Origin of the sequence: Pseudoalteromonas sp. NZS127, from assembly GCF_015864805.1 — a bacterium.
GTDB lineage: Bacteria > Pseudomonadota > Gammaproteobacteria > Enterobacterales > Alteromonadaceae > Pseudoalteromonas > Pseudoalteromonas nigrifaciens.
The window spans coordinates 57,672-115,342 of record NZ_JADYWN010000008.1 but is presented as its reverse complement, the minus strand read 5'-3'; the positions used below and the strand labels follow the sequence as shown (position 1 = coordinate 115,342).

The 57,671-nt window shown below is 40.1% G+C and carries 44 protein-coding genes (2 of these 44 cut by a window edge); 25 read left to right on the top strand and 19 right to left on the bottom strand.

What is annotated here, in order from left to right; genetic code table 11:
* Nucleotides 1-504, bottom strand: partial view of a uridine kinase gene (gene udk, locus I6E78_RS09645; protein WP_011329721.1) — the 5' portion only. 126 nt of this gene lie to the left of the window's left edge; the window shows 504 of its 630 coding nt (coding positions 1-504); it begins with the start codon at nt 502-504; its stop codon lies beyond the left edge, outside the window.
* Between the two features lie 191 nt (nt 505-695).
* On the opposite strand from udk, the gene I6E78_RS09640 reads away from it, so the two are divergent.
* The 5 genes from I6E78_RS09640 to I6E78_RS09620 all read left to right on the top strand — a co-directional run bounded on the left by I6E78_RS09640 (nt 696) and on the right by I6E78_RS09620 (nt 5,849).
* Nucleotides 696-1,913, top strand: a complete 1,218-nt coding sequence (locus I6E78_RS09640; protein WP_179807796.1) for a phosphopentomutase — start codon at nt 696-698, stop codon at nt 1,911-1,913.
* 13 nt (nt 1,914-1,926) lie between these two features.
* Nucleotides 1,927-2,628 carry a purine-nucleoside phosphorylase gene (gene deoD, locus I6E78_RS09635; RefSeq protein WP_011329723.1) on the top strand — a complete coding sequence of 234 codons (702 nt, stop codon included), beginning with the start codon at nt 1,927-1,929 and terminating at the stop codon, nt 2,626-2,628.
* Nucleotides 2,629-3,802: 1,174 nt separating this feature from the next.
* Complete coding sequence (locus I6E78_RS09630; protein ID WP_011329724.1) at nt 3,803-4,546, top strand: ferredoxin--NADP reductase; 744 nt, start codon at nt 3,803-3,805, stop codon at nt 4,544-4,546.
* Between the two features lie 214 nt (nt 4,547-4,760).
* Complete coding sequence (locus I6E78_RS09625; RefSeq protein ID WP_197182365.1) at nt 4,761-5,501, top strand: nuclear transport factor 2 family protein; 741 nt, start codon at nt 4,761-4,763, stop codon at nt 5,499-5,501.
* A gap of 27 nt (nt 5,502-5,528) precedes the next feature.
* Nucleotides 5,529-5,849, top strand: a complete 321-nt coding sequence (locus I6E78_RS09620; protein ID WP_197182364.1) for a hypothetical protein — start codon at nt 5,529-5,531, stop codon at nt 5,847-5,849.
* Here the strand turns inward: I6E78_RS09620 and I6E78_RS09615 are convergent.
* The gene (locus I6E78_RS09615; RefSeq protein WP_011329727.1) at nt 5,839-6,732 is read right to left on the bottom strand and encodes a tetratricopeptide repeat protein; all 894 of its coding nucleotides are present in this window, start codon (nt 6,730-6,732) and stop codon (nt 5,839-5,841) included. The genes I6E78_RS09620 and I6E78_RS09615 overlap by 11 nt on opposite strands.
* A 1,066-nt stretch (nt 6,733-7,798) precedes the next feature.
* A complete protein-coding gene (locus I6E78_RS09610) occupies nt 7,799-9,400 on the bottom strand; it encodes an ABC-F family ATPase (protein ID WP_011329728.1) in 1,602 nt (533 codons plus the stop codon).
* 570 nt (nt 9,401-9,970) lie between these two features.
* Between I6E78_RS09610 and I6E78_RS09605 the strand changes: the two genes are divergently transcribed.
* From I6E78_RS09605 to I6E78_RS09590, 4 genes are all read left to right on the top strand, one after another.
* A complete protein-coding gene (locus I6E78_RS09605; protein ID WP_197182363.1) occupies nt 9,971-10,570 on the top strand; it encodes a class I SAM-dependent methyltransferase in 600 nt (199 codons plus the stop codon).
* Nucleotides 10,571-13,525 carry a DEAD/DEAH box helicase family protein gene (locus I6E78_RS09600; protein ID WP_197182362.1) on the top strand — a complete coding sequence of 985 codons (2,955 nt, stop codon included), beginning with the start codon at nt 10,571-10,573 and terminating at the stop codon, nt 13,523-13,525.
* Between the two features lie 532 nt (nt 13,526-14,057).
* A complete protein-coding gene (locus I6E78_RS09595) occupies nt 14,058-14,726 on the top strand; it encodes a TIR domain-containing protein (RefSeq protein WP_231617974.1) in 669 nt (222 codons plus the stop codon).
* Between the two features lie 47 nt (nt 14,727-14,773).
* Complete coding sequence (locus tag I6E78_RS09590) at nt 14,774-15,322, top strand: toll/interleukin-1 receptor domain-containing protein (RefSeq protein ID WP_197182361.1); 549 nt, start codon at nt 14,774-14,776, stop codon at nt 15,320-15,322.
* Between the two features lie 89 nt (nt 15,323-15,411).
* On the opposite strand, the gene tnpC is transcribed toward I6E78_RS09590, so the two are convergent.
* From tnpC to I6E78_RS09575, 3 genes are all read right to left on the bottom strand, one after another.
* Complete coding sequence (gene tnpC, locus I6E78_RS09585) at nt 15,412-16,893, bottom strand: IS66 family transposase (protein ID WP_016899348.1); 1,482 nt, start codon at nt 16,891-16,893, stop codon at nt 15,412-15,414.
* 80 nt (nt 16,894-16,973) lie between these two features.
* Nucleotides 16,974-17,324, bottom strand: a complete 351-nt coding sequence (gene tnpB / locus I6E78_RS09580; protein ID WP_016899347.1) for an IS66 family insertion sequence element accessory protein TnpB — start codon at nt 17,322-17,324, stop codon at nt 16,974-16,976.
* Nucleotides 17,321-17,662, bottom strand: coding sequence for a hypothetical protein (locus I6E78_RS09575; protein ID WP_008467385.1), 342 nt, complete (start codon nt 17,660-17,662; stop codon nt 17,321-17,323). Before I6E78_RS09575 ends, tnpB begins: the two co-directional genes overlap by 4 nt.
* A 299-nt stretch (nt 17,663-17,961) precedes the next feature.
* Here I6E78_RS09575 and I6E78_RS09570 point away from each other — a divergent pair, with 299 nt between their 5' ends.
* Both I6E78_RS09570 and I6E78_RS09565 read left to right on the top strand, forming a co-directional pair.
* Nucleotides 17,962-19,158: an SIR2 family protein gene (locus I6E78_RS09570; RefSeq protein WP_231617973.1), complete on the top strand. Its 1,197-nt coding sequence runs from the start codon at nt 17,962-17,964 to the stop codon at nt 19,156-19,158.
* 158 nt (nt 19,159-19,316) lie between these two features.
* Nucleotides 19,317-20,513, top strand: a complete 1,197-nt coding sequence (locus tag I6E78_RS09565; protein WP_197182360.1) for a toll/interleukin-1 receptor domain-containing protein — start codon at nt 19,317-19,319, stop codon at nt 20,511-20,513.
* A gap of 3 nt (nt 20,514-20,516) precedes the next feature.
* Here I6E78_RS09565 and I6E78_RS09560 read toward each other — a convergent pair whose 3' ends face one another.
* The gene (locus I6E78_RS09560) at nt 20,517-23,681 is read right to left on the bottom strand and encodes a DEAD/DEAH box helicase (protein ID WP_197182359.1); all 3,165 of its coding nucleotides are present in this window, start codon (nt 23,679-23,681) and stop codon (nt 20,517-20,519) included.
* Nucleotides 23,682-24,519: 838 nt separating this feature from the next.
* Between I6E78_RS09560 and I6E78_RS09555 the strand changes: the two genes are divergently transcribed.
* The gene (locus I6E78_RS09555; protein WP_197182358.1) at nt 24,520-24,996 is read left to right on the top strand and encodes a hypothetical protein; all 477 of its coding nucleotides are present in this window, start codon (nt 24,520-24,522) and stop codon (nt 24,994-24,996) included.
* Between the two features lie 2 nt (nt 24,997-24,998).
* Nucleotides 24,999-26,132, top strand: a complete 1,134-nt coding sequence (locus I6E78_RS09550) for a DUF1570 domain-containing protein (protein WP_197182357.1) — start codon at nt 24,999-25,001, stop codon at nt 26,130-26,132.
* A 782-nt stretch (nt 26,133-26,914) separates the two neighbouring features.
* Here the strand turns inward: I6E78_RS09550 and I6E78_RS09545 are convergent.
* Together I6E78_RS09545 and I6E78_RS09540 are read right to left on the bottom strand one after the other, a co-directional pair.
* Nucleotides 26,915-27,586: a hypothetical protein gene (locus tag I6E78_RS09545; RefSeq protein WP_089369052.1), complete on the bottom strand. Its 672-nt coding sequence runs from the start codon at nt 27,584-27,586 to the stop codon at nt 26,915-26,917.
* Between the two features lie 143 nt (nt 27,587-27,729).
* Complete coding sequence (locus I6E78_RS09540; protein ID WP_197182356.1) at nt 27,730-28,734, bottom strand: nuclease-related domain-containing protein; 1,005 nt, start codon at nt 28,732-28,734, stop codon at nt 27,730-27,732.
* A 307-nt stretch (nt 28,735-29,041) separates the two neighbouring features.
* Here I6E78_RS09540 and I6E78_RS09535 point away from each other — a divergent pair, with 307 nt between their 5' ends.
* The 4 genes from I6E78_RS09535 (at nt 29,042) to I6E78_RS09520 (ending at nt 32,366) form a co-directional block, all read left to right on the top strand.
* Nucleotides 29,042-29,440, top strand: a complete 399-nt coding sequence (locus I6E78_RS09535; RefSeq protein WP_011329741.1) for a DUF6088 family protein — start codon at nt 29,042-29,044, stop codon at nt 29,438-29,440.
* On the top strand, nt 29,430-30,380 hold the full coding sequence (locus I6E78_RS09530; RefSeq protein ID WP_197182355.1) for a nucleotidyl transferase AbiEii/AbiGii toxin family protein: 951 nt from the start codon (nt 29,430-29,432) through the stop codon (nt 30,378-30,380). The genes I6E78_RS09535 and I6E78_RS09530 overlap by 11 nt, the downstream gene beginning before the upstream one ends.
* A 290-nt stretch (nt 30,381-30,670) precedes the next feature.
* On the top strand, nt 30,671-30,994 hold the full coding sequence (locus I6E78_RS09525; RefSeq protein ID WP_231617972.1) for a helix-turn-helix domain-containing protein: 324 nt from the start codon (nt 30,671-30,673) through the stop codon (nt 30,992-30,994).
* On the top strand, nt 30,978-32,366 hold the full coding sequence (locus tag I6E78_RS09520) for a HipA domain-containing protein (RefSeq protein ID WP_197182354.1): 1,389 nt from the start codon (nt 30,978-30,980) through the stop codon (nt 32,364-32,366). The genes I6E78_RS09525 and I6E78_RS09520 overlap by 17 nt, the downstream gene beginning before the upstream one ends.
* Nucleotides 32,367-32,742: 376 nt before the next feature.
* On the opposite strand, the gene I6E78_RS09515 is transcribed toward I6E78_RS09520, so the two are convergent.
* Nucleotides 32,743-33,693: a glutathione S-transferase family protein gene (locus tag I6E78_RS09515; RefSeq protein ID WP_197182353.1), complete on the bottom strand. Its 951-nt coding sequence runs from the start codon at nt 33,691-33,693 to the stop codon at nt 32,743-32,745.
* A gap of 77 nt (nt 33,694-33,770) precedes the next feature.
* Complete coding sequence (locus I6E78_RS09510; RefSeq protein ID WP_058374694.1) at nt 33,771-34,226, bottom strand: DoxX family protein; 456 nt, start codon at nt 34,224-34,226, stop codon at nt 33,771-33,773.
* A 143-nt stretch (nt 34,227-34,369) separates the two neighbouring features.
* On the opposite strand from I6E78_RS09510, the gene I6E78_RS09505 reads away from it, so the two are divergent.
* Nucleotides 34,370-35,257, top strand: coding sequence for a LysR substrate-binding domain-containing protein (locus I6E78_RS09505; protein ID WP_011329745.1), 888 nt, complete (start codon nt 34,370-34,372; stop codon nt 35,255-35,257).
* A gap of 91 nt (nt 35,258-35,348) precedes the next feature.
* Here I6E78_RS09505 and I6E78_RS09500 read toward each other — a convergent pair whose 3' ends face one another.
* Nucleotides 35,349-37,076, bottom strand: coding sequence for a potassium/proton antiporter (locus I6E78_RS09500; protein ID WP_182684222.1), 1,728 nt, complete (start codon nt 37,074-37,076; stop codon nt 35,349-35,351).
* A 588-nt stretch (nt 37,077-37,664) separates the two neighbouring features.
* On the opposite strand from I6E78_RS09500, the gene gshA reads away from it, so the two are divergent.
* Nucleotides 37,665-39,182 carry a glutamate--cysteine ligase gene (gene gshA, locus I6E78_RS09495; protein WP_011329747.1) on the top strand — a complete coding sequence of 506 codons (1,518 nt, stop codon included), beginning with the start codon at nt 37,665-37,667 and terminating at the stop codon, nt 39,180-39,182.
* Between the two features lie 282 nt (nt 39,183-39,464).
* Here the strand turns inward: gshA and I6E78_RS09490 are convergent, their stop codons facing one another.
* Nucleotides 39,465-41,045 carry a cell surface protein gene (locus I6E78_RS09490; protein ID WP_197182352.1) on the bottom strand — a complete coding sequence of 527 codons (1,581 nt, stop codon included), beginning with the start codon at nt 41,043-41,045 and terminating at the stop codon, nt 39,465-39,467.
* A gap of 69 nt (nt 41,046-41,114) precedes the next feature.
* Nucleotides 41,115-42,581 (bottom strand): dGTPase, encoded by a 1,467-nt coding sequence (dgt, locus tag I6E78_RS09485; protein ID WP_197182351.1) that lies wholly within the window; start codon nt 42,579-42,581, stop codon nt 41,115-41,117.
* Between the two features lie 335 nt (nt 42,582-42,916).
* Here dgt and I6E78_RS09480 point away from each other — a divergent pair, with 335 nt between their 5' ends.
* Nucleotides 42,917-44,137: an alkaline phosphatase family protein gene (locus tag I6E78_RS09480; RefSeq protein ID WP_197182350.1), complete on the top strand. Its 1,221-nt coding sequence runs from the start codon at nt 42,917-42,919 to the stop codon at nt 44,135-44,137.
* 184 nt (nt 44,138-44,321) lie between these two features.
* A complete protein-coding gene (locus I6E78_RS09475; protein WP_197182349.1) occupies nt 44,322-45,479 on the top strand; it encodes a benzoate/H(+) symporter BenE family transporter in 1,158 nt (385 codons plus the stop codon).
* A 245-nt stretch (nt 45,480-45,724) separates the two neighbouring features.
* Here I6E78_RS09475 and hemH read toward each other — a convergent pair whose 3' ends face one another.
* Nucleotides 45,725-46,744, bottom strand: a complete 1,020-nt coding sequence (gene hemH / locus I6E78_RS09470; RefSeq protein ID WP_011329752.1) for a ferrochelatase — start codon at nt 46,742-46,744, stop codon at nt 45,725-45,727.
* A 494-nt stretch (nt 46,745-47,238) separates the two neighbouring features.
* Between hemH and I6E78_RS09465 the strand changes: the two genes are divergently transcribed.
* The gene (locus I6E78_RS09465) at nt 47,239-49,782 is read left to right on the top strand and encodes a TonB-dependent receptor plug domain-containing protein (RefSeq protein ID WP_197182348.1); all 2,544 of its coding nucleotides are present in this window, start codon (nt 47,239-47,241) and stop codon (nt 49,780-49,782) included.
* A gap of 222 nt (nt 49,783-50,004) precedes the next feature.
* Nucleotides 50,005-50,205 carry a ribosome alternative rescue factor ArfA gene (arfA, locus tag I6E78_RS09460; protein ID WP_011329754.1) on the top strand — a complete coding sequence of 67 codons (201 nt, stop codon included), beginning with the start codon at nt 50,005-50,007 and terminating at the stop codon, nt 50,203-50,205.
* A gap of 174 nt (nt 50,206-50,379) precedes the next feature.
* Here the strand turns inward: arfA and I6E78_RS09455 are convergent, their stop codons facing one another.
* From I6E78_RS09455 to I6E78_RS09440, 4 genes are all read right to left on the bottom strand, one after another.
* On the bottom strand, nt 50,380-50,763 hold the full coding sequence (locus tag I6E78_RS09455) for a VOC family protein (protein WP_011329755.1): 384 nt from the start codon (nt 50,761-50,763) through the stop codon (nt 50,380-50,382).
* A gap of 28 nt (nt 50,764-50,791) precedes the next feature.
* Nucleotides 50,792-51,196, bottom strand: a complete 405-nt coding sequence (locus I6E78_RS09450; protein WP_011329756.1) for a hypothetical protein — start codon at nt 51,194-51,196, stop codon at nt 50,792-50,794.
* A 653-nt stretch (nt 51,197-51,849) separates the two neighbouring features.
* Nucleotides 51,850-53,349, bottom strand: coding sequence for a phospholipase effector Tle1 domain-containing protein (locus I6E78_RS09445; RefSeq protein ID WP_197182347.1), 1,500 nt, complete (start codon nt 53,347-53,349; stop codon nt 51,850-51,852).
* 427 nt (nt 53,350-53,776) lie between these two features.
* The gene (locus tag I6E78_RS09440) at nt 53,777-55,081 is read right to left on the bottom strand and encodes an NAD(P)/FAD-dependent oxidoreductase (protein WP_058374712.1); all 1,305 of its coding nucleotides are present in this window, start codon (nt 55,079-55,081) and stop codon (nt 53,777-53,779) included.
* Between the two features lie 273 nt (nt 55,082-55,354).
* Here I6E78_RS09440 and I6E78_RS09435 point away from each other — a divergent pair, with 273 nt between their 5' ends.
* Together I6E78_RS09435 and I6E78_RS09430 are read left to right on the top strand one after the other, a co-directional pair.
* Nucleotides 55,355-57,301 carry a RecQ family ATP-dependent DNA helicase gene (locus I6E78_RS09435; RefSeq protein WP_197182346.1) on the top strand — a complete coding sequence of 649 codons (1,947 nt, stop codon included), beginning with the start codon at nt 55,355-55,357 and terminating at the stop codon, nt 57,299-57,301.
* Nucleotides 57,302-57,417: 116 nt separating this feature from the next.
* Nucleotides 57,418-57,671 carry the 5' portion of a YkgJ family cysteine cluster protein gene (locus I6E78_RS09430; protein WP_176359701.1) on the top strand. The gene runs 55 nt beyond the window's last position, so 254 of the gene's 309 nt are visible here — the first part of the coding sequence; its start codon is at nt 57,418-57,420; its stop codon lies off the right edge, out of view.

Below are 57,671 nucleotides of genomic sequence, written 5' to 3'. Positions count from 1 at the left end.
TCTAACAGTTGCTTGGTATTGTTCAACAACAGATTGTAATGTTCTGCCCCTTTGCTCCATATCGCGTTGCATTCTACGCATTAAGCAAATGTCTAAGGGAGTGTCTATAAACACCTTAATATCAAATTCTTTATTAAGCGCTTTATCGCTAAGTAGTAAAATGCCTTCTACGATTAATATTTTAGCTGCAGTTACATACCGCGTTGTTTCGCTGCGAGTATGTTGTGCATAATCATAAATAGGTACTTCTACAGCGTGGCCGTTACGAAGTTGTGTTAAATGCTCATGCATTAGCTTATATTCAAATGCATCAGGATGGTCGTAGTTAGTTTGCGTACGATGTGCAAACGGTAAATGCGACTGATCCTTATAATAAGCATCCTCTTCGATAATGGCGATAGCGCCTGGTTCAAGTTCATTAACCAATTCATTGTAAATTGTTTGGCTAAAAAGAGATTTACCCGACGCTGATGCGCCAGCAATGGCTATAATAGTTCGTGTCACTAAAGTTCTCACCCACACAGGAAGATATATTGTTGGTAGATCACAATAGCAAAAAAGACACGATTAATCTCTTTTGCTTCGCTTAAGGGCGTAAATTTATAATGTTTAGGTTATATGAAACAGGACTTATGTCCTGTGCGTAAAAATCGAAGAGCAGATAAAGTAACCATATTGAATAACGGGAGGTCACAATGGCAAGAGCAATTATCCTAATGGCAGACAGTTTAGGAATTGGCGCAGCACCAGATGCAGATAAATTTGGTGATATTGGCGCGAATACTTTAGCACATCTGCTAAAAGCATATTATGACGAAACAGGCACAGCATTATCGCTACCTAACTTATCAAAGTTAGGGTTAATTGATGCCTGCGAAGCGGCCGGTAAAGAGCCTTGTTTAGTGTCAAATCGTTCAGCATCGCAAGGTGCATGGGGATACGCAAAAGAGCTTTCGAGCGGTAAAGATACGCCATCAGGCCATTGGGAAATGGCGGGAGTACCCGTTTTATTTGATTGGGGTTATTTTCCTAAAACTCAGCCAAGCTTCCCACAAGAATTTATTGACGAGCTTATTGCTCGTACCGGTATCCCAGGCATATTAGGCAACTGCCATGCATCAGGAACCACTATTTTAGAGCAGCTAGGTGAAGAGCACGTTAAAACAGGTAAACCTATCTGTTACACCTCAGCTGACAGCGTGTTTCAAATAGCCGCGCATGAAGAGTCATTCGGCCTAGAAAAGCTTTATCAGGTTTGCGAAACTGCACGGTCGCTACTAGATGAAATGAATATAGGACGAGTGATTGCGCGGCCATTTTTGGGTTCAAATAATCAAGATTTTGCCCGTACCAGCAATCGCCGTGACTACTCGGTATTACCGCCAGCCCCTACATTGCTAGACGTACTAGCAAAAGACGGTGGCGAAGTAATAAGTATTGGCAAAATTTCAGACATATACGCGCATCAAGGTATTACCCAAAAGCATAAAGCACCAGGGTTAATAAACTTGCTGAAAAAAACCAACGAATTAATGCAAAGTGCGCCCGATCACAGCTTAATATTTACTAACTTGGTCGACTTTGACGAAATGTTTGGTCATCGTCGTAATCCTGTTGGGTATGCAAAAGCGTTAAAAGAGTTTGACGATTATTTGCCAACTATATTAAACGCACTTAAAGCCGATGATTTACTAATTATTACTGCCGATCATGGCTGCGATCCAACCTTTCCAGGTTCTGAGCACACCCGTGAATACGTACCAGTAATTGCTTACCAACCGGGTATGACCGACACCCCACTTGGTGAGCGCAATAGTTTTGCAGACATAGGTCAAACCTTAGCACAATGGTTTAACTTACCTGCGCTTGAATACGGTGATGGCTTTATAGATAAGCTAACTACATCTAAATAAAAAGGAAAGATTAATGAGTACTCCGCATATCAATGCAAACGTAGGTGATTTCGCCGAAACAGTATTAATGCCAGGCGATCCGCTACGTGCAAAATATATTGCTGAAAACTTTTTAGATGACGCAAAACAAGTAACCAGTGTACGTAACATGCTTGGCTTTACAGGCACTTACAAAGGTAAGCCTGTAAGCATTATGGGATCGGGCATGGGCATTCCATCAATGTCTTTGTATGCGCGTGAGCTAATTGTTACTTTTGGGGTTAAAAACCTGATTCGTATTGGCACGTGTGGCGGTATTGGTAGCGACGTTAAAATACGCGATGTTATTTTTGCACAAGGTGCATGTACCGATTCAAATGTAAATCGTGCCCGTGTACGCGGTACTGATTTTGCAGCAATTGCTGACTTTGACCTGCTTTTAAACGGCGTAAATGCTGCAAAAGATCTTGGTATTAAAGCAAAAGTAGGTAACGTATTTACTACCGATACATTTTATCAAGCCGACGACACTTTTTATAAAGATTTAGATAAATTAGGTGTGCTTGCTGTTGATATGGAAACAGCCGGTTTATATGGCGTTGCAGCCGAATATGGCGCAAAAGCAATGGCGCTATTCACAGTAAGTGATCATGTGATCACTGGCGAAGCAACTCCTGCTGACGAGCGTCAAAGCACATTTAACGAAATGGTTAAAATTGCTTTAGAGTCTATCTAAGTAATTGGCTATTTAAGTAAAACAGTTCCTTGGTAACGTATTCACTAAATTTTGGAGACACGCCCAAAGTGAAGTGAGACTAAACCCCAAAGCCGCATTTATGCGGCTTTTTTTATGCTTAAACTTTAGCTTTTAACGTGAGTTAGCTCTGCATCTACAAATTAAGTTTAAGCCAGATATTATTTTGCAGCCAAGCAACTTCCTGGCGTAATGCGCTAAAACCTGTTTGTATACTTTCACACCTTCTGCTCTTTATACAAAAACATTTAAGCCCATTTATTCACAAAGAGGGTATGAGGCGCTGCGCTTTTAGAGGAATAACAAAGCCAAGAACAATGTGTTTTATGTCTACTCATTTACTCTCATTGTCTTCTCTTTGTGCAAATTGTTGTAGCGCATTTTAAATTAAAACCTGTTTAAAAAGAGGTTAGTAGACACTGCGCTTTAGAGGAATAACAAAGCCAAGAACAATGTATTTTATGTCTACTCAATTACTCTCATTGTCTTCTCTTTGTGCAAATTGTTATAGCGCATTTTAAATTAAAACCTGTTTAAAAAGAGGTTAGTAGACACTGCGCTTTAGAGGAATAACAAAGCCAAGAACAATGTATTTTATGTCTACTCATTTACTCTCATTGTCTTCTCTTTGTGCAAAAACATTTAAGCCCATTTTATTCACAAAGAGGGTATGAGGCACTGCGCTTTAGAGGAATAACAAAGCCAAGAACAATGTATTTTATGTCTACTCATTTACTTTCATTTTCTCCTCTTTGTGCAAATTGTTGTCGCGCATTTTAAATTAAAACCTGTTTAAAATAGGTTAGTAGACACTGCGCTTTAGAGGAATAACAAAGCCAAGAACAATGTGTTTTATGTCTACTCATTTACTCTCATTGTCTTCTCTTTGTGCAAATTGTTGTCGCGCATTTTAAATTAAAAACCTGTTCACAAAGAGGCAATGAGGCGCTGTGCTTTAGTGGGTGAAAAGAGCTGTGGGTGGTGTGAAAAATAAATCTAGCTCTATTTATTTATTTCCTATTTTCACTCGTAAAATTTGGCAGCTAATTACTCTATAAGTATTTGTTACTTAATGTTAAGGTTTAAGCTCTAAAACGCACATTTAAAGTAAGTCAGTAACCTTAATACTTTATAGCCGATAATATAGGAGCTAACTATGTCTAATTGGGTTGATGCAACAGTAAAAACAATTACTTGGTGGACAGACTCGTTATTTAGCATAACGGTAAATGCCGACGTTGAGCCATTTAAAGCGGGGCAGTTTACTAAGCTATCTATAATGGATGGTGATAAGCGCATTGCGCGGGCTTACTCCTACGTTAATGCCCCCGATGACCCCAATTTAGAGTTTTACCTAATAAACGTAGTTGACGGTTTACTCTCATCGCATTTAGCCAAGCTACAACCAGGCGATAATGTATTAATAGAGCGCCGTGCTACGGGCTTTTTTACCCTTGACGAAATACCCGCCAGCGAGCAGTTATGGATGCTTAGTACCGGCACCGCTTTGGGGCCGTTTTTATCCATGCTACAACAGAGCGAAGTATGGCAAAAGTATCAGCATATAAACCTAGTACATGGTGTACGTTTAAATGACGATTTAAGCTATCAGGAGCTTATAAACACGCTACTTGAAGCTCATCCTAAGCAGTTAAATTACATTCCCGTAGTGAGTCGTGAGCAAGCTAATGTAGGGTTGCACGGACGAATAACGGATGCGATAGCTAATAAGCAATTGTTTTCGCACGTTGGGCTAGATGCCACGCCCGAAAATGCACAGTTTATGATCTGTGGTAATCCGCAAATGGTAAAAGACACTACCGAATTACTAATAAGCCAAAATTACCAACGCAATCGCCGTAGAACCCCCGGCCACATAACGGTTGAGCAATATTGGTAGTTAGGCATGTGTATTTTGCCCGCTTGAACGTGTAGCAATATGTTTGGTTTTTAGGTAAATAAGTACCTATTTAGTGTGGTTATTCCTTTAAATGGGCAATAACCATGCTAAATACCAAACATGCTCTAGTACTAAACAGATAATCACTACCCCAAAACCGTAAAATTTGCTATGTTGCGCCCTAACAGTATTTCGTGCTCATTTTAGGAAAACTATGAAATCTTTACCTATCGTTTTTGCTTTTATATTTATTGGTGCCGCGGCGCTTGTTTACGCAACAGAGCAAGAAACCAACACAACAGCGCAAAACAGTGCAGAGCAAGCTAAGCCTGTAATTGAAAAACAGCAGCAAGCTGCCGACGAGTCAAAGCAACAAGCTACAGATAGGCTCAATACCCTAGAACATAAAGAAGCAGTATTAACAAAACCAGTTGTTGATCCTAACAAAGTAGACGACTCAAAAGTACTTGGCACCGAAACTCCTAAGCCAGTTGAAAAAATTAAAAATAAAGAAGAAAAAGCCGCCGCTATTGCCAAAGCTGAGCAAGTAGTAACGCAAGCTAAAGAAGCCTTAACGCAAAAACAGCAAACAAAAGCCAAACAATCGCGCGAATCATTAGCTGTAATTGAACAATTAGTTAAAGCCTATAACGCCCGTAATATTGAAGAGTTTATTCGGGTTTATGCCGAAGACGTTGAATTTTATATTTTTCCTAACGAGCTGCTATTTAAAGGCAAAGAAAAACTAATAGCCCGTTATGGCTTAATGTTTAAAAAGCTAAAATGCATTCATTCATCACCAATTAAACGCATAGTACATGGCGACATAGTAATTGATCATGAATTATCAGAAACCTGCTCAGTAGATAAAAACGTAATAGATAAACGCTCAGAGCTTATTTCAAGCTATCAAGTTAAAGATGGTAAAATAATTCGTGTGTTATTTTTTCGATAACTCATAACTAGGTAAGTAAGTATCAAAATGCAGTTAAACGACGAGAAAAAAATTCGCCTAGAGTATCGGGTAGAGCCAGGCTGTTTAGGCCCACAAGGGCTAAGCGACATAGAAGATTTTTGTCGCTATGCTAATAAGCATATTAAATCACCATATTATGCGCAATTTTTATTTACCCCTCGTTACGACAAGCAAAAAAGTGAACGTCAATACAGCGTAAATAGCCGCAACTTATCGCAAGTTCAGGCCAAGCTGTACTTTAATCACTTTCAAATAAATATAGTAGAGTTTGAAGAGCAGCTCGACGAGCTGCTCAGTAAAGCAATAGATCTGTACTTTAAACGCTAGTCGCACTCAAAATTTCGTTAAAGCTTTCGTTGTCGTGTAGGCTAGCAAACGCACTCTCGTGCAGTAGTTCATTGCGTAAGTTAGGTGAGTAATCTAACGCCATTTTAATATCGGCCAACGCATCGGCATGTTCATGAATTAACGCATAAGCACACGCACGTTGCCAATAAGCATAGCCATAATCGCTGTCTATTTCTATTGCTTGGTTACATAGCTCAATAGCTTGTGCTGTATCGTTAATTTCTAGCAGTGCATCGGCTTTATAAGCAATAGCTTCTACGTCTTCGGGTTTACGTTTTAAAATTTCGTCAAAAATTTCAATTTTATTAGCAAAATCACTTTCTAAATTAGCCCGCATCCACAGTGAATGAACTTCATTAGTGACCGAAATTCGTTCTTGGTTACTGAGTATTTCTTCAGAGCGAACGCGCAGTTTTTCTTCAAGAATTTTTAAGCGATCTTCATACTCATCAGTAATAACGCTTACTCGGGTATTTACTATGTCTTCTACTTTATTTTTAACATCGCGCAGTGAGTTCCAACCAACTAATACTAAAATTGATGCGGTAGCCGTAATAATAAAAAATACATTGTTAATGGTATCAGTAGTATAGGTAATTGCACGGTCAGCGGTATCTAGCTGGGCATGAGTTACTTGTTTAGTTACATCCTCACGCAGTTTTTGCTGATCTTGACGCACAGCTCTAAGCTCATCAAGAATATAACGCTCCATTAGCGGTTTATACATAGGAGCAGCTAGCCCATCAACAGCTTGGTTTTGTTGCTGCTCGGTGGGAGCCGAAAAAGGGTCATCTTCAGCAGCAATGATTGCTGTAGAATTAAAAGTTACGCAAATAAACAATAGTAATAAAAAGTAACGCATAGTACGCCTAATAAATAAAATCAATAAATCGCTAAGGCAACTTTAACATGCACAGATTCAGGGTACTAGAGGAGGTTGCTGTTTCGTTAAACACTTTATAGCGCTGGTTAGGTAATTAACGTTAGTTTGCAGCAATTAGACATTTTTAGACGCTATTGATAAAAATTAGGCAAAAAAAACCAGCTCAAGGTGAGCTGGCAAAAACTACTTAAAACAACATAATGTCAAAGGGAAAAACAATAAGTTAGATTACATAATAACGCGACTAAGCTGAACAATTACTTAACTCAATTCAATACTTTAAATTAAGTTACAAAAATAAATAAGGTGTATAAATCATCAAAAAATACACCTTTTTTAACTTACATGGCGAAGGGGGATATACACAGTGACCTTGGTTACCCGACAGCCAACTTTTTAAGCCCTTCACATTACATTACGTCGGTTATTTTAAAAGCGATCATTTTATTATTTAAAATGCGCGGCATAAAGCCCCGCCTACAAAAATTGCACAAAGAGAAGGTAATGAGAGTAAATGAGTAGAGCAGTTCCATTTTATCCGCAGTTCGAAACTTACAGCTCTTTTCACCCTCTAAAGCGCAGCGCCTCATACCCTCTTTGTGAATAGGCTTTTAAATTTAAAATGCGCGGCATAAAGCCCCGCCTACAAAAATTGCACAAAGAGTAGATAATGAGAGTAAATGAGTAGAGCAGTTCCATTTTATCCGCAGTTCGAAACTTGCAGCTCTTTTCACCCTCTAAAGCGCAGCGCCTCATAGCCTCTTTGTGAATAGGCTTTTAAATTTAAAATGCGCGGCATAAAGCCCCGCCTACAAAAATTGCACAAAGAGTAGGTAATGAGAGTAAATTAGTAGAGCTATATTTATTTTTCACCCTCTAAAAGCGCAGCGCCTCATAGCCTTTTTGTGAGTTAATTACTTAAAAAACAATTGCTCACAGGCCAAAGCCCAAGCTCGAAACGCAAATAACAAGCACAAAAAAACGGCGCTAAAGCTAGCACCGTTTTTACTTAATATTTAAATAGAGTATTATTTAAAAGCTGTTATTACGCTACTTTTTTCTCTTCACAACTGGCTAGGTACTCGTCAAACGAGCCTTGAAAGTCGATTACTTGTTTATCTTTAATATCAATAATACGCGTAGCAAGTGACGATACAAACTCACGGTCATGGCTTACAAAAATAAGCGTACCTTGGAAGTCTTTTAACGCATTGTTAAGTGCTTCAATGGCTTCCATATCCATGTGGTTTGTAGGCTCGTCCATTACTAGTACGTTAACGTCTTGCATCATTAACTTACCAAATAACAAACGGTTTTTTTCACCACCTGAACAGTTACGCGCTTTTTTGTTTGAATCGTCTGCTGTAAACAACAAACGGCCTAACATGCCACGTACCATTAAATCGTTGTGCTTAGCGGTGCGCCACTGCGACATCCAATCAAACAAGGTTAAGTCGTTATCAAAATCTTTAGTGCTGTCTTGCGGGCAATAACCAAAAGTAGCATTTTCAGACCACTTAACTTCGCCCTCTAAGCTTTTAAGCTCGTCTACTAAACAGCGTAAAAAGGTAGTTTTACCCACACCATTTTCGCCAATTACCGCAAGCTTGGCGCCGGCTTCAAGTAATAAGTCGCCGCCAGAGAACAACATTTCGCCATCAAAGCCATGGCCAATTTTGTTAACTTCAAGCGCTTGACGATACATTTTTTTACCTTCGTCAAAGCTTAGCGAAGGGCTCATACGGCTTGACGATTTAACTTCATCAAGTTTAATTTTATCCATTTTTTTAGCACGCGAACTTGCTTGTTTCGCTTTAGATGCGTTAGCACCAAAACGGTTAACAAAGTCTTGTAGTTCGTCAATTTCAGCGCTCTTTTTCGCGTTTTCAGCAAGTAATTGCTCGCGTTGTAGGCCAGCAGCTTCTAAAAATTTCTCGTAGTTACCAGGGTAAATACGCAGCTCGCCGTAATCAATATCGGCCATGTGTGTACATACCGAGTTTAAAAAGTGACGGTCATGCGAAATAATAATCATGGTACATTTACGCTTGTTAAGCTCGTTAGCAAGCCAAGTAATTGTATGAATATCCAAGTTATTTGTAGGTTCATCGAGTAGCAAAATATCAGGGTTTGCAAACAACGCCTGTGCTAAAAGCACACGTAGTTTCCAGCCCGGCGCTACGTTTGCCATTAAGCCATAATGAAATTCTTTATCGATACCCGCTTCTAGCAAAATTTCTTCAGCGCGGCTTTCTGCCGTGTAACCGTCCATTTCTGCAAATACGCTTTCTAGCTCAGCTACTTTCATGCCATCGTCTTCGCTCATTTCTGGCAAAGAGTAAATACGTTCGCGCTCTTGCTTTACTTTCCAAAGCTCCACGTCGCCCATAATTACAGCGTCAACTACGCTAAATTCTTCAAACGCAAACTGGTCTTGGCTTAGGTTACCTACTTTTAACCCAGGAGTAATAGATACATTACCGGCACTTGGCACAAGTGCCCCGCTTAAAATTTTCATGAAAGTCGACTTGCCGCAGCCGTTAGCGCCAATTAAACCGTAACGGTTACCGTTACCAAATTTAGCTGAAATGTTTTCAAACAACGGCTCTGCGCCAAACTGCATCGTGATATTTGCGGTGGAGATCAAAAAAATGTAATCCTAGAAAAAGTACTGACAGGGATAGGCTGCAGCAAAACGCCACAAACAAGAACCAGACAATAGGGTAAATTAGCTGGCGAATTATACAGATCCAAAGCCAAAGATGAAAGGTAAAAGAAACTTAAAAAATAGCCAGTAGAGCAAGAGCAGGTTTTAGGTGTCAGGCTTGAGGTTTTAGGTAAAAATTAACCAAGGTTAATGTACAAGAGTAGGCGGAAGTTTACTTCGCGCTTATGGGCTGTAGGCGTTGAGCTTGCTGGCGCTAAAAGCGCAGCTTTTAATGTGTAGGCACGATTATGCACTCGGATTAATTTAAACGTGTTGTGTGGTTTTTAAATTTAGTAATAACAAAAGCTTGTACTTAATTGTTTAAAAGTTAAGGCTAAATTTACATAATTGTAAAAGCAGGCGCGTATTAATGATAACGGCGTAGTTTTTATTGGTTATATAACTAATAAGCCTATATTTATTTTTACCAATCAGGTAAATTGTTTTAAATGAATACTAACTTAATAATACGTTAGTTATTAACAGATAAACCAAGGAGCGGTGTGTCTCGTGTCAAACTCCACACTTAGTTACTACAATCAAAACGCACAAAACTTTAGTGACTCAACCCTAAATGTTGATATGTCAGTGCTGTATGCTGAGTTTTTGCCACACGTTACCGAACACGGCCATATTTTAGATGCAGGTTGCGGTAGTGCCCGCGATGCTGCTTACTTTAAACAACAGGGTTTTACTGTTAGCGCGTTTGATGCAAGCCCAGAGCTTGCCGCATTAGCAAGCAGTTACTTACAACAACCCGTCGACGTTAAAACCTTTCAACAGCTAGATTGCGTTAATAAATACGATGCTATTTGGTGCTGCGCTAGCTTATTGCACGTGCCAAAAGCTGAACTTCCGCAGGTGTTTTTAAACCTACAAACTGCATTAAAACCAAACGGTGTTTTGTATGTATCGTTTAAATATGGCGACACAGAGCGTGTGCATAATGGTCGCGAATTTACCGATTTAAACGAAAATTCTTTAACGCATTTACTTAGCCATACGCAGTTAAAAGCTATTAAACAATGGCAAAGTGTTGATCAGCGCCCAGAGCGCGAAAGTGAAGTGTGGCTCAATGCCTTGTTAACGCATAGCAAAGCGAAATTATAAGTGAATAGTTTTAGTGAACATCAACACCTGCAAAGTAATAACCAGCAGCTTATTACGGGTGATAATGACCCGTTATTACCTAATCTTGTGCATGCCATAAATAATGCCACTGAGATTGAAGTTACGGTTTCATTTATTCAGCCAAGTGGCTTAGCTTTGTTGTTTGATCCACTCAGTGAAGCTTTGCAAAGTGGTGCAACACTTAAATTACTTACCTCAGATTACCTAGATATTACTCATCCTAATGCGTTGAGAGAACTCATGGCATTGGTAGATCGTGGAGCCGATGTGCGTATTTACCAAACACACAGTAATCAAAGTTTTCATATGAAGTCGTATATTTTTGTCAAAACAAACGACCAAAAAGAGATTACTGATGGCTGTGCCTTTATTGGCTCAAGTAATATTAGTGCCAGCGCATTAACCAAAGGGCATGAGTGGAATTTTAGACACGATTATACACAACCAAAAACAAGCCAAGCAGCGAAGCAGTTTTTTAGTATACGCACAGCTTTTGAAAATATTTTTAATCACGAATTTGTTACCCATCTAAGCCATGAATGGATAAATAGCTACATTACTAGGCGTAAAACACAGCAGTTTGTATCGGTAAACCACGCTGATACAGCTGAGCAAGTTATTGAAAAGAATGAAGCTAAAACACCAAGGACAGCTCAAATTGAAGCGCTTAATGCCTTAGCGCAAACGCGTACTGAGGGCTTTAAGCGTGGCTTAGTGGTTTTAGCAACGGGTATGGGTAAAACATGGTTAAGTGCATTTGATGTAAAACAATTCAAAGCAAAACGTGTTTTATTTGTAGCGCATCGTGAAGAAATACTTTTGCAAGCACAGCGTACATTTTCTGAATTACTTACTCTATCTACTGGGTTTTATAACGGTAAACAGCGAGACAAAAACGCTGAGTGTTTGTTTGCCTCTATTCAAACCATTGGCCGAAGTAATCACTTAAAGCAGTTTGCACCAACGGCATTTGATTACATTATTGTTGACGAATTTCATCATGCAAGTGCGCGCGTATATCGCCAGCTTTTAAACTACTTTGAACCGAAGTTTTTACTGGGTTTAACAGCTACACCAGAGCGTACCGACCAAGCTGATATTTTAGGGTTATGCGACAACAACCTAGTATTTGAGCGTAACTTAACGCAGGGGATAGACCAAAAAACGTTAGTGCCATTTCATTACTACGGTATTTGGGATGAAAACGTAAACTACCAAGCTATTCCGTGGCGTAATGGCCGATTTGATCCAGCAGCACTTGAAAACAAATTTGCAACCCAAAAACGGGCAGACCATGCACTTTTACAGTGGCAGCAATACAAACAGCAGCGCACATTGGGCTTTTGTATATCTACCAAACATGCCGATTATATGGCTGCTGCATTTAATAAAGCGGGTGTAAAAGCGCTATCAGTGCATAGCCAATCAAAAGTACGACGTAATGAGGCGCTTAAACAATTAGAACAGCGTAAAGTTGAAGTACTATTTACTGTTGACCTATTTAACGAAGGCACTGATTTACCAAGCATTGATACCATATTAATGCTGCGCCCAAGCGACTCTAAAATACTCTTTTTACAGCAATTAGGGCGGGGTTTACGCACCCTCGAAGGTAAAACACATTTAGTGGTGCTCGATTTTATTGGTAACCACCACAGCTTTTTAAATAAACCTTATGCGCTACTTCATGAAACCACGCCAACTGGTGTAGTTAAAAAGCTTAAAAAACCAAACCTTGCTGATGGCTGCTTTATAAATATTGACTTAAAAGTTACCAACTTTTGGCAGCAGCTAGCCAAAATACAGCGCACCACAGCGTTAGAAGATATAACACAACTTGCCGAGCAACTAGGGCATTTACCTACATTAAGTGAGTTTTACTACCACTACGGCGATATAAAAAAGGTAAACAGCAACTACACTAGTTGGTTTGATCTAATTGCTAAAATACAAAATATTGATGACGAAGCACAGCAAAGTGCCAAGCAATTAGCACCGTTTTACGACTTTTTACATAAAGGCATACAAACTACCAGTATGACCAAATGCTTCAAAGCTATTTTTCTTGAGGCTTATGTTGCTTTAAATGGCTTTGCTAACCCCCCAACAGTTGCAGAACTTGCTGTAATGAGTGCAAAGGTACTCGCGCGCCATCCAAATTTAAAGCAACACGATTTACCTATTAAAGAACAGCAAGCAGCTGCAGATTCGCAAACATGGCAGAGCTACTGGCGTAAAAATCCAATTAAAGCCTACACCAATAAAAATAAAGACGGCACACAATGGTTTACCTTACAAAACAACACCGTAAAAGCCACGTTTGACGTACCCGCAGAAAAATGCGAGTTACTAAACGGCGCCGTGTTAGAACTGGTTGAATGCACCTTAGCTAAATACAGCCAGCGACTAAAAGTAAAAACGCCAACCACGGAACAAAATACAGAGCAAAAAGCTGACAATGTAACTCAGTTAGCGTTTAAAGAGTTAGCCGATACAGCAAAAGAACAAGATAACGCGCTAAAACTGCCGTTCTTTCCCAATATTAGAATTGCCTGTGGGCATTTTAAAACAGGGGATGAAAGCGGTATGGAATTGATGGACGCGCCACTTGGCGCAGGCAAGCTTGATCCAAACGTGCATTTTTTAGCACGCGCTTCGGGTAACTCTATGAACGGCGGTAAACATCCAATACTGGATGGTGATTTACTGCTACTTGAGCTTATAACATCCGATAAAGCGGGATCGCTGCGCGGCCAAATAGTCGCGATAGAGCGAGACGATATAAGCGGTGATGGGCAGTATTTACTGCGCAAAGTTAATAAATTACCCAATGGGCAATATGAGCTAATCGCTCAAAACCCAGAATATGAAGTAATGATTGCTGATGACAGCATGCGAACATTCGCAAGGTTTAAACAGGTAGTTGTGGAATAGTTGTAGGCGGGAGTTTACCTCGCGCTTTTAAATTGAAGGTTAAATGTTCGCTCGTAGGCGTTGAATTTGCTGACGCGAAAAGCGAAGCTTTTGAATTTCGGTGTAATTAATATGTTGGTGCTATTTTATATCGCGCTCATCAGTTGTTTTTTTGCGTGGGATTTAGAGATTTAATAACCTCTATTCGAGGTTATATCGCGTTGGCGATGGCAACCAAAGGGCGGCTGCCGCCGACCGCCCTTTGGAATCCCACGGCGCACCCGAAGATCACACTTTATCTTCAACTTACGTTAATGATGTGAACGTAACCAGCGTAGATAGGCCATCCATGGCCAAGCTACGCTTTGTACAGCATTGCCTAAAGGGATTTAGGTACTTGGAATTTGTCGGGAACAAAATTCCGCCATGCTGTAAATTACTCATCATTAACTCAGTTTCAGGTGTGATCACGGGGAATTGGAGTGTATTGTTTAGATATCACGTATACAAACTAGACTATTGTTCTTAGGTAAATGTAGGTGTACACACAAAAATGAAAATATATAAAAAATTAAAGTCACCGAAGAGAAATTTAAATAAAAACAATAGTAATGCAGATAGTCTAATTCCGGTAATTATGGGAGGGGTTTTAGGTAATCTAATACTTCCAGGTATTGGTGGTGTCTTTTTAGGCGGGATGCTAGGTGGAATATCAACAATTAACATGGAGAAAAAAATGGCAAGAGTACCTGTTTTTTATAGTTTTCATTTCGGTAATGATGTGATGAGAGTTCAGCAGATTAGAAATATAGGCTCTATTGAAGGGAATGCTCCAACCACGCCGAATGAGTGGGAAACATTAAAAAGGACGGGCAAAAAAGCTGTGGAAAATTGGATAGATCAAAATATGAAATATAAGCGGTGTATTATAGTTTTGATAGGCAGTGAAACAGCTCAGAGGCCTTGGGTTAAGCATGAAATAATAAAAGCCTGGAACGATGGTAAAGCTATTTTAGGTATTCATATTCATAATCTAAAATGTCCTAGAAATGGTGTCAGTTGTAAAGGAGTAAATCCATTTGAGCTTATAAAATTTGACAATGGGAAAAAGTTATCTGAATTCATCCCCTGTTATGATCCTAAATCGAATAATGCATACACAGAAATATCTGCAAACATTTCAAATTGGATTAATCATGCTATTACTAATAAAGCAAATTAGTAGGCTCGATCTGTCAAAAATTGATACTTGTTTATTAAGGCGTGATAATGGTTGATTTTATTACTTTTGAGGATCTTAGAAGATTTAATGATGCACTTACTATGGAAAGGAGGGTAGCCTTAAAATCTCATTCAGCCTCAAAGAATAATAAAGATACCTTCTTGTCTCATTCTTCAAAGGATGAGGAGTATTTACCCAGTGTTATTCATCTACTAGAAAGCCATGGTGCTTCAGTATATTGTGATTTAGGAGATGATAGATTACCTGTTAACCCAAACCCTGAAACAGCACTTATCCTGAAAAAACAGATAAAAGTAAGTCGTAAACAAGTAGTATTTATAACTAAAAATAGTCAGAATTCTAAGTGGGTTCCATGGGAGTTAGGAATTGGAGATATATATCTATCCTCAAGAAATGTAGCACTCTTACCTGTTACTACTAATAAAAATGATCAATCATGGGCCCAACAAGAGTATTTAGGACTTTATAGGCATATTGTGTGGGGTCAGTTGGATGGGTTTTCATCGAATCTGTGGTTAGTTTATGATTATCGTACTAACACTGCTGAAAGATTAAATGATTGGCTTGCGAGTTAATAGCCTAAGCTAATGCAGTAAAACAATTAGGAGGTTAAAATGAATCATGAGCAAGAGCAATTTATTCGTGAGCGTCTAGCGAACTACACCTATGTTTTAAAATTCCAGGGTAACAAGCTGTCGATATCGGGCTCAGGCTGGCACAGTTCATCAAGGCAAGCACAGATGTAATTAAATGGGATTAGACCATTTATCTTGGCGGTTTCCACAATGCTGTAAAGGGTGGCACTAGCATGGGCACCGTTAGCCGTTTGGCTAAATAACCAATTCTTTCGGCCTATCACAAACGGTTTTACCGCGCGTTCTGCTCTATTATTATCGATGCTAAGTCGGCCTTCATCAACATAGCGTATGAGCTTGTGCCATTGATTTGCCAGGTAATTAGCTGCCTCTATCAGTTTGCTGTTCCCCACTAAATTTGGCTGATCCTGCTCAAGCCATATTTTTAGCTTGCTAAGAATAGGCAGGCTAACCTCTTGTCTTGCCGTATATTTGTCATCCACACTTTTATCTTTGATGCGTGACTCAACGCCGTACAGTTTTTGGATAAGGCTCAATACCACATCCGCTTTGCCGGTTTTGTTTTTACCTTGTAGCTTTTTCGCGTCGATAAATTTACGACGAGCATGCGCCCAGCAGCCAATTAAGGTTGCCTCTGTTCTGGCATAGGCTTGATAGCCATCCACGTGCAAGTACCCTTGATATCCATCAAGATAATTGACCACGCAGGCGGCCGCGCGACTATTGTGGAAGTCGTAAAGTACGATATTAGGGATGGGATTATTCGGGTCTGGTGAATCTCGACCCGAGCAATACACCCACATGTAACTGTTTACTTTGTCCGATTTCACCACCTTTAATGGCGTTTCATCGGCAAACAGCGTGGGTTGCCTTAACAGCTCGGCTTTAAGCCGTTCAACTAATGGCGCGAAGAGTGAGGCTGATTTGTCTATCCAGCTGCTCATGGTCTGTCGACTGAGTTCAATACCGTATTGCTTAAACATCGCTTCCTGGCGATACAGCGGTAACCCGTATTGGTATTTACTGGTGATAAGCTGACTGAGCAAACTGCTGGTTGCAATGCCTTTGTTGATGGGCATGGCAGGCATTGAGGCTTGTTTAATCTGTGTCTGAGTTGAGGATTTATCACAGTGACGGCAGGCGTATTTAGGCCTAATATGCTCAATCACTTTGATTTTAGCGGGTATGAACTCAAGCTTTTCTGACTTATCTTCACCCATTTTATGTAGCTCACCGCCACAGCAATCACAGGTTTTGTCGATGATGTCGTGAATAACCTGCTCACGAGGTAAGTCTTTTGGCAGTGGCTTACGCACCGGCTTTTTACGGGTATAGCTAATGGATTGTTGCTCTGCCTCAACTTCCTCAACAATTTCTTCCACTTCATTGAATAACTCGCCTTGCCCGGCAAAGCCTTCAGCACTTTTGCCGAATTGTTTTTGTTGGGCCAAGTTCCAGCGCTCTTCCAATGCCGCAATCTGGGCATCCTTCTGCGCTAACAGTTTTTCAAGTTCAGCAATGCGCTGTTTAAGGGCGAGTTCATTTTTCATGACGCCTATTTTAAGGCATCATCAAAGGCTTTGCAGTGCTAACTGAACTCACTTTGATGATCATCAATCGATCGCAAATATTAAAGCATTTGCTTACCTGCGACATCAATTTTACTGTGTCCAATCACATCATAACCCGATAATAACCAGTGTAATTGCTGCTCGCTTAAGGTCATGGTGGGTGACATGAGTTTGGGCCATTTGAACTTATGCTTATCTAATCGCTTATACCACAGTGCAAAACCGGTGTTATCCCAGTAAAGCAGTTTGAGTTTGTCACGGCCTTTATTACAAAACACAAATAGCGCACCACTGAGCACGGGTAGTTCAAGCTCTGCTTCCACCAACGCCCCCAGACCATTAATTGATTTTCGAAAATCAACGGCATCGGCACATAAATAGACGGTGGGTACATCAACGAACATCCTCATACCGTTAGCCCTTTAATAATGGCAACGATATCGGCCGTCGCTAAATCGATAGGAAACGTGAGTTGGCCGGTTAGCGTATCAAACTGCAGCGTATTTTGACGAGTTTGCGCGCAGACTTCAGTAGTTTGTTTTACCTGGACAAAACGTGATGATGTAAGGCACTGCGTGTGCACTGGCAAGGTGGAATTAGGCTGGTCTTTTGCCAGTAAAGCACGTTGTTTATAATAAGTCGTAATAGCGACATTATGGTGTTGGCAGAATTCAATATTAGTACCACTAAACGTACTGCGTTTCAGCAAAAGCTGCTGCCACTGTGCGCTTGTTCTGTAAGTTTTCATCACCTGCTCCGAATTTATCATTGAGCAGGTATTTTTAGATAATCAGAACATCGATGCTAGGTGTGGTTCGCTAGACGCTTACATTTATTCAATATGTTATTAGTGAGTTAGAGGAGAACAACATTGCCATATTTGCTGGTGCTGGCCTTTCTTCATCTGCAGGGTACGTTAATTGGAAAGAGCTTCTTAGACCACTTGCAGATGAACTGCATTTAAATATTGAAGAGGAAATAGATTTAGTTGGTCTTGCTCAATTTTACTTAAACGAAAATGGAAGAAATAGAATAAGCCAGCAGCTGATGGATGAAATAGCTACTGCTAAAAGTCCTACTAAAAATCATCAAATTTTATCTCGTCTTCCCATTAAAACGTATTGGACAACAAACTACGATAAGTTAATTGAAAAGTCTTTAGAAAATACGCACAAGATAGTCGATATAAAATATACTAATAATCATCTTGCACTTACAAAGAAAAAAAGAGATGCAGTAGTATACAAAATGCATGGTGATATAGACCACCCAGATAGTGCAGTCTTGACTAAAGACGATTACGAACAGTACCCGCTTAAAATGCAGCCCTACATAACGGCATTATCAGGAGATTTAGTATCAAAAACCTTTCTTTTTTTAGGGTTTAGTTTCACTGACCCTAATTTAGATTATATTATGAGTCGCGTAAGAGCATATTTTGAAAAGCACCAAAGGCAGCATTATTGTATATTTAAAGAATGCGATGAAACTAACTTTGATTCTATTGCTCTTTACGAAAATGCAAAAATAAAACAAGGTTTACTGATCAAAGACTTGTCGAGATTCCAAGTTAAAACAATATTAGTAAAAGAATACTCTGATATAACGGAGATATTACAAAGGATTGAAAGGCTTCATAGACGAAAAACAATTTTTTTGTCTGGAAGTGCTCACGACTTTACTCCTTTTAAACAATGTGATGTTGAGTCTTTTTTATGCCGCCTTGGTAAAGTTTTAATTGAAAAAAACTATAAAATCTCTTCTGGTATAGGATTAGGTATTGGTAATGCTTTCATAACAGGAGCTATTCAAGGAGTGTATGAATATCAAAATGGACAAGTAAGTAATTATCTAAATATGAAGCCTTTCCCGCAATATATAGAAGATCCAAAAGAAAGGGAGCAAACTTGGGAAAAATACAGAAATGAGGTGATTAGCACTGCCGGCATAGCAATATTTTTTATGGGTAATAAACTCGTTAATGGAAAATTGGAAATTGCACAAGGGGTCAAAAAAGAATTTGAAATAGCTCACCAATTAGGATTGGCGCTAATACCAGTAGGATGTAGCGGATTCATGGCAAAAGAGATATGGGAGGAAGTTATGTCTGAAATTTCTAAATATTATGATGAAAATAATACCGATCTTATTGCCGCTATTAAAGAACTAGGAGTAATGGTAAACAAGCCTGAGCAGCTAATTTCGAAAATAATTAAAATTGTGGATTTGATGTTAAAAGAATAAAGGGTACTTTGTGTTCGATAAATATTCTAGTCACAAAAACTATAATCAAAACACGCTATTTTTTAGTTAATCAGTGGAAAAGTAATTAACTTATAAGTTGGGGATACCAATTTCGCTGTTAATTTATATATCACCCTAGGTGATAATATAGGAAAAGCATGACAGGTATTGTTAAGAAAAAATATTTATCACAAACTCGTAGCGTTCAAAAGTCACTCTCTAAGCCCTTGGACTTGACTTCAAAAGCATTACCACTTAAATATGATAAATACATTTTACTTGAATTTTTTAAGCTGTTTTTTCCGATTGAATGGACTCAAGTGAAGTTGAGATATGAATTATACGAGAGTAAAGACTCTTTCCTCAACAAAGTTGGTAAAAAAAAGAGATACTTTCATGATAAACCAGACGTGTTTTTTTATCGTTTGCCAAAAGTGAAGCACATGCTTTCATATGAATATAAAATTAATCATAAGAATAATCATGATGCGGGCAAGTCTAAAACTATATATAAAGAACTTTTAGAAAAAGCCAAAAAAAGGCAGGTTATTCAAGCGAGTAAACAAGAAATATTAAATAAAGATCTTCAAATTGTTGAACCTTTATATATCGATGTTTTTATTTCTGCATACCATAAAAAAGGTATAAAAATTACAGAGAAAATTGAAATATTCAATGAGCTAAAAAAGTATAGGACCAAAAAGGTAATAACTTTTTTTCAAAAATTAAATGATAGTGAAAAAAATGACCAAATCAGAGTTATGGCATTTGATCATATCCAAAAGTTAGATTTTTATGTCAATCTTAGGAAAAAGTTTAAAGGAAAAGTAAAGCCATATCAAACAGAAAAAAGTGACTTTATAGGTACTCCCGAACACCTGTATCAATTAATAGAAGGTAATAGACTTCAAAATAAAAAGTCATTTCATGTTTTTATTTCCCATAGCTTTCGCGATACTAAATTAGTAAAAAAATTGAAGTCTTGTTTAAACATGCACGGATTGACGGTGTATTGTGATTGGACAAGTGATAATGACTTTTTAAAGCGAGAGTTACTAAGTGATTATACTAAAATGGTATTAAAAAAGAGAATAGAGCAATCTGGTGCTGTTATCTTCTTGGAAACTAAAAATTCAATGGAAGCTGGTAACTCGATAGCCTCCCCTTGGATTATTATGGAAATTGAGTATGCTATTTCAATTTCTAAGCCTATTTTTTATTTGAATTTCTATAATAATAATAGCCCTTTCAAGTTAATCACTCATACATTTAATGACGATAATATAGAGATACAGACATCTGAGCTTGAAAGAATATTTGGGGGAGTTTGCAATAATTCAAATCTGGACAGCTAAACTTCACCCAACCGCTAATTTCCCAGCCTCATACCACATTTCACTTGGCATGGGGTTGGTTAACTCCCATGTTATATTCATCGGCTGGCTACCGTTGTGGTGTTGGTATTTTACCTCGCCGTAGTTTACAAATCCCATAGTTCTGCCGTTTTCATCTTTGCCTTGTTCGCGCACAAATAACAGGATGGTTTTGCCTGTTTTTTGGTGCTGAATATAACTAAGGCCTCGGCCGTGTTCTGGGCGGGCGCTGTTTTGCGTTTGCCAATGGAACAAAGTAGGGCTGATAGCGTAATCGTGATACAGCGTGGTGGGCGAGTAGGTTTTTTCACACTTGTTGAGCGTTACAAATAACAGCTCTAGGTTTTGATTTTTAAATTCTAAAACGCCTTCACGGGCGGTCGATTTTTTATCAAACGAGTGCGCCCCAAACGCGGCGAGTATTTGTTGGCGTGTGTAGCGGCTGTGTAATTTTATTGGGTGATTAGGTAGGCATGCTAAATCGCTTTCTTGCTGGTGTATGCGGTTAATTAATAGCGTAATTACTTGTGTAAGTTCGTGCTGTAGCTCTTTGTGTTTAAGTGCTTGTAAGCTTTGCTCAAGGGTTTTAAACCCTAAACTTTCGCCTGTACTATCCCAAAAGTTGTAATGCGCCATAAGCGCGTACTGTTGGTTTTGTGGTGTTGGCATAAAGCTAAAGTTGTTATTACATAAATCACGTAAAAAGCATAAGTAGCTGAGCGAGTCGCAGCCGAGTAATTGGGTGTTGATAGCGCGGTAATACGCGGCGTAAATATCGGCTTGTTCTGCTGGAATTTCATCGTCTTTAAGCCAGTGCCAGCCACCAAGCTTTTTATCTTTTGGTTTGTATATATCTTCAAGCGTGACTTGTGGGTTTATGCGTAAAAAGTTACTTAGCGTTAGCGCGTCATTGGTATGTTGCGAATAGCTATTTATAAGCTGCTGTAAACGGCGTTTAGAGTTTATAGCTTGCTGAATATTTTTTAATATTGTTTGTTGTGTGCGTTTTTGTAGCTCTATACGGCAACCCAGCGGTAGATGCGGGAAATTGTTTTCGATTTCGGTTTTTATTGGCTGATTACTTTTACCAATGAGTGCGCGGAATTTACTCGCAAAGTCATATTCTGGGCGAGCATTGCCTACAAAGTCGAGTACGGTACAGCACTGCTTTTGGCTGTTATCGGGCAGGCGCAAACCACGGCCTAGCTGTTGTAAAAACAGCGTTAGGCTTTCAGTGGGGCGCAAAAACAGTAGCGTATCAACCTCTGGAATATCGACACCTTCGTTAAAAATATCAACTACACAGAGTATTTGTATTTCGCCTTGGCGAAGTGCTTGTTGTTTGGCCGCGCGCTCATTAGTATTTTTGCTGGTAAGCACATCGGCACTTATGCCTGCTAAGTTAAATTTAGAGGCCATAAATTCAGCGTGTTTTTGGCTTACGCAAAACGCTAGCGTTTTAATAGCATGTACGTTGGTCACTATATCGGCAAGGCTGGCTATAATTTTGTTAGCGCGGTTGTTTTCACCTGTATAAAGGTTACTTAGCTCGCTTATATCGTAACGGCCGCCATTTTTAGAGCCTCGCCATGTTATTTTGCTTAGGTCTGTGTCGTCATCTAGTCCAAAGTATTGAAATGGGCATAAGTGTCGCTGATTTATTGCCTCTGGTAAGCGAATTTCGGCGGCTATTACACCGCAAAAATCATCGAGTATATTTGCACCGTCTTGTCGCTCTGGCGTAGCTGTTAAGCCAAGTAATATTTTAGGCGTAAAGTGGTTTAATATAGCGCGATAACTTGCAGCGCTTACGTGATGTACTTCGTCGATTACTATGTAGTCGTAGTAATCATTGGTTAAATTGAGTGATTCAATTTGGCTATTCAGCGTTTGGATTGATGCAAATAATTGGTTATAACGTTGTGGTTTGTAGTTACCTACCCACAGCTCACCAAAGTCGTTATTTTTAAGCACGCCACGGTAAGCGCTTTGCGCTTGTTTGAGTATTTCTTCGCGGTGGGCGACAAACAAAAAGTGGGCATTTGGGTTTTTATCGTAAACGGTTTTAAAGTCGAACGCCGATATTATAGTTTTACCCGTGCCCGTTGCAGCAACCACTAAGTTTTTAAAGCGATTATGAACGCTGCGCTCAGCACTTAGTTTTTCTAAAATAGCGAGTTGATGCGTTTTTGGTGTTATATCAAAATAAAACTGGCTGCTTGATTGCCCAACACCGCGTTGCTCATTAAGTGAATTTATTAGCTTTTCTTTACACTCAACTGCGCCTGTAAATAGCTCGAAGTCTTTTGATTCCCAGTAGGTTTCAAAGGTACTTTTGGTTTTAGCTATTATGTGCGGGATTTCTTGCGCGGTAATTTTTAAGTTCCACTCAAGGCCGCTGGTAAGCGCCGAATGCGATAAGTTAGACGAGCCAATATAACCTGTATGAAAACCTGTATTGCGCATAAATAAGTAAGATTTAGCATGTAAGCGCTCTTGCTGATTATTATAACTTAGCTTTACTTCGGTATTTGGCAGGTTTGCTAAAAACTCAACGGCTTTAGCATCCGTTGCGCCCATGTACGAAGTAGTAATAACTTTGAGTTTATTGCCGCTTTTGGTAAAGGCTTCAAGCTCACTTTTAAAAATGCGCAGGCCCGTCCATTTTATAAATGAGACAAGCCAGTAAATAGTGTCGGACGATTTTATCTCGCGCTTTAGCTCGGTTTCGAGCGATATACCTGCATTAGCACCGCTAAATAATTCGCTTTGCGTAAGGCCCGTTAGCGGGAATATATCGTGAGAGTATTCTTTAAGATTTGCAGCAATAGGGTTTTGGGTATTAAACAGTGCAGTAAGTATTCGGCCTTGGCTATCAATAAGGTTTTCGTTAATAAGCTCATCATCTTTTATATGATCTTTAAGCCAAAGAACAAGGTTGTTAGCAAGGCTAATTTGCTCTTGTAACCGCTCGTTTGAATTAGGAATAGCATTAATTGCATGAGCAACAAGTTTACCTAAAAAGCGTGAAAGCCATGTTGCCGCTTCGGCCGTTTCAAGCTGGCGCTCGCCAACATAAAATTGATCACGATTTAAGTTTTGCTCAATTACTTGCGTAATTAACTGCTCGTAAATACCAATTTGCTGCATTAAAACTACTCCCTGTTTGCCAGTAGTTAGTGTACTAAAAAGTGCATTGTAAACAAGCATTAACTCATTATTGAATTAAAGACCGCTGCCAAGACAACTCCCCCGTGATCACACCCGAAATTGAATTAATGGTGAGTAATTTACAGCATGGATGCTGTTAAAAAGCGTAGCTAGGCCACGGATGGCCTATCTACGCTGGTTACGTTCATATCATTAATTACAATTGAGGAGATAGTGTGATCCTCGGGGCGCCGTGAGATTCCAAAGAGAAGTCGGCGGTTACTTCTCTTTGGTTGCCGTCGCCAACGCGACATATAAACTCAAATTTGCAATTAAAAGCCCAAGCGCGAGGTAAACTCCCGCCTACAATTTGAAGGCTGACGCTGAGATAATTCCCCGTGATCACACCCGAAATTGAATTAATGATGAGTAATTTACAGCATGGATGCTGTTAAAAAGCGTAGCTAGGCCACGGATGGCCTATCTACGCTGGTTACGTTCATATCATTAATTACAATTGAGGAAACAGTGTGATCCTCGGGGCGCTGTGAGATTCCAAAGAGAGGCCGGCGTTTGCCTTTCTTTGGTTGCCGTCGCCAACGCGACATATAACTCAAATTTGCAATTTGAAAGCCCAAGTGCGAGGTAAACTCCCGCCTACAATTCAAAAGTTGCGCTTTTGGCGTCAGCAAACTTAACGCCTACAAAATTACTTTTACTATTGCGCTAAAGCACGACTTAGTAATTCCCCTAAACTATCTGTTTCTATTTTATATCCAATCCCTTATATTCACTCTAGGAGCTCAAAGGAAGAAAGCACTCAATTTAAGGATAAATAATGATTAAATGGATTTTATTGATACTACTTGCCATATTTACAACGTTACCTCAAGCATACGAATCCTACTCACAAAGTCGCTGCGACAGAATTGAAAAAGAACGTGAAACAATACGTTCACGGTTGCGTCAAGGCTATAGAGTGAAAGAAGGTGAGCGATTAAAAGCACGATTCAAATCTTTATTTGAAGAACTTGCAAAGCATTGTGATAACCCCAAACAAACCAATCGAACACATCAACGATCTTCCGTTTATAGCACTAGTAATAACGCGTTATTACACACAAGAATGCCGAATATGCAATTTTATAGTGATAGCTATAACGACCCAGGTAAGCTTAAAGCTTGGTCTGAGTTTTATACTTTACCTAAACGTTGCCGAGCTAAGGGAATGGAGTCATCCGATTTTGTATGGTGCAGTGAGTACCGCGGTGAGCAAAAACGATTATTTGAAGAGCAGTGGAATAAGCGGCCATAAATATGTTAAACACACAATGGCGAGTGCTATTTGTATTTATTGTGCTGTTAATTGCATCGGCACTTATTGTTAATCATTTAACAGGACGGGTATTTAATTATCATGATCCTATTGGCAGTGTTAGGGCTATTTACGATGATATAAAAATTAAAATCGAAATGGCTGAAGAGTCTGAACTAACCGCTATTAAAACGATTGCCGCTCCGTCATTTTCTTCTAAAACTGCAATGCAAAACCATTTACCACAAGCCGACACTACGCGTTGTGTAGATGTATCATTAGGTAAAGTTAAATATAAGCGTAATGGCAATATTTACACCTGGACAGATAGCAATGGCGTACCACATTTTAGTGATAAAAAGCCTGACTTTGAGGTAGCAACACTCGACACAGATTTTGTTGAGCCGCTTGATTACTTTGAATTAACGCTACATGCAGCTAACTTACCGCCATCGTTTACTGAAGAGTTACGTATAAAGCTCAATACTGTTTTTAAGGTGTATGGCCAAATTATAGGTGTTGATGCATTAAAAAAAGTAAGGTTAAATTTAACTGTATTTGCAACACGAAGAAGCTATGAGCAAGCAATTAAACTGCGCGGGGCCGATCCAACAAACACCGATGGTATGTATTTTCATTCTACCAACTCAGCTTTAATAAATTATAGAAATGAGCAAAGTGCTATGCGCACAGCGGTACACGAAGCGGTGCATGCGGTTAACAAAGCAATATTAGGCTCGACTCCTCGCTGGCTCAATGAGGGGTTAGCTGAGTATTTTGAATATACCAAAAACAGCATGCAACTAGTTAGTGTTGAGCCACATCCTGGCTGGGTAAATAATAAGCGCGTAGCGCAAAGTGTTTTTACTATTAATTGGTTGATAGGTTTAGATGACACGTGGCAAACAGGCGATGACACTAAACTTTATGCGAGCAGTTGGGCTGCTATATATTTTTTGATGGATTCTAATAAAGGCAAACAGTTTTTAAAAAGCATCATGCTAGCCGAGCAAAAATCGCCATGCAGTAAACTCACTGCAGCAGAGTTAAAAAATATGCTGTATCAGCATTTTCCACAATTGGATAAAGACTATAGACAATGGTTGAAAACCCCATTTAGAAAACAGAGTTTTTAAGGAGTTATGCAAAGCACTACGCGAATTAAACTCGGCTCTAAAAACAAAGCGCGAGGTAAACTCCCGCCTACAATTTGAAGGCTGATGCTGAGATAATTCCCCGTGATCACACCCGAAATTGAATTAATGATGAGTAATAGCTGCGCATGGCGGAATTTTGTTCCCGACAAATTCCAAGTACCTAAATCCCTTTAGGCAATGCGCGATAAAGCGTAGCTTGGCCAAGGGTGAAAAACGTAGTTTTGAACGAGAGGGGAAGGATACCCGAACTGGGGAGCGTACATGGATGTGAAAGTTGTGCCTATCTACGCTGGTTACGTTCATATCATTAATTACAATTGAGGAGATAGTGTGATCCTCGGGGCGCCGTGAGATTCCAAAGAGAAGTCGGCGGTTACTTCTCTTTGGTTGCCGTCGCCAACGCGACATATAAACTCAAATTTGCAATTAAAAGCCCAAGCGAGAGGTAAACTCCCGCCTACAATTTGAAGGCTGATGCTGAGATAATTCCCCGTGATCACACCCGAAATTGAATTAATGATGGGTAATAAGATGCGCATGGCGGAATTTTGTTCCCGACAAATTCCAAGTACCTAAATCCCTTTAGGCAATGCGCGATAGCCGTGGACGGCGAATACACGGCGTTTACGTTCATATTATTAATTACAATTGAGGATATAGTGTGCTCCTCGGGGCGCCGTAGGGTTCCAAGGGGCGGCCGGCGCTTTAATTTGGTAAAGAGCGCCCTTTGGTTGCCGTCGCCAACGCGACTTTTTCTTTAGTTATTTAGATTGTTTATTAATTTCTTCAACAGTTCTAATTACAGCTTTTTTTAAAGCGCTGCGCATAACTTCGTTAGTTAATTGATCTAATAATGTTTTATGGAGAACTCCCATACCTTCATTATTGGCCATAGTTGCATCAAATAATTCACGTGTAATTAATTCTTCCCCTAGCTTATTTACTAATGAAAGTGAAAAAGAAACATTTCTATTGCAGTCTAAAGTCCATGCACCATGACAATTAACATCAAAACTCATAAGGTCTGCAGAAATTAACATTTCTACTTGATTATTTATTGCAATATTACTTAATAGCTTCGCATCACTAGATGCAGGTATTATGTCAATCTTTTTTGCATTTACACCTAAAGATTGAAGCTCATTAATAAAGGCATTTCTTATAAAGTCAGCAACTCTTACAAATTCCTGTCCATCACTTGTCATGCCGATTGTTGCAGGGCCCATCCGCATAACTGCTTTTTCTGCTAATTCATCTTTAACAGTGGCAAGGTTTCTTTTATCTCTCCATTGGGTTACACCAATAGAGTCGATATTTTTAACCTCAACATTTTCAATTGTTTTTTTATGGTATTCCACAGGGAATGAGTTTTGTATAGTACAACCAGATAAAATGGATAAGAAAGCGGCAGTTATAGTGAGTTTCTTTAACATATATTTATTTCCATATAAGGGTAAATATCGCACTTTTACCAAGTGCAAACCTAAAAGCTTTGATTAAGCGCCATGATACACAAATTTTTATGAAAATAAGATCAATACTTTCAAATGGCTAAGTTATATTATAAATTTTATAACTAAAACCGAATTGGCACAGTCTCATCACAATTCCCACACACTAATGAGTAACTATCCTTACGCTTACTTGCTTTAGTATGGGCGTTAGAACATTGCGGGCAAGGAGCTTTCATTGGTGTATTAGCTTCGCAAATGCCACAGGTAACAAAGTAACCATAGCGCCCCGAACGTGGTTGTAAACTGGCTGAGCTATTACACTGTTTACACGTTAAAACTATCTCTTTGCTTAGTGCTACTTCAGGCTCGGTCTGTGCCTCAATAACAGGTTCAATATGCGTTACTATTTGTTGATAGGGCGGTTTAAGTTCATTTATTTGTGTCGTGGTATTTGAATGATTTTGTGAACTAAGTGATATGTTTTTCTCTAAAATAAATTGGCAAATTTTGCCCAGGCTTTCTTCGTTAAACCATGGTCTAACGTTAGTGGATAAAAAATGTAAAGCATTAGGTGCCGATGCGGGTAGTTTCATCATTTGTAGTAGTTTATCAACTATGAATTCTGATTTAACTAACCGCTCTTCTGTTGCTTTTGGGGTGTGATCCCTGTTGATAATTGCATTGCTCGATATTGCACAAACACTTTGCCATTCTCGGCCACCAAAGCCTTGTTGTAGTTTACCAAATATTTTTGGCAGTAATAATGGGGCATTGGCTCGTAATAGGCTTTTTAGTACTGCTAGTTGTAGCTCAACTTGCTTTATTGGTGAGGGCATACCTTGCCAGTTACCACGGTAACTTCGGCTCCATTCTTGATGTTCATTAATCGTTACTTCCCCTGTAATGCTTTTAGATTCGATGAGAATAAAGCCGTAGGTATATACAATAAGGTGGTCTATTTGAGCTGTTTCGTCGTTGTGTTTAAATTTGAGGTCGTTAAATACAAAAACTTGAGGGTGATCTTTAAATGCACGGCGTAAATAAAATGCCACGTCGAGCTCTTGTTTTTGGCCTGCTTGTATTTTTGCAGAGTTACTGGTGGTGAGTATTTTATCTTTTAAAATCATGAGGCTTCCATTCAATCATGCGTGTGGATAGGATATCACTGATGTACCTAATAGCAATACGATTAAGGCTTTAATGTTGATTAGGAAGCTTTAAAGTCATCGACAACGCGACATATAACTAATACTTGCAATTAAAAGCCTAAACGCGAGGTAAACTCTTGCCTACAATTTAAAAGCTAGGCTTTTCGCGTCAGCAAATTAAGTGTTGATAGCTACCTTACCCAATCTATTATTAAATGTCGTATGTTTGCGTTGTTAAGGTGTCGTATATTTGCTATATTTAATACAAGAAACGAGGGTATTTATTATGACAATAGCAAGTAAAGTAACAACAAGAATAAACCGCTCAAAGCGTTATGTTTTTGATCGTGCTGATTTTGCAGATATTGCTGGTTACGACCAAGTTGGCCGGGTATTAAAAAAGCTGGTTGATAATGGTCATTTATTGCGTATTGGTTATGGGCTTTACACTAAAGCGAGAGAAAATCGCATTACGGGTAAGTTAATGCCGGCATCTCCTGCGGGAGCTGATGGTGTTATATTAGAAGCGATTGAAAAGCTAGGTGTTGACTACAAATTTGATGAGTTTTCACAACGTAGTATCAATGGTGAAAGCTTGCAAATTCCAGCGTCTCTGAAAATAATTACAAATAATCGCTTTAAACGCAAAATTGTCGTAAATAATAGTGCTATTAATGCTAATTGATAGTGACCTGTTTTTAGATGTTGCCGATGCTCTTGGTATGGGTAACCCTGCTATTGTTGAAAAAGATTATTATGTTGTTGCATTACTAAAACTACTTTCTGAATTGTCTTTTGATACGCACTTATTGGTTTTTTCTGGTGGTACCGCATTAACAAAGTCGGGCATTAAAACTCATCGAATGTCTGAAGACATTGATATTAAAATCATACCTACAGATGTGTTTGCTAATATTTCAAAAACACAAAAAAGAAAGGCTAGGAAAGAGTTACATCTTCAATTACTTAATGCCATTAGTCTGCACAATTCTTTTTCGGTAGAAAACAGCCCTACTATTTATGATGAATATCGTTATCAACAAATTGATATACGTTATCCTCAAGCACATTCAAAAGTTCCATGCCTAAGGCCGTTTATTAAGTTAGAGCTGATAGAGACCTTGCTTTATGATCAAGTAGTGAGTAGAGATATATGCTCTTTAATGAATGAGGTCACTCAAAAGCCTCCTGAAGTTGCGCTAATGGGGTTTTCGAGTATTAAGAGTACACAAGCGGAAAAGCTAGTCTCTATGTTGAGGCGAACAGCAAGTTTTGCGCGCGATAATATAAGGGATGATGATCCTGCATTAATACGCCATATTTATGATACGTATTATATTCAACAAGCTGGGCTTGCGAGTGCCTCTGACGTAATGTCTTTGGTAAGTAAAGTTATTGCGGAAGACTTAACGCGTTACTCAAACCAACACGCTGAATTTATGAAAAGTCCGATTGCTGAACTGAAGTTTGGCTTAAGCTTACTACAAACCAATACATTATATGAAGAACGCTTTAACAAATATGTAGTACCTATGGTTTATGGGAATAATAGCCTTAATTGGCAGCAAGCATTTGATGTATTTAAGTTATATTGCAATCAAGTGTTAAATAACATAAAGCTTTAACTGCTGTCGGCAACGCGACATATAACTCAAATTTGCAATTTAAAAGCCCAAGCGCGAGGTAAGCCCCCGCCTACAGTTTAAAAGCTGCGCTTTTCGCGTCAGCAAGCTCAACGCCTACGGTAATCTATACTTTACTTAAGGGTCTAAAACTAATTCAAATGAGTCATAAGTGAACTTTAGATTACTTATGGTTTCCTGCCTGATTAATTACAACTAAAAGTAAATTTAATTTGACTTTTAATAGCTGTATTCTAATATAAAGCATATAAGTAAACTATAGTTGACCTTTAATGAGTAACCCCCCTGAAAAAAAAACACTTGGAAGAGTGGTTAAACACACTGAAATGCCTGATCTATCAAAGTCATTTTCGTCAGTGTTACTCGCTGAAGCGATTACTTCAAAGCGAACAGGCATGAAGCTTACGCTAGTTGATGTATCGCAAGCACTAAACATTTCGAAGCCTACGCTGATAAAAATAGAAAAAGGTGATGTTAATGTGCAGTTTTTTAATGTACTTAAAGTGATGGAATACTTGGGATTGTCGTTTAGCCTTGTTAGTGATGACGCGTCGCACCACAATAATAAAGAGGTGAACGATGAGCAGTGGTATTAAACAAGATAGGTTAGACGTGTTTATTGGTCATACGCAGAAGATAGGTGTGATAACCCTTGATATAGGCTCTGAAAGTGAAATTTTATTTAGCTATGAGCCTGAGTGGATTAATAAGGGTTTTGCTATTTCACCACACTTACCGCTCAACGGTGACTTTAATTCTCGTGCTGTGCGTAATTACTTACAAAATTTATTGCCGGAGGGTAAGGGCCTTGAAGAAATTATTAGTAGTACGACTATTTCTAAAAACAATACGTTTGGTTTAATTAAAGTAATTGGCGAGGAAACGTCAGGCGCTTTGTCGTTTAGAGTAAGTGACAATACTGCAAAACAAACATCTTTTCGTGAAGTAACTAAAGATGAGTTAAGTCAAAAGCTTAAACGCTTTAAACAGGCTGGTGAATCAATCACCCTTTGGGATGGACGAACTCGGCTATCTGTTGCTGGCGTTCAAGATAAGCTCAATTTACTCGAAATCGATGGTAAATTGGGTTTTGGTGAAGGGGAGTTATGTTCCAATAAAATTTTTAAATTTGAAACAGGCACAGCTCCTTTCATTGCCGTAAATGAACTCTTTACTATGTTGTTGGCAAAGGAGTCGGGACTTAATGTTCCCCATGTAGAGTTGCGTACGTATGGCGATACTCGGGTATTTGTAATCGATCGCTTTGATAGGCGTGTTGCACAGGATCAAAACTATGTATTACGTCGTCATGTTATTGATGGTTGCCAAGCCACTAATCTACCTCCTTCGTATAAATATGAGCGTCAACATGGCGATGAGGGTGATGGTATTTATATTCGAAATGGTGTTTCTTTTCCTACACTGTTTAATATTAAAACAACGAATGTGCAGGCGTATCAGGCGGAGCTTATTCGTTGGATGACATTTAATATTTTAGTGCGTAATTACGATGCTCACGGTAAGAATATCAGTTTTTTTGTTGGTAAAAATGGTTTGGAACTTACGCCGTTTTACGACTTGGTAAATATAGAGGCTATTATTGGGCAAGCAGATATTGGCCGTGATAAGGGTAGCCCGCTAACTAGTATTTCAAGGCATTATGCGATGTCGGTTGGTGAGTATAATTCACAAAGCGCAGGCAACTTTACTAATGAAATCACCGCTTATATGTTAGCTGATTTTGCTGATGAATTTGCTATTTCGCTACCCCGCATGCAACTACTTATGAGCCAAACAGTTGAGTCTGTATTAAAGGCTATTGATGCGGCTAAAGTTGCTGCTGTTAAAAATAAGCTATCTGCTACAGAGTTAGCACACATTGATTTATGTATAAAAGTAATAAATAAAGCAGCAAATGAGCTGAATGCTCAGATAATACAATTACCAAATATGGATGCGTTTATTTGAGTTGATTTTAGTTAATACTTGAACTCAAGAAGAGTGAAAGTTTACTACTTGTGTAATAGCCGCTTAGTTGCCGTCGCCAATGCGACATATATCTCAAATTTGCAATTAAAAGCCTAGGCGCGAGGTAAGCCCCCGCCTACAATTTAAAGGTTTCGGGCTTAGCGCAATGAGGCAATTAGTTATACTATTCGCCTCATTGTGTGAGGCGAATAATAATTGTATGTGTGGTATTAAAGCGAGCAGAGGACTAACTGGAAACTGACCGTGGATTGTTTTTTCTCTAAAGCGCAGCGCCTCATACCCTCTTTGTGAATTTTTACTGGCTGTTTAGTTACTTTAGAGCTTCGGCATAATTTTGCCGAAGCTCTAAGCCCGATTAATACTGGCGGTCGCGATCGTGCGGTTGCTCAAATTGTGTTTTAGGCCCTAGCGGTACTACGCCGGTGGGGTTAATAGTTTTGTGGCTGGCGTAGTAGTGTATTTTGGTGTATTCCAAGTCAACAGTGTCTTTAATGCCTGGTACTTGGTACAGCTCAGTGACATAGTTATAAAGGTTAGGGTATTCGCTAATTTTTTGCTGATTACACTTAAAGTGGCCATGATACACAGCATCAAAGCGCACTAAAGTAGTAAATAAGCGCCAATCGGCTTCGGTAATTTGCTCACCCACTAAGTAGCGCTGTGTAGCTAGGCGTTGCTCTAACCAGTCTAGGCTTTCGAATAATGCATGGTAAGCGCTGTTATAAGCACCTTGCGTGGTGGCAAAGCCTGCTTTATATACGCCGTTATTTACCGTGTTGTAAATGCGCTCGTTTACGCTGTCTATTTCTGCTTGTAGTGCTTGCGGGTAGTAGTCGTCGGTGTTGCCGGTTAGCTCGTTAAACGCGGTATTTAAAATACGCATGATGTCCGATGATTCGTTATTAACTATAGTATGGTTTTTTTTATCCCATAAAATAGGAATAGTGGCGCGGCCTTCGTAATTGGCATCGGCTTTTAAATATAATTGGTAGGCGTAATCTAGGTTATAAAGCGGATCGCCGTGCTCACCAAATTCCCAGCCATTTTCGAGCATTTCGGGCTTTACTACGCTAAGTGTAATTACGTTTTCGAGTTGCTTTAATTTACGCATTATCATGGTGCGGTGTGCCCATGGGCAAGCTAGCGACACATATAAATGGTAACGTCCCGCTTCGGGTTTAAATTGGCTATCGGCGGCGTTTGAAATTTGTTGGGTAAAGCGGCTTGCTTGGCGCTCAAACTTACCACCAGATTTTTTAGTGTCGTACCATTGGTCAACCCATTTTCCGTCTACGATTAGTCCCATTATTAACTCCTTAATTTGCTGTAAATGCATAAACACACACCGCATAGCTATGCGGTGTGTGTTTTAAATAACTAATATTACGCTTTGTTTAAGTTACGGTTAATTACGTTATCAAGTGAGAATTTACCGCCACCTTGGATAACTAAAGCAAGTGTGATTGCTAATAGCGCTAGGCCAAATTCGTAACCGTTGTTGCTCATAAATAAGCCGTTATCAATGTGAGTGGTAAATATAGCCACAACCATAGTGATAGCCAGTACAAAGCTAGCAGGTCTTGTTAGTAGGCCAACAATTAAAAATAAGCCACCAAAAAACTCTGCACTACCTGCCATTAAGGCCATTAAAAACCCTGGTGCTAGGCCAATTGATTCCATCCATTGTCCTGTGCCTTCTAAGCCGTAACCACCAAACCATGCAAATAATTTTTGTGCACCGTGAGCGGCAAAAATAATACCAGCAATAACGCGCAGTGGTACTGCAGCCAGTGATTGTTCAGTTTTAGTGATAACGTTAGCAATATTTTTAATAGTCATAATTTTTACCCTTATTGATGTTAAGTAAGTATGTTTAATTGAGTATGTAGCTATTGTAGTTGTTGTTTTGTAATTAAATAACTCCTATTATTTGCTTTATATGTTCAAATAATTTGAACAGTTGTTATTTGGATGAAAAAACCATGAATACACCTCCTATTAGTATTGAAGCGTTACTGGTGCTTGACGCTATTGAGCATCGTGGCAGTTATGCGGCAGCCGCAGAGCAATTAAATAAAGTACCTTCGGCGCTATCCTACATAGTACAAAAATTAGAAGAGCAATTAAACGTTACTTTGTTTCAGCGTCAGGGTCGTCGGGCTGTGTTGACTCCTGCGGGAAAACATTTACTGACCGAGGGGCGTAAGTTGCTTACGGCGATTAATTCATTATCGGAGCAAACACAAACAATTGCGAATGGCTGGGAGCCAAAAATTCGTATTGCTTTTGACTCGATTATTGATATAAAACCGATATTTACCAGTATAGAGCAGTTTTTAGCAGAGCATGAAAATATTGAAATAGATGTACAAGAACAGGTAATGAACGGCAGCTGGGAAGTACTGATTGAAGACAAAGTTGATTTAGTTATTGGCGCACCGTCGCCAGTGCCAAACCAAAAAGGCATTCGCGCGGTTAAAATAGATGAGTATCAAAGTGTACTTGTGGTAAATAGCACGCACCCGTTAGCAACGCAGCAGCAACCTCTCGATATGAGTAGCCTTGCTCAGTACCGCAGTGTGATAGTACACGACTCTGCAGAGCAAGAAATTCCATGGTCGGCAAATATAATAGAGGGCACCCAGCGCTTTTTTGTTAGCTCTGTTGCGCAAAAAATTGCGGCTATTATTGCAGGTATAGGTATTGGTTATTTACCCAAGCGTTTAATTGAGCAGTATATAGGGTCGGGGCAGTTAGTGGAGGTAAAGCTAACCGAGCAACGACCTTGCCAAGATCTATTTATTGCCTGGAAAATAACTAATAAAGGTAAAGGGTTGCAACGACTTACCTCACTGTTACTACAACCTTAACGTTGCGCTTTTAAAGCTAACAGCCGTGTAAGGCTGTTAGCTAATAGCTGTATTAAATGTAATTTACTATTTAAAAGCCATGGTAAGCCCTTTATTCGTCTAGGCTTTCATCTAGGGTAATTATAATACCAACGGTAATAATACGGTCGCCAACCATTTCACAAATAGTGAGTTTTACGTCATCAAGTTCAATAAAGTCATCTACCTTAGGTAAGCTGTTTAGCGAGGTTTTTAGTACTTGCTCTAGCGTATCGTTTGGTTCAGCAGCAATATGAATATCGTAAGAATAGGCTATGCTGGCCACACTGGTATTGCCTTTAACTCTTAGCTCTTTTGCCGAAAGCTCGGTAATATCTTGATCAATCGTGCTTGAAAAAACACAGTCAACAAACTCGCGGGTATGCGGTTTTAGTACCATAAATAGCTGATCGTCTGCCTGTAATAATGTAGAGCCGCGCGGGGCAATAATATTATTATTACGGCTGATCATTGCCATTACTGTGCTATCGGGTAGTGCTAGTTGCGATAAACGACGGCCAACAGCGCGTGACATTTTGCCTATGGTGTATTCAACAATATCGGCGTCAACATCGCCTAAAGCAGTGATCTCTAACGTGGCTGCGGGAGTCACTGGCGGTGGTAAAGTAAGCTTTAGTTTGCGGGCCATTAAGGCAAGCGTTGAGCCTTGTAGTGTGGCTGAAATTAACACCACAAAAAATACTACGTTAAATATGAGTTCGGCGCCAGGTAAGCCAAACATAAGAGGAAATATTGCTAAAATAATAGGGACTGAGCCGCGTAGGCCAACCCAAGACACTAAGGTGATTTCACGCGCTTTAAAACCAAATAGCGCTAACACCGGAATAACCGCCAAAGGGCGCGCAATAAATATAAGCACTAATGCAATGATCAGTCCCTCAAACCACACATCTAATAACGAGGTTGGGTTTATTAATAAGCCCAACACCACGAACATGGTAATTTGACCTAACCAAGCTAACCCGTCGTGGAATAAAAACGTACTGCGCTGAAACACAAAGCGGCTGTTGCCAATAACCACACCGGTAATAAATACCGCTAAAAACCCGCTACCACCAATGTTTGCGGTAATACCAAATGAGAGTAAACCACAAGCAGCAACCAATACCGGATACAAACCGGTGGCAACTAATTGAATTTTATTAATTAATTTAACAGAGATCCAACCCACGGCTAAGCCGACTAATGCGCCTAAGCCCATTTGTGATACAAACATGAGTAACAGGCCTGTGCCTAGCTTCATGTCGTTTACTAACACTTCGAGTAAGCCTACGGTTAAAAATATTGCCATGGGGTCGTTTGAGGCACTTTCTATTTCGAGGGTGGCTTTTAGTTTGGTGTTTAAATGAATACCGGCATTACGTAGCAGCGCAAATACCGCCGCGGCATCGGTTGAGCCTACAATAGCGCCAAACAATAAGCCTTGTAGTAAAGGAATATCAAGCATGTAAGCGGCAGCAACCCCAGTTACTGCGCTGGTAATTAGTACCCCAAGGGTGGCCAATACGGAGGCGGGTTTCCAGACTTTTTTTATCGCTTTTAAGGGCGTTTGTAAACCGCCATCAAATAATATCATTGCTAATGCGAGCGTACCTAAAGAGTGCGCCGCTGCTGCATTGTCAAAAAATATGCCTCCGGGGCCATCTTCACCAGCGAGCATACCGACCATTAAAAACATTACCAGTACGGGCAAACCGAGACGAGCTGATAATTTACTGGATACAATACCCAGTAAAATTAATACCGCGGCTAACAATATTATTTGATCAATCAAAAACATATATTATTCTCATTTATAGCTAAGGGCTGGGTTAGGTCGTTATTGTAAATTATGCACTAGAGCATGGGATAGTAGTTACTCTGCTGCTAAGTATGAACTGGTTTTCATTTTTTAATAGGTAAAATAATAAGCGATAATAAACATGGGTTTGTTTACACAAAAATGTTTTTAGCTTTTGATATTGTAGCATTATTCTCATTAAATAGGGAGGGCCAGCGTTATAAATAGCAGGTATTAGTGATCTGCTAAAAACTTGCCAAGCTCGGTGTTAAAGGGCCATTTTTAGATGTCATTTTAGCTCGCGCTTTAGGTTTAATATTTACAGTGAGAGTTTTGGTTCAACTTAGTCGCTTTAGTTTTTAACCTTTTAGATTGCTTTTTAAATTTGCACTTCGCCTTTGGCACTATTACCACTTAGTAAAAGTCATTTACACAATGAGGGGATTATTTATTAATGCATAAGAAATATAATGCTCTACTTATTTTTACTAGCACAGTAATCGTATGCCTAGGTTAAGGCGCGAAAGCAGCACAAGTAAAAAGGATCAGGGAAACTTCCTGATTAACTGAATTATTACAGAGGTTTTTATGACGTTATCCCTAACTCCACGCCTAACACAGTTAGCCAATGCTGATTTGATCCAACCATTGGCGCATATTAAAAGGGGTATCGAAAAGGAAGCCTTACGCGTAACTACAGATGGTTTGTTGGCACAAAACCCTCATCCTTATAATTTAGGCTCGGCGCTAACTCATCCTCATATCACTACAGATTACTCAGAGTCGTTATTGGAGTTTATTACCCCAGCAGTTGAAAGTATTGATGACACACTCGACTTTTTACAACAATTACACCGTTATACTGCCACTGAACTAACCGCGCAAAATATATGGCCAGCAAGTATGCCGTGTGCGCTTCAAGGTAATGATAGTGTGCCTATTGCTCAATATGGTAGCTCGGTGCAAGGACAAATGAAGCACACTTATCGTCGTGGGCTAGATATGCGCTACGGGCGTATTATGCAAAGTATTGCGGGTATTCATTTTAATTTTTCATTACCGGATAGCTTTTGGCAGGGGTATCAAACTCTACAGGGTAACCAAGACTCGCTTGCTGATTTTCGTTCTGCTCAGTATTTTGCGCTGATCCGTAACTTTCGTCGCTATGGTTGGTTATTGCTTTATTTATTTGGTGCATCTCCTGCGTTAAGCCGCTCGTTTGTTGATGGCCGCGCGCATCAGTTAGCCAGTTTGGGCAGCGATACGCTTTATATGCCTTATGCAACTTCGTTGCGAATGAGTGGTTTTGGCTATCAAAACGATGCCCAAGCGAGTTTAAATGTAAGTACCAATAACTTAGCTGAATATAGCCGCGATTTAACACAAGCGCTTCACACGCCACATGCACCTTATACGCGTATAGGGGTTGAGGTAAATGGTGAAAAGCGTCAGCTAAACGATAATATTTTACAAATTGAAAACGAATACTACAGCGATATTCGCCCTAAACGTGTTACTCACGCGGGTGAAACACCACTGCAGGCTATGAACGATCGCGGGGTTGAATACATAGAAGTACGTAATCTCGATATTAACCCCATGTTGGCGCTAGGTATTGATGACACTCAAATTCGCTTTTTAGATACATTTTTACTGTTTTGCTTATTACAAGATAGCCCAGAAATTGGCGAGCAAGAACAACAGCGCTTGGCACGCAATCATACCCGTGTGACCGAGCAGGGGCGATGCCCTGATTTACTGCTAGAAACTGCTAATGGTGAGCTTAGTCGCAGTGCTTGGAGCGAACAGCTATTTGCAGAGCTAGATGCTATAGCAGAGTTACTTGATCAAGCTGGTAGCGGCTATAGTGAGGCGATACAACACTACAAGCCATTATTACAACAGCCAGAGCTAACTCCGTCGGGGCTTATGTTGACGCAGCTTGTCGCTAATAATCAGGATCACAGTGATTGGGTAGGGCAGCGCGCCACTGAGCTCACTGCACAATGGAAAAAAATGCCACTGAGCGCAGCACAAAGCGATTACTTTAAACAGCTTGTAAGTTCATCACACGCAGAGCAGCAAAAGTTAGAAGGTAAGGTTTAGCAAAAGAGCAGCTTTTAGGTGTCGGGCTTTAGCTTTTAGATAGATGATACGACCCCGATAAAGTAAACCGCACTAGGGTCGTATCAAGGTCAATACGCCCTATCAAGCTTGGTACTTGGATTTACTTGTAGGTGCGATTTTATATCGCACTTTTTACAATTAAGCCTCACCCCCTGGCCGAAATTAATAAACCACAACAATAAAAGTAAACCCCAAATGAGCCAATACACTTTTTGAAATTTATATTGACACTTAACTAACTAATTTATAAAACCTTTAACTCTATTCTTTAGTTTGCATATTTTTAGCACGCTGCTCGGCTTCGATCAGGGCTTGAGATTTAGGTTCACGTTTTTTCTCTGCTATTTTAGGTTTTACCGATGAATTTGGATCCCAGCTATCATCCAGCGATAGGTTAGCAAATGGGTTGCTGTTGTCTATTTGCACATTTTGCTCTTTAGGCTCAGCTACTGGTTCTGGCTGTTGGTTTGTATCTGCTTTTATTACAGGCTTTGCTTTACTGCCTGGTAGCGGTGCATCGGGATCGAAAGTACGCACTTCGGGCTCTTTAAATTCGTGCTCGGTATTAAATGAAGTTGCTTGCTCTGTGGTGCTGTTTACAGGGGGGTGTATATTCGTTGTTGGTTGCTGCGCAATGATTGGCTCTGGGCTGATATTGGCGGGCTCAATTGCATTTTGAGCTGGCGTTTGATCATTAATTGCTGCTGGCGCTTGTTGAGTAACCTGTTGTTGGCGCTGCTTTTTAGTAGGCAGTGGTGCATCGGGATCGAACATGCGTACTTCTGGCTCGGCAAAGTCGCTGGCATTTTTTATTCGCTCTAAGGTGTTTTTAGCCGCGGCTTCAAACTCTGCGGTATTGGGCTCTGCTTTTGTTTTAGCTTTGGGTTTTTCATTACTAAATGTTGTATTTGTTGTTTTAGCTACGGTTTCTGGCTCGCTAGTACTTGCTTGTGGTTTTGCCAGCGCGGCATCAATTTGCTGCATTGAAACAGATTCTGCCGCAATTTGTGCTGTTGTCGTATTTTGCGTATTTACGGCGCTAGGGTTTGGCTTATCTGCCGATTTAACTACTGGTTTAACTGCCGATTTAGTTACTGGTTTTGTAACTGGCGTGGTAGCAGCTGGGCTCGTTGGCAGTACTGTTGCCACCTCAGAATTACTTTGTTTAGAGCGGCGCATACGTACTAAAACCATTACGCCAATAAGTACTATTAGCAATAATAATAAGCTAGGTAGCAGTAGTGAGGCGGCGCTTTCGGTGTTTGGTTTTGATACTGGCGTAGGTTTTATATTTGCCGGCTTTTGTGCTGCTGCGATGGGCTCTGCGCTTATTTCTGTCGTGTTTGTCTGTGTACTTTTAGCTGCCGGATTTTTTATATCAGTGCTTTTTACATCAGTACTTTTTATATCTGAGCTTTTTATATCTGAGCTTTTTACATTAGCAACGGGTTCATCAGTTGTTACTTGGCTTGTTTGACTAGGGCTTGCTTGTAACTCGGTATTAATACTCGCGGTATTGTCTGTCTCAGAGTGTGTTTTTAAAGGCTCAACAATAGGCGCTTTAACCGGCTCAGTAATAGGCTCGGGCAGTGCCTTCTGCGGCTCTGGATCATTAACAATAGCATGTGGCTTAGGTTTTGGCTGAGTTGGTGTTACTACCGGCTTATTGCAATTTTTATTATAGTCGCGCGCGGCATTGCGGTAGCTGCGGCCCGTTTTGTTATTACTGTGCTGCTGCATTTCTTGTTTTATAAGTATGCACATAGCTTGGTTATAGGCTGCGCTATTAAAGCTATAAAATAGGGCAACACAAAGGGTCAGGCGTGTGAGTATTTTTATCATAAAGTTCAGTAGCGCTTAAGCATCAATAGTTTGATTTTAAGCGCTAATTTAAAATATATCTACTGTGGGCTACTCAATTACCATTAGGCTGCGATATTCGTCGTAGGCAAATTGATCGGTCATGCCGCTTATATAATCTTGAATTAACCGGCAGCGGTAATAAAACTCATAGGCGGTAAAGTGATCAGGCTCTTCTTGCATTGCATCTATGGCGTGCTGATAGCTGTTTAAGTGCTTTTTAGAAAGCTTTTTAACCAGTCGCGATTCTATTAATAAGCGTGAATCGCCATTGAGCGCTCGTTTAAAATCGTCACTGCTTAATAATAGCAGTGGTTTGTAGCAATCGAGCAGGCCGTTAATAATGCGGTAGCCTTGTAGTTCGAGTTTTTCTACTTCTTTGTTTGAAAATACATATTCAAGCGCCACTTGTTTAAGGGTTATGGTGAGTGCGTGTAAATAGCTGCGATCCTCAAGTAGTGCTTGGTTAAAATCGCCATGATAAATGGGTTCTATGTGTTTAATAAAGCGTTTAGCCGCATGATTAACTAACGGATGCAGCAGCGCTACGCGTAAGTATATAAAAAATTCACTATTAAAATTATAAGGTTGTGCGTTGGCACGCTCAAGTGCGTAGTCTACGGCTTTATTTACAAAGTCTTGATGTTGGCTGTCGTCTATAGTGAGGTTTATAAGTACTTTTGTATAATGACTTTTAAGCTTTTGGCATAATAGCTCGGTGCTTATTATGTCTTTTTCTACGGCGTCTTCTATATCGGCTAGGCAATAGGAAATATCATCGGCGGCTTCCATAATATAACTTGCGGGGTGGCGGCAATACGGCTGAATTTCAAGCGCAGTTTGCAGTGCTTCTACAAAGTTTTTTTCGCTGTAGTAGTAACCGACCTTTTTCATTAAATAGTTTTTGTTTTGTGGTATCTCTTTTTTGTCGAGCCCGGCAGGGCGGGTATACTTTAAAATACCGGCACTTTGGCTGTAGGTTAAATTTAGTAATTGTAATGAGTGAATAATACGTATGCCTTGGGCATTGCCTTCAAAGCTGCAAATGTCGTGTGCTAGGCTTTTAAAAACAACCCCAATACCAGAGTTAGGCTGTTTACAGCGCTCGGGGGTTACACTTGCTAAATTATTATTAAACCAATGGTTTATGGCGGCTTCACCAAAGTGACCAAACGGCGGGTTGCCTATATCGTGCATTAGGCAGGCCATTTCTACTAGGCTTTCTAACGGCCGCTCTAGTTCGGTGAGCCCGAAGTCTTGCTGTTGCTGGTAACTTAGCGATGCAAAAATACGTTGTACTATAAAGCGCCCTACTTGTTGTACTTCTAACGAGTGGGTAAGGCGTGAACGTACCGCGGCGTTGCGCTCTAGCGGAAACACTTGGGTTTTTTGTTGTAGGCGACGAATAGCGGCGCTGTTTATAATTCGGCCCCGATCGCTCTCTAGTGCCATTTGTAAGTTAGCGGTAGTGCGATACATACGTGCGGGGGTTATTTTTTTACTAAAATCGATCATCATCTTGTCCTTTTTTAAGTTGATGACAGGCATAGTTTTAGCGCATCGTCATATGTTTTCATTAATTTGCTTTAATCTATCAGTTTGTATCTTAAATTAATATATTGCTTTAAGATCGAATTACAAAGCAGGTTTTTAGATGTCAGGTAAAGGTTAGCCAAGTGCGGTGATTGTGTAGGTAGGCGGGAGTTTACCTCGCGCTGTTACTTTGTAGGCGCATAGCTTGCTGGCGCGAAAAGCGTAGCTTTTAATTTTTAGCGCTTTGGTAGAGATGAGCCAAACGTGCTCATTTGCACACATATTTTATAAATAAACGTTATGTTAAACAGGGTATTAAAATGAAACAGTGGATTATAAAGGCAATATCGGTTTGCCTTTTATTAGGGATGAGTAATGCGTTTGCCGCAAAAGAGCAAACGGTAGTACTTATATCAATTGATGGTATGCGCTGGGATTATATAGAAAAACATGGTGCGCCTAATTTAAAAGCAATGGGTGATCGCGGTGTAAGAGCGCAAAAGTTGATTCCGGTTTATCCTACCAAAACGTTTCCTAACCATCTTTCAATTATTACCGGCTTACTCCCTGTTAATCATGGCATTGTTGACAATAGATTTTGTGATAAAGCCCGTAATAACGAATGCTATAGCATGGGCAAAGGCTTTACCGATAGTACTTGGGTTAGCGGTACGCCGTTGTGGAACTTGGCTAAAATGCAGGGACTTAAATCGGCTGTTTATTTTTGGCCTGAGTCGGATGCGCGTTTTAACGGCATGACCCCTGACTACTATTTTCATTACTCGCAGCATAGTGACTATCAAGACCGGGTTGATCAAATAGTGCAGTGGTTAAGTTTACCTAAAGCGCAGCGCCCACGTTTTGTTGCAGGTTATTTTTCATTGGTAGATAGCATGGGGCATAAATATGGGCCCGATGCGATGCAAACGCGCGATGCAGTTAAACAACTCGATGAGTTAATGGGGCAGTTACAAGCGCGTTTAAGCAAATTAGATCAAGAAGTAAACTTAGTGATAGTGTCGGATCATGGTATGGCGCAGCTTGATCCAGCTAAAAGTATATTAGTTAGTAGTTTACCTAAAGATGACAACTTTTTAGTAAAAAACACTGGCCCGCGGTTACTTATTTATACAAAACCTGAGGCGGTTAATGCCGATATTGAGGGCTATAAAGCGCGTTTACAACAAGCAGCTAAAGGGCGTTATACGGTATTAACGGCTGAGCAGTTAGCGGGCTATCATTATAATAAAGGCACCCGTGTAGGCGATATTGTAGTGCAAACAACGGCACCAGCAATATTTGCTAGTTCAGAAAAAGCAGGCCCTATAGGCACCCACGGTTATGCTTATACCGATGATATGGCAGCAACCTTTTTAGCTGTTGGCCCTGCGTTTAAAAAGGGTATGAGTATTGAGCAAGTTAATAACTTAGATATTTATCCGGTATTGGCAAAAATAATGGGGCTAAAGTTACTTAGTAAAACCGACGGCGACGGTAAAAGCTTAATGCCCGCTGTGCAGCGAAAAATGATAGTGCATTAATCTGTAGTCTAAAAAATAACAGCTTAGGCTGTAAACTACATAATACCTAAGCGGCTAATTAGCCGCTTTTTTATGCCTGTAAACTGACATGACTATTTTTCACTCAAATTAGACCTCTTGCTAATTGCAAAGTATTTAACTGCCACGTATGTTAAAAATATAACAATAATAAATAGAGAAACTTATGGCAGGGATTGATCAGTTAGTTAGCCGTGTAATGGCAGGGTTGGTGGCCGTTATTATTGGTTTTACCAGCTCAGTAGCACTGATTTACCAGGTAGTTATTGTGCTTGGCGGTACGCCTGAGCTAGTAGCCAGCTGGATTTTAATGCTGGGCTTGGTAATGGGCAGCACCTCTATTATTTTATCGTATTATTATAAAGTGCCAATATTAATAGCGTGGTCGACTACTGGGGCTGCACTGCTAATTTCTACCGCCGATGGCTATAACCTAAATGAGGCCGTAGGGGCATTTATGCTCTGTGCACTATTGGTATTTTTATCGGGAGTGACGGGCTGGTTTGAAAAAGTTATGAACCGTATTCCCAGTGAGCTTGCCTGTGCCATGCTTGCGGGCGTATTAGTTACTTTTGGCATTGACGTATTTAACTTTATGAACGAATTACCGTTAATGATTGGCTTAATGGTATTAGTTTACTGCGTAGGTAAACGTTACTTTGCACGTTTTACTATGTTAAGTGTACTAATAACCGGCGTATTACTGGCGTGGAATATGGGCCATATTGATACCAGCAACTTGCAATGGCAAGCTAGTAGTTTTGCTTATATAGCCCCAAGTTTTAACTTTCAGGCATTTATTAGTATTAGTATTCCTTTATATATAGTAACCATGACCTCACAAAATTTACCCGGTATTGCAGTACTAAAAGCCCATAATTATAAAGCGCCAATTTCGGCGTCACTTAATGTAACGGGTTTTATTAATTTAGTAACAGCGCCATTTGGCACCTATTCAATTAATTTAGCTGCCATAACAGCCGCCATTTGTATGAGTGAAGATGCAGATAAAAACCCCGATAAACGTTATTGGGCGAGCATAGCCGGTGGCGTTTTTTATATTATTATGGCGCTGTGCGCAGCAACATTAGTAGCCGTAGTGGCCAGCTTACCGCAAGCATTAATTTTAGCCTTAGCGGGTATTGCATTATTTGGCACTATTGCTTCAAGCCTGCAGCAAGCACTGCATAGCTCACAATATAGCGAAGCCGCCATAATTACATTTTTAGTCACTGCGTCAGATTTAACCCTGTGGTCGGTAGGCTCTGCCTGCTGGGGAATTATAGCCGGCGTATTAACGTTATTTATTATCCGTAAGGGTTAAAAGTAGGTTGTAGGGAAGCGATTAGGCGCTAGGTTTTAGGCGTATAAAAATTAAAAAACTCACCACTGGGTGCTACTCCTTTGTGGTGAGTTTTCACTTTCACCCGTGCACAAGGCACTAAGCAGACAAAAGGTTTTTTACTAAAGGTGCGATTAAGCTACAGCTACAGCAAACCGATCTTAGTCAGTTAATACCTAAAGCCTGATACCTAAAGCCTGATACCTAAACCTGCTCTTTTACTGCCTTTAAAGCATTGGTTTTAATATATCAAACATGGCGTCTATGTGATCGTCTCGCTCGTTTAGTGCAGCAATGTAACGGTATTTTTCACCGCCGGCATGTTCAAAAATTTCACGGTTTTCGCCCTCTAACTCCTCGAGGGTTTCTAAGCAGTCAGCACTAAACGCGGGGCTAATTATGGCAATATCTTTAATGCCTTGTGCAGGAAAGCTTTCAAGGGTAGCGTCGGTATAAGGCTTTAACCATTCTGCTTTACCAAAGCGGCTTTGAAAGGTACTTATTACTTGGTCTTTATCAAGGCCAAGCTTTTCGATTACTAAACGTGTGGTTTGTAGGCATAAACAGTGATACGGATCGCCTCGTTCTAAAAATAGTTTAGGCATACCATGGTACGAAAAAACGAGTTTTTGTGGCATACCATTGGCTGCTAAATCTTCGCTAATACTGTTAGCTAACGACTCTATGTAACGCGTATTTTTGTGATAGCCGTTTATAAAATGCAGCTCAGGAACCCAGCGCCATTTACGCAGCACGTTTGATACCGCGTCAAAGGTTGAGCCCGTAGTTGGGCTTGAGTATTGTGGGTATAACGGTAATACAATTATGCGCGTAAGGCCTTTATCGCGAAGTTGTTCCAACCCAGCTTCAATTGAAGGATTGCCGTAACGCATAGCCATAACCACTTCGGTATTGGTATAGCCATGCTCTTTTAATAGCGCATTTAATTTTAGGCTTTGCTGGCGAGTAATATGGGTAAGTGGTGAGCCGTTTTCGGTCCATATACTTTCATAAAGCTTGGCAGAGCGTTTTGGGCGAATACGTAAAATAATACCATGGAGAATAATCATCCATACAAAACGTGGTATTTCTACAATACGTGGATCTGATAAAAACTCACGTAAATAAGTACGCAAAGCACTTGCTGTTGGCGCATCAGGGCTGCCTAAGTTGGTGAGTAATATGCCTGTTTTTTGATTGAAACGCCCATCATGGGGATTATCGGTAACGGCAGAAAATCGCGACACGTTATGCTCCTTCAAGCAAAATATTCAGAAATAACTATTAAGGCATAGTGTAACGAAAAAAAGCACTGTTTAGATCAATCATTTAGTTGTTTTAATTATAATTTTAAAAAATCAGCACGATTAGATACTTTGAGGTTATTACTTTTTATATAAAAACTAAAAAACCTGCCATTTTAATGCACTGTAAACACTAGGTTACAGACTGTAAAGCTAAGTAACCATGGTTTGGCTGTAAAATGAGCAGTCAGTGAGTTGAAGGCCAGTGTAAATAATACGTTAACTTTTTAATATTTAAAATAAAATGCCGAATTGCTGGTATTTTAATCTATTAAAGGTGTTAATTTTCTATTTTAGAAGTTATTTGCATACATAGACTAATTATTTATGCGTTTTAGTATCTTTTTATTTATATATGTTGCTAGGATGTTGGCAGCAAGGTTTGTATGTAACAACCTTTCATAAATTATAAGAACACACAAAACAGGGTCGTCACTATGTCAACATATCGTTTAAACACACTCGCTGTTGCCGTTGCTTTTGCTTTTAGTGCACCAAGCATGGTTAACGCACAAGAAGCACCGGTTAAAGCTGTAAAAAACATTGAGCAAATATCAGTATTAGGATCACGCGTATCTAATCGTACTTCTACTGAATCCTCATCTCCTATTGATTTAATTGACGCGGACGATCTAAATAAAGGTGGCTTTACCGAACTTGGGCAAAGCTTACAAGCAACCGCACCTTCATTTAACTTTTCGCGTACGCAAGTATCTGACGGCTCTGATTTATTTAGACCTGCCACTTTACGTGGTTTACAGCCAGATCAAACACTAGTATTAATAAATGGTAAGCGCCGTCATAATCAAGCCATTTTTGGTTTAACAAGTACGGTTGGTGGTGGTTCAGCAGGCACCGATATGAATGCGATTCCGTTAGTTGCTTTAAAAGGTGTTGAAGTACTGCGTGATGGTGCTGCAGCACAGTATGGCTCTGATGCTATTGCAGGGGTTATTAACTTATCGCTTAACAATTCAACTGGCGTTACTACAGGTTATGTACAATATAGCGAAACCGGCGAAGGCGATGGCGAAACAGTATCGGTTGGCTTAAACCGCGGTTTTGATTTAGGCAGCGAAGGTGGGTTCATTAACCTATCACTTGAGCACCGTGATGCCGAGGGTACGAACCGTGCAGAGCGCGATATTGGCGGTTCACTCGATGTAGCACCTGGTACGCTTTCTAAAGATGTACGCTGGAGCCAAGGTAATGCAGAGAGCGAATTTACCTCACTATTTTATAATATGGCACTGCCAGTTGGTGGCGATAATGAACTTTACTCATTTGGTGGCTATTCTGAACGTACCGCTTTAGGTAATGGTTTTTACCGAAACTTTAATGAAGCTGGCAAAAACGTAACTCAAGTATACGCAGATGGTTTTTTACCGCAGATTTTTAACGAAGCACAAGATATTTCACTTGCGCTTGGACTTAAAGGCGAAATTAATACCGACTGGGGATACGATGTATCGGCAGTGTATGGTGAAAACCAATACGACTTTACTTCACGTAACAGCATTAATGCCTCGTATGCGGCAGAGTATGTTGCTAATAACCCAAATGCGAGTGACGCTGATATAGCGGCTAATGCGGGCCCAAGTGGTGGGTATTCAGGTGGTTTCCGTTTTGATCAAACTACAGTTAATGCCGACATTAATGGCATTATAGATATTGGTCGTAGTGAGCCTCTTTATTTGTCGTTTGGCGCAGAGTACCGTAAAGAAAATTACGAAATAGTCCCAGGGGAAGAAGCTTCTTATGCGTGTGGTTTAGCTAATATGGATACCTCGTATCCGTCAGTTAACGATCCTAATCAATTTGCAGAGTGTGGTTTTCAAGCTTATAACGGTTTGCGCCCTGAAGCGTCAAATTCACAAAGCCGCGACAGTTATGCATTTTATGTAGATGCTGAAACCATGATCACCGATGCATGGAACGTAAGTGGTGCACTGCGCTACGAAGATTTCTCGGATGCAGGCGATGATTTAATTGGTAAATTAGCAACGCGTTATGAGTTTAATGATGACTTTGCCGTGCGCGCTGCTGCATCTACAGGCTTTAGAGCACCGTCGTTACAACAAAGTGGCTATACAGCGTTTACCACTAACTTAGGCTCAGACGGCACGTTAAGCCAATCGTTTACAGCAACCACAGGTTCGGCATTTCCTTCTGCTTTAGGGGTTAATAGTTTAGAGCTAGAAACATCTAAAAACTTAAGCGCAGGCTTTGTTTATGATGTAACCAGCGAGCTTTCGTTAACGGTTGATTTTTACCACGTAGAAATTAAAGACCGTATAACGCTAGGTAGTTTATTATCAGCAGATGATGTGGCATTTAGTGCAGAGGCAGTTGCTGCATTACAAGCAACCGGTGCAGTGCAAGCAAACTATTTCTCAAATTCTTTAGATTCAACTACGCAAGGTGTTGATATTATTGCATCTTACCGTACTGAACTGGACGGTGGTAACTTAGGTATTACTTTTGCGGGTAACCTAAACGAAACTAAAATTGATAATGTAAATGCAGCACCTGGTATTCCAAAAAATGTCGCGCTTGATGATATACAAAGCAGCTTTTTAACAGACGGCCAACCAGGTGAGCGTGGTACGTTAACCTTTGATTATGAGCGCGATGCTTATAGTTCAATGATACGCTTTAACTACTTTGGCGAAACCGATGTTAAATACTTTGCTAACGACCATATTTCGTTACCTGGGTTTTTATCACCTACGGGTTCATTTAAGCCTACCAGCACGGTTGAGTCAGCAGTATTGGTTGATTTAAACGTGACTTACCAAATTAACGATACGTTTGCTGTATCGGTTGGTGCTGATAACGTATTTGACGAAACGCCAGATGAATTAGGTGATGATGAAGTACTTAACTTTATCTCTAATGGCGGATTTAAATACCCATTACGTGCCGTACCTTATGGTTTTGATGGCCGTAGCTACTATGCAAAATTAAGCTTTAGCTTTTAATATTTAATAGCAGCTAAACAGTAACAAGCGCAGTTATTTACTGCGCTTTTTTTTGCCTTAATTTTATACAAATGAGGGCTGTGAAATAGGGGGAAAAGGGGGAGTGACATATTTTTTAAATGGCGCTTTAAATCACTTGCAAGCTTGTAAATTAAGCATACAATCGCCATATCTGAGTAATATACAATCTATTTTATAATTAGTTGGTTTATAGGAAAAATGATGACTAAAAAATCGAAAGCAAAAACGGCCACTAACAGCGCCGTAGATACTGGCCGCGGTGTTATAAGGCACAATGCGTTGGCTGCACTGGTTACTTCTAAGGTGTTTAAACCACAAGTGGTTAAAGCTAAAAAAGGTAAAGGCTCTTTCAAGCGCAGCAACAAACATGCAGGACAAGAGTCCTATTTAATCGCCGCTTAAATAGCTGTGATCAAATAGGGCTTTTAGTTAAAAATTAGGTGCTAGGTAGGTTAAACAAATACTTTAGTTTTCAAAGCTAATTACTACCTAAAGCCTGCTCGCCCCCCAAAATGAAAAAGCGGACTGACAGCCAAAATGGCCGACAGTCCGCTGTTATCAAATATAAGACCCTAGTTATGCTGCTTTAAAACAGTATACTGCAAGTTTGTTACCGTCTAAATCACGAGTATAAGCAGCGTAGGCATTAGGAGCCCAACCGCGAGTACCCGGTGCGCCTTCATCAGGGCAACCTGCTGCTAAAGCCGCTGCATGGAAAGCATCTATTGATGCACGATCAGGTGCTTCAAAGCTAACCATAGTGCCGTTACCCACAGTTGCAGGCTGGCCGTTGGCAGGTTTTAGTACAAAGAAAGACGGTGCGTCTACGCCCCAAATTGAACCATTGTCATCTAAATCTGCAATACGCTTAAGACCAATAATACTTAATACGTTGTCGTAAAAGGCGCGAGCCTTGTTTAAATCGTTTGTGCCTACTGTTGTATGTGTATATATGCTCATAGTGGATTCTCCGAAAATTTAATAAAATTTATTTAGGTGTAAACATGCTATCTGCAGTGCGGTGTGCGGTATATACGGCTTCACCATCACTTTGAGCATCAAATATAACGGTAACATTAGGCGTGAAAAGCACAACGTCGCCTACTTCTGCTACATATTTATTGCCTTGTAAATCGCGCATCACAATTTTGCCTTTAGTGATTACTTTGTATTCTACAAATTCATAAACAAATTCAAATTCAACGCCAGGCTGCATAGCAAAAAAACCAACCGTTAAGCCGTTTGAGTTATCGGTGACTGTCAGCTCAGCCATCTGACTTTTTAAATCTTTAACTTCAAGCAAGCCCGCAAGATCGTTAAGTTTATAAGTGCCCGCTTTAAATAATTGAATGCTTGGCTCTTGAGCAAGTTTAGTGGTAACAGATTGAGTCATTAATGTGATCCTAATATGCTGTACTGAAACATCAGTATCTATAAATTGTGTGTTTTGTTTTAATGCTTAGCGTCAGTGCATTGCTGCTGTTTGACCCATGAGTCGTACTTTACATTGTTTATCACAAATGATAACCGGCATAAAAATCAAATGACTTTTACCTAGCAGTAACAATGTAGAAAAATTAAAGGTGGGGGAATAAATAGGTTAACGGTAATAAATTAAATATCAGCAAAGGCTCGCCAAGTAAGATATTAGTAATGGTAGGTAGAAATTTATTGGTGTGTGTTTGTGGTTACCAGCACACCAAACTGCGGAGCGGGCAGGCGGTGCGCGGCAGAGCTAGCATGAAATTAAAGCTTAATAACAAAAAGCACGATGTAAAAATCGCACTTACAAGTAAACCCAAACACCGAGCTTGGCTAATCTTTACCTAAAACTTGAGACCTAAAGCCAGTACTTTCCCTTAAATTTTTGTTGTTGAATCTCGTACTAAAAGTTCGGGAGTGTAGTGGCATAGTTAATTTAGCCATCTATTAAGAAACAAGTATTATGCTAATACGCATACAGTTTTAGCTTATATAGCGCGATATAAAATTGCAATTAAGCAAGCCTAAATACAAGGTTTGCTTAATTTTTACCTGAGCGCTGTTTTATTTTAACCTCGTTACTTTGACTTTAATTTTACCGGCGTTAGCGCCATAAAATCGGCTTAAGTCGTTTGCAAATGGAGTAAACTCGCCTGATTGCACTATTTTAACATCTGCGCCGTCGGCTATTGCAAATAAGTTCTTGTCACTTTTATTAATAGCGCCAATTAACGAAAACCACTGTGCATTTGGCAGTCGTCTAAATGGCTCGAGCAATGCCATAGAGATTTCTTTTACGCCAAGTTGCACGTCATCGCGGTGCCAGCCAAGCGCAGTACATTTTATACCGTCGTCGAACCAATACTGATCAGGGTAAGGGGTAAAGCGATACGTTGCGCCTTGCTCTAGCATTAAACCAGTGGCGTTGTAGGCTTCGCTGGCAAATACCACCACATCTTGGCTTTGCTTTACTGCCAGTACGCTCATATTTTGGTTAGCAAGCATAATATGTGCACTTAACCCGGTAAAACTAAGTTGGGTATTATCGTTATAGATTATTTTATAAGGCAGGTTTTTAAGTGACTCTGGGCGGTAACTGGTGAGTTTGTTAATGCGTTCGGCCACGCTGTGGTGCACTAATGGCTCAAGGGGACTTGGTTCGTTATCTATCAGTACATAGCATTCTCTATCTACTAGTTTAAAAAATGGGTTAAACCAAAAATAATTTTGCTGATGGCTTAATGCCAACGGGTCGGGTGTAATTGTTATATCGTCTTGCGCGATTACTTTATTGTTAGGAAGTAAGGCTGCATAGTCAATATCGTGACTGGTTAAAAAGGTGATATTTAACGGCTGCGAGATTAACCACTCTATTGCATAGCGTAAGCAAATATCGGCTAAACCATCGCGATAGTAACCGCCACCAATATCAGAATGCGCACCAGCAAACCACAATTCGGTAATGTTGCTTTGTTGGTTCATTAGTGTGGGTTCAAACGCGCGACGCTTTTCATCTAGGGCTACAAAATGTAAGGCTTGAGTAACATTACTTGCTATGGTGTGGTTTTCAAAAATTACATGCTCTGCGCCACGGGTCGCTTTGGTTATTTTTGATAAACCAATAGAGGCAATAGTGTCAAATACACACAGGTATACTTGCTCACTTATTAATGGTTCTAATAATTTTGCTAAGCGCCTAGCGAGTGCAGCGCCTCGGCTAAAACCAGTTAATAAGACAATGTCGCCTAGCTTATAATGGCTTTTAAAATCACTTAGGGCTTGTTTTAAAATGCTAGCTACATCGTCGTTACGTGGTGCGAGTGTTTGATTTAAAAAACGTTTTAAGCGGCTGCCTTTAGTACCAATACCTTGATAATAAAAACTAAGTTGATTGGTTAATTTAGTATTAGGAGAGTTATTAAGTTGTCCGCCAGCGAGTAAGTGTAGTTTAAGAATATTAGAAATACTGCTGTCTTCTTTAAAATGATCAGCACTAAACTGCTCGGCGTCTCTAGGCTCAGCACCGGTGCCATCAAAGTTAAAAATGAGTGTTTTAGCCGTCATTGCATATTACCTCCTAAGCTTTTTTACTTTATACCCAAAGCAAGCCTTTGAAATGCTGAACTTTGCATTTTGAGATGGTTTGGATATATAACGTAAAAGTGTTAAATATTAATGACAGCGGTAATAAATTCACCGCTGTGGTGTTTAAACTCTGCAAAACTTTAGGGTCTGTTAACCTTTGCGGATTAAAATTTGTTCAAACTAGGGGCGATTTAATCACGGCGCGAGATTTTTAACCTAGTGGGCTAAGTAAAAACCGAGCAACAAAGAGTTAATCGCCCCTAGGCAGAACCCTTCGGGCAGCGCATGTTTGGCATTGATTCTACGTTATCGCCTATTTATGGGGAATAACCACACCACATAGGCTCTGCCTTGCCTAAATACCAAACACACTGCTGCAAATTTAACCTTGAAAGATCAACAGGCCCTAATGTAACTTCATTTTAGGGCGTACCACGCGCAGTATTTTTTCGCTGATCCACAAGGCAAAGGTTTTTGCACTGCCGTGAATGGCGCGTTGATGCATGCGATAGAGCGAAATATACATAAAGCGGGCAATTTTACCTTCAATAAAAAAGCTATTACTGGTGAGATTACCCATTAAATTACCAACTGTACTGTAGCGAGACAGATTAACTAAAGAGCCGTGATCGCTGTACTTAAAGCCACTCAATGGTTGCTGTTTTAATGTGGCTATAAGATTTTTTTCAACACATTGCGCCATTTGATGCGCCGATTGCGCCCGCGGTGGCACTTGTTTGCCGTCGGCTTGGGTAAAGGCGCAGCAATCGCCCAATACAAAAATGCTGTCATCAACCGTGCTTTGTAAAAATTGGTTAACTTGAATTTGATTGCTGCGAGTGAGCTCAAAAATACCTAGGTCTTTAATAAAATCAGGAGCTTTTACTCCTGCAGCCCAAAGCATAATATCGGCATTAATGTGCTCATCGTCTTTGGTAATGAAGCCGTGCTCGGTGGCCTCTTTTACTTGCGTTTGTTCGCGTACATTAACCCCTAATTTTAGCAGCTCGCGCTTGGCACTAACGGCAATGCGCTCGGGAAGTGCGGGTAAAATGCGTGGCCCGGCTTCAATTAAATGAATATGTAAACGTTTGGACGACATATTAGTTAAGCCGTATAGCTTTAATAACTCAGAAACATGATACAACTCAGCCGAGAGTTCTACACCGGTTGCGCCGCCGCCCACAATGGCAATGTTTAAAGATTGTTGTTGATTGTCGTCTTGGTGCAGGCGGGTAAAGCTGTCGAGTAACGAGTGCTGAAAGCGCTCTGCTTGCTGATTAGAATCTAAAAAATAGCAATGCTCTTTTATACCAGGGGTATTAAAGTCGTTACTTACGCTGCCTATGGCAATAACAAGATGGTCGTAGCGCACGTTGCGCTCGGGTAAAATAGTGTGGCCTAATTCGTCATAAAGTGGTGCGAGGGTAATGGTTTTATTGCTTTGGTCAATATTACAAAATGTACCAAGCTGAAAGCGATAATGATGTTTAGCAGCATGAGCGCTGTACACTACGCCATCTAAATCTGGGTCAATAGAACCGGTCGCTACTTCGTGCAGTAACGGCTTCCATATGTGGGTGCGGTTTTTATCTATGAGTAGTATGTCTGCGTGTTTTTTCTTTCCTAGTTTATGTCCTAGTTGGGTTGCAAGCTCTAATCCGCCAGCCCCACCGCCAATAACGACGATTTTAGGTGTGGTAATATTCATAACGCTGCCTTTAAAAATAATATACCCAAATAATCTATGTAGAATTATTTTTTTGAGGTTACTTGGGTATGAATCAAGTTATTTTGGCAAAGGCTAAACTCGTTATTTATATGGCTATATTCTGCGCCTAAATAAAGGATGTGTCAGCAAAAAATAATGAATAAGTTATACTCACACTTTTAAAGCTAAATAGTGTGTATCTTTATACTTACTTAGGTTTTACCGTGTAGGAATATTTTTCCTTTTGAGGGAAATATTTAAACAGGATATTTTATGACCCCTTCATTAATTCAATCACTTGAGCAACACTTTGGCTTTAATCAGTTTAGAGGCGGGCAGCAGCAAACCATAGAGCAGCTGTTAAATGGGCAATCGTCGTTGGCTATATTTCCCACCGGCTCGGGTAAGTCTTTGTGTTATCAATTAACCGCGTTGCATTTACCACATTTAACCTTAGTGGTGTCGCCATTATTGGCATTGATGAAAGATCAAATTAGCTTTTTAAACAGCAAAGGTATTTATGCTGCCAGCCTTGATTCGAGCCAAGACCAAATGCAAAGCAGCACAGTAATGAACGATGTTCGCAGCGGTAAAATTAAAGTGTTAATGGTGTCGGTTGAACGCTTTAAGAACGAGCGTTTTAGAGAGTTTATTAATCAAATAGCAGTGTCTATGTTGGTTGTTGACGAAGCGCACTGTATTTCTGAGTGGGGACACAACTTTAGACCCGACTACTTAAAACTACCACGCTACCGTGAAGAGCTTAATATTCCGCTGGTATTATTATTAACCGCCACCGCGACTAAAAAAGTAAAGCGCGATATGGCCGAGCGCTTTGCCATTGCCCCAGAATGCATTGTACAAACCGGTTTTTACCGCGCTAATTTAGACTTAAGTGTGCTGAGTGTAAAAACGGCGGATAAAAATACCGAGCTTGCTAACATTATTAGCGCACAAAATGGCCCAGGTATTGTGTATGTTACCTTGCAGCAAAGTGCCGAACAAGTGGCTAATATGCTAAGCAATCAAGGACTGCAAGCGGTGGCGTATCATGCTGGGCTTGAAGATACACTTAGATGGCAAATTCAAGATGACTTTATGGGTGGTAAAATTAATGTAGTAGTGGCTACGATTGCTTTTGGAATGGGCGTAGATAAAGCCGATATTCGCTTTGTTATTCATTACGACTTACCTAAATCGATTGAAAACTACAGCCAAGAAATAGGCCGAGCAGGGCGCGATGGTAACCCGTCACAGTGTTTTACCTTAGCCAACCTTGATGGGTTAAATACTGTAGAGAACTTTGTGTATGGCGACACCCCAGAGCTAAGCGGTATTGAGCATGTAATTAACGATATTCGTCAAAACCACAGCTCGCAGCAGCAATGGGAAATGCAAGAATATAGCCTTTCAAGCGACAGTAATATTAGGCAACTTGCGCTTAAAACTTTGTTAGTACAGCTAGAAATGCAAGGTGCAATTACGCCGCAATACGCTTACTACGCCGATTTTAAATATAAGTTTTTGGTTGATAAAAACGAGTTGCTAGGCCAGTTTGATGAGCAGCGCCAAGCATTTTTAACGCAAATATTTAGCCATACCGATTTTAAAAAAGTATGGGGCACGCTTAATTTTGATAGCCTGACACAAGCCGCGCAAGTCGATCGAAAACGAGTGGTTGCGGCGCTTGACTACTTAGCCGAAAAGCAGCTTATTACCCTAGAAACCAAACGTATTACCCAAGTGTATAAAGTGCATAGTGAGGTGATAAACAACCCTGAACTTGCGCAGCAACTGCATGATTACTTTACCGATAAAGAACAAGCCGAAATAAAACGTATAGCTGCATTGGTACGCTTTTTTGAGTTGCAAAGCTGTTTAAGCTACAACCTTGCCCGTTATTTTGACGATCAAAATGCGCCCCAGCAATGCGGCCATTGCTCAGTATGCAGAGGCCACAGTGTTAAGCTTGAATATTCAGTGCAAGCAGATGTTGTTGATGAGAGTGTAATTTATCAAAAAGTAGATGAGTTTTTACAGCACCTAGCCAGTAAAGGCATTAATAACGTAGGTATAGAAACCCAATGTCGCTTTTTAGCGGGCATGAGCGTGCCTTTATTTGCACGCAATAAAGTGCGCCAATTGAGTGGTTTTGCGCTGTGTGAAGCGATGCGCTACAGTGATATTAAAGCGAAATTACTGGCGCGTCAGCTAGCATAATATTAGCTAAATTTAACCTAGTTAGCCTTTAAAATAGCCCCTAGAGATAGATTTACTCTGCCGATTTGAGCTTAGTTGGTGTATCCTAGTGGCTTACTTTATTTTATTAAGCCACTATGCCTCAAATTGTTATTCCGGTTAAAAACCTCACCACCACCCCAGAGCCTGTTACGTGTGCTAATTGCCAAGCCTGTTGCTGCCAATTAGAAGTACGCATAGTGACAGATACCGGTGTGCCATTTCATTATATTGAATACGATAAATGGGGCAGCGAAGTAATGAAACGTGCCGATGATGGCTGGTGCCAAGCCCTCGATCGCAACACACTCATGTGTTCTATTTACGAAAACCGCCCGTTAGTGTGTCGCGA

Excerpts from the sequence above, each read along its gene's own strand:
- I6E78_RS09640 (WP_179807796.1), top strand. The coding sequence starts at position 696 with ATGGCAAGAGCAATTATCCTAATGGCAGACAGTTTAGGAATTGGCGCA.
- deoD (WP_011329723.1), top strand. The coding sequence starts at position 1,927 with ATGAGTACTCCGCATATCAATGCAAACGTAGGTGATTTCGCCGAAACA.
- I6E78_RS09630 (WP_011329724.1), top strand. The coding sequence starts at position 3,803 with ATGTCTAATTGGGTTGATGCAACAGTAAAAACAATTACTTGGTGGACA.
- I6E78_RS09625 (WP_197182365.1), top strand. The coding sequence starts at position 4,761 with ATGAAATCTTTACCTATCGTTTTTGCTTTTATATTTATTGGTGCCGCG.
- I6E78_RS09620 (WP_197182364.1), top strand. The coding sequence starts at position 5,529 with ATGCAGTTAAACGACGAGAAAAAAATTCGCCTAGAGTATCGGGTAGAG.
- I6E78_RS09615 (WP_011329727.1), bottom strand. The coding sequence starts at position 6,732 with ATGCGTTACTTTTTATTACTATTGTTTATTTGCGTAACTTTTAATTCT.
- I6E78_RS09595 (WP_231617974.1), top strand. The coding sequence starts at position 14,058 with ATGAAAATATATAAAAAATTAAAGTCACCGAAGAGAAATTTAAATAAA.
- I6E78_RS09590 (WP_197182361.1), top strand. The coding sequence starts at position 14,774 with ATGGTTGATTTTATTACTTTTGAGGATCTTAGAAGATTTAATGATGCA.
- tnpC (WP_016899348.1), bottom strand. The coding sequence starts at position 16,893 with ATGAAAAATGAACTCGCCCTTAAACAGCGCATTGCTGAACTTGAAAAA.
- tnpB (WP_016899347.1), bottom strand. The coding sequence starts at position 17,324 with ATGAGGATGTTCGTTGATGTACCCACCGTCTATTTATGTGCCGATGCC.
- I6E78_RS09575 (WP_008467385.1), bottom strand. The coding sequence starts at position 17,662 with ATGAAAACTTACAGAACAAGCGCACAGTGGCAGCAGCTTTTGCTGAAA.
- I6E78_RS09570 (WP_231617973.1), top strand. The coding sequence starts at position 17,962 with ATGGATGAAATAGCTACTGCTAAAAGTCCTACTAAAAATCATCAAATT.
- I6E78_RS09565 (WP_197182360.1), top strand. The coding sequence starts at position 19,317 with ATGACAGGTATTGTTAAGAAAAAATATTTATCACAAACTCGTAGCGTT.
- I6E78_RS09560 (WP_197182359.1), bottom strand. The coding sequence starts at position 23,681 with ATGCAGCAAATTGGTATTTACGAGCAGTTAATTACGCAAGTAATTGAG.
- I6E78_RS09555 (WP_197182358.1), top strand. The coding sequence starts at position 24,520 with ATGATTAAATGGATTTTATTGATACTACTTGCCATATTTACAACGTTA.
- I6E78_RS09550 (WP_197182357.1), top strand. The coding sequence starts at position 24,999 with ATGTTAAACACACAATGGCGAGTGCTATTTGTATTTATTGTGCTGTTA.
- I6E78_RS09545 (WP_089369052.1), bottom strand. The coding sequence starts at position 27,586 with ATGTTAAAGAAACTCACTATAACTGCCGCTTTCTTATCCATTTTATCT.
- I6E78_RS09540 (WP_197182356.1), bottom strand. The coding sequence starts at position 28,734 with ATGATTTTAAAAGATAAAATACTCACCACCAGTAACTCTGCAAAAATA.
- I6E78_RS09535 (WP_011329741.1), top strand. The coding sequence starts at position 29,042 with ATGACAATAGCAAGTAAAGTAACAACAAGAATAAACCGCTCAAAGCGT.
- I6E78_RS09530 (WP_197182355.1), top strand. The coding sequence starts at position 29,430 with ATGCTAATTGATAGTGACCTGTTTTTAGATGTTGCCGATGCTCTTGGT.
- I6E78_RS09525 (WP_231617972.1), top strand. The coding sequence starts at position 30,671 with ATGAGTAACCCCCCTGAAAAAAAAACACTTGGAAGAGTGGTTAAACAC.
- I6E78_RS09520 (WP_197182354.1), top strand. The coding sequence starts at position 30,978 with ATGAGCAGTGGTATTAAACAAGATAGGTTAGACGTGTTTATTGGTCAT.
- I6E78_RS09515 (WP_197182353.1), bottom strand. The coding sequence starts at position 33,693 with ATGGGACTAATCGTAGACGGAAAATGGGTTGACCAATGGTACGACACT.
- I6E78_RS09510 (WP_058374694.1), bottom strand. The coding sequence starts at position 34,226 with ATGACTATTAAAAATATTGCTAACGTTATCACTAAAACTGAACAATCA.
- I6E78_RS09505 (WP_011329745.1), top strand. The coding sequence starts at position 34,370 with ATGAATACACCTCCTATTAGTATTGAAGCGTTACTGGTGCTTGACGCT.
- I6E78_RS09500 (WP_182684222.1), bottom strand. The coding sequence starts at position 37,076 with ATGTTTTTGATTGATCAAATAATATTGTTAGCCGCGGTATTAATTTTA.
- gshA (WP_011329747.1), top strand. The coding sequence starts at position 37,665 with ATGACGTTATCCCTAACTCCACGCCTAACACAGTTAGCCAATGCTGAT.
- I6E78_RS09490 (WP_197182352.1), bottom strand. The coding sequence starts at position 41,045 with ATGATAAAAATACTCACACGCCTGACCCTTTGTGTTGCCCTATTTTAT.
- dgt (WP_197182351.1), bottom strand. The coding sequence starts at position 42,581 with ATGATGATCGATTTTAGTAAAAAAATAACCCCCGCACGTATGTATCGC.
- I6E78_RS09480 (WP_197182350.1), top strand. The coding sequence starts at position 42,917 with ATGAAACAGTGGATTATAAAGGCAATATCGGTTTGCCTTTTATTAGGG.
- I6E78_RS09475 (WP_197182349.1), top strand. The coding sequence starts at position 44,322 with ATGGCAGGGATTGATCAGTTAGTTAGCCGTGTAATGGCAGGGTTGGTG.
- I6E78_RS09465 (WP_197182348.1), top strand. The coding sequence starts at position 47,239 with ATGTCAACATATCGTTTAAACACACTCGCTGTTGCCGTTGCTTTTGCT.
- arfA (WP_011329754.1), top strand. The coding sequence starts at position 50,005 with ATGACTAAAAAATCGAAAGCAAAAACGGCCACTAACAGCGCCGTAGAT.
- I6E78_RS09455 (WP_011329755.1), bottom strand. The coding sequence starts at position 50,763 with ATGAGCATATATACACATACAACAGTAGGCACAAACGATTTAAACAAG.
- I6E78_RS09450 (WP_011329756.1), bottom strand. The coding sequence starts at position 51,196 with ATGACTCAATCTGTTACCACTAAACTTGCTCAAGAGCCAAGCATTCAA.
- I6E78_RS09445 (WP_197182347.1), bottom strand. The coding sequence starts at position 53,349 with ATGACGGCTAAAACACTCATTTTTAACTTTGATGGCACCGGTGCTGAG.
- I6E78_RS09440 (WP_058374712.1), bottom strand. The coding sequence starts at position 55,081 with ATGAATATTACCACACCTAAAATCGTCGTTATTGGCGGTGGGGCTGGC.
- I6E78_RS09435 (WP_197182346.1), top strand. The coding sequence starts at position 55,355 with ATGACCCCTTCATTAATTCAATCACTTGAGCAACACTTTGGCTTTAAT.